The following is a 57,671-nucleotide window of genomic DNA, read 5'->3' as shown; positions in this document are numbered from 1 at the left end:
GACTGGCTCGGTTGGTTCAACGGGTAGATCGTCAACAGCAGTCCCACCGGCAGGCGATTCGTTCGCCGCGACTTCCTCTGGAGTTAGTTCGGGCTCTGGAGTTGGTTCGGCAGCGGGCTTGCTGGCGGAGGGCGGCGTCGGCTCGGCTGTGGTTGGTTGTTCGTTAGCAGCGACTGTTTGCGGCGGCGTGTCGGGCGTCTCGGCGCCGGGCCAGAGGAAGAACGCGATCGCAGCGACGCCGGCGAGCGCAACGCCGCTCGCCGCTGTAACAATCATCCACGGTAACGCCGCTGCACTCGCTGGTTCGACGACCGGATCCGGCAGCGGCGGAGGCGCCGCGAACGCCTCCGCGGGCGCCTCGGTCGTCTCGAGCGTGTCGCTCATCACCGCCACAACGGGCGTCGCCGCAACAGCAGGGGCCGCCGCGGCTTCACCCGCGGGCGCCGCGATCAACACCATGCTGCCGCATTTCGGGCAGGCATGAACCTCACCGACAAACCCCTCGTCGCGCACCTTCAGCCATGAACGGCAGGTTTCGCATTGAACACGAAAGGCGGTCACGGCAGCGCTGATTGAATACAAGACGAATGGGACGCGGACGGACGCGGATTAAAAGGATGAACACGGATATTCAAAGCGCATGAGCATCTGCGTTCATCTGTTCAATCCGCGTTTATCCGCGTGCCATTCTTTTAGGCTAGTTGGCTTGAAAAACCGTGGGCAGAGTATCGCCACGGCCCTCGGCCGCGGCGCGGGTGGTGATCGTGACGCCCCCATCGCCGACGACGTAGACCAGCTTCTGCCTCAGGTCGGCGGCGTCGGCGGCCTCCTTATCGGGGTTTGCCCGGCGGAGCACTTCCAATAGCGCGGCCTCGGCCGGCAGGTCCGTTACGTCCAAAGCGAGCATCTGGTTGCGGGTGATCCCATCTAACTGTAGGTCGCGGCCACGGATCTCGATCGGCGTGGCGATCGTCTCCGCTAGAATCGCTACAGCCGTCTCAAGCGATTCCCGTGTGAACTGAATCGTCACGGGCGTCTGCAAACGCTCGGCAATCGGTAGCTCCGCCAGCGACGGCGCCGCGGAGATCATCGGTTCGGCAACCACCGGCGAAGCCAGCTCTGCGATGACCCGCTCGGCGGCGAGGGCGAGTTGGTGGGCCGTGCCGGACGGGACATAGCCGTTCACCACCGCCTGCCGGCCATCGACGCCCCGCCGCGCGTACTTGCCGACCACCGCCATCATCCGTGGCGAGCGCTCGACCACCCGCCGGCTGTAGGCCGACCAGTCGCGGCCGCGAACCACGGCGTCGAGGTCGTCGTCCCAGCCCTGGCTCTGCTTCACCACGCCGGCGGCGACACGCACCTCGGGCTCCGAGGCGTTGGGGACAACGCGTAGCTCCCAGTACAGCCGCTGCAGGTCGTCGATGTGCAGGCTCAGGGCCACGGCGGCCCACTCGTCACGCCCCTGGGCGAGCACCAGCTCACGCAGCGGCGCCCACGGCCCGCTCAAGAGGGCGCCCCCATCGCCGACCAAGAACCGTGGCAGGCACACCAGCGTCACGTGTCGGTCGCTGTCGGTCGTGTCGATCAGCTGCTCGAACTCTCGCGGCACGAGCGGCAGGTCGTCCGACGCTGAGTCGCTTGAGGCTGAATCACTTGAGGCCGGGGGGTCCACCGCAACCGTCTGGCTGACGGATTCGTAATCTTCCCCCGCGGCGACGCCCACGGTCACCACCTGGGCCGACTCCAGCGCCGCATCGTCAAGCAACAGCGCCCGCCAGACTCGGCGGCCCTCGGCCGTCGCCAGCAGCGCCTGCGGGCGGGCGTAGAGGAACAGCCCCGACTCGGCGGGGACGAGCGACAGGTCGATCGGCTCTCCGCTCGTCGGCGAAGCCCACAGCGTCCGGCCGTCATCGTCCACCAGCCCGTCGCTCGGCTCCTGCGGAGCGGCGTTATCCGACACCGCCTGAACCCCCGAGCCCTGAACAATCGGCGCGGGCGGTGACGTAGACTTAGACGCAGCGCTATTCGGCGCCGAATCGCCACATCCGAGCGCTCCGAGCGTCAGCAGAACCAGCGAATGGCGAAAGCGAGGTTGCATCCCACCATTTTAAGGCAGCAGCGACCACGTCGCTAATCGTTTTAGCCACTATTACCCACTATCTGGCGAGCCATTCACCAACCGTGAGAGGCGAGCCGTCAGCGTCAGCGCCCGGAGCGAAGCAGGCGCCCGCAATGACTCCGGGCGCTAGTGCTGACGGCTCGCCAACAGTTCTCGCAACACACGCCCCCCGCGACGCCGGCGCTACCAGCCCACCGCCACTTGCGCTACAGTTCGTAAGTCCGCTCTCCTTCCTTCAAGCGCCTTCCCGCGATGAAAGCCTTCGAAGCCGTCCAGCACTACTTTCACAAGGCGGCGCACGAGCTGGGGATGGAGTCCCCGATGCGCAAGCTATTGATCACGCCCGAACGTGAGCTGACCGTGCAGATCCCGCTCAGGCGCGACGACGGCACGCTCGAGACACTCGTCGGCTACCGCGTCCAACACAACTCGGCGCGCGGGCCGATGAAGGGCGGCTTGCGCTATCACCACGAGGTCGATCTCGACGAGGTCCGCGGCCTCGCGTCGCTGATGACTTGGAAGACGGCCGTCGTGAATATCCCTTACGGCGGCGCCAAAGGGGGCGTCACCGTCAACGCCCGTAGCCTCAGCAAGAACGAGAAGGAACGCGTCACCCGCAAGCTGGTTGACGCCATCCATCAAGTGATCGGCCCCGACTCTGACATCCCCGCTCCCGACATGGGAACCGGGCACGAGGAGATGGCGTGGATCATGAACCAGTACGCCAAGTACCAAGGCTTCAACCCCGGCGTCGTCACCGGCAAGCCCGTTGAGCACTACGGCATTCCCGGTCGCGAAGAGGCGACCGGCCGCGGCGTCGGCCTGCTGACCCTCAAGACGCTCGGCCGACTGGGCCGCAAATCCGCCGGCGCCACCGTCGCGCTGCAAGGCTTCGGCAACGTCGGTACGCACACGGCCAAGTTTCTCAGCGAGGCCGACTGCAAGATCGTCGCCATCTCCGATCAAACCGGCGCCTGGCGCAATCCGAAGGGGATCGATATCAAAGCCGCGTTGCGCCACGTCAACCAGAACAACGGGCAACTCGAGGGCTTCGAAGGCGGCGAACGGATCCCCGGCGATGAGTTGCTCGAGCTCGGCGTCGATGTGCTGATCCCCGCGGCGTTGGGCGGCGTTATCAATGAGTCGAATGTCGCCCAAGTGAAGGCGCCCGTCATCATCGAAGCGGCCAACGCCCCAATCACGCCCGAGGCGGACGAGAAGCTCCAGGAACGCGGCGTCATCATCCTCCCCGACATCCTCGCCAACGCCGGCGGCGTCACGGTGAGTTACTTCGAGTGGGCGCAAAACCGTCAGTTCTATCGCTGGACCCTCGACCGCGTCCGCGGAGAACTCGACCGCACGCTAACGCACGCCTTCGAAGAAGTCTGGGACCGCTCGATCGAGAGGACCCTCGGACTGCGGACGACGACCTTCATGGTAGGCATCGAACGCGTGGCGCGGGCGGCGGAGCTAGCCGGCGTGGCGTGAGTGAGGACTCAACTCGCTCAATCTGAAAATCTGGTAGTCCCGAGTGCAGCGCAGGGGGTGAAGTAGGCGCAGGGACGGTGTCCGCCCTCTCCACCCGTGCCGGTAAGGTCTCGCCAAGAGCGACTGCCGAGATTCTTGCCAATGCCTGGGCTTAGGCGGCGAAGAACGGAAGGTGTAGCCAATCCCTATGCCACTCTCTGGAGCCGCTTGCCATGCGTGCCGCCCTGCTACTTCTCGCCGGAATGGCCTTCATCGCCGGATTCAACCAGCACGTAAAGAAGCTCGAGAGGCGGTCTAAGGAGACCATGCCAGCGACGACAGCCGAGGAGTTCGCCGCCTACCAGCAACGCTGGCGGGCGAATCTGCGTCTAGCCGGGCAGCTGCCCCCAAGCCCCAAGCTCGCCCGATAGATCGAAGGCCCGCTTGCCGGTAGATCGAAGGTCCCGTAGATCGAAGGCGAACCCTAAGCGCCAGCCGGTCGATTGCTACAGACGACTGGCCTCAGTGCAGCGAGGCCACGAGCGATTCGATGACGTGATCAATGTCCGCATCGTTAACGTCGTGGTGCGTCACGGCGCGGATGCGGTGGGGCGAAGGCTGACTGACGAGCACACCGTGATGCGCGAGCCGCGCAGCGATCTCGGCAGCCGTGCCGATCGCCGGGTCGATCTCAATCACGACCAAATTCGTGTCGCAGCGGTCGCCCAAGAGCGACAAGCCCTGCGTGTGTTGCGCAGCATTGGCGAGCTTGGTGGCGCGGGCGTGGTCCTGCGTGAGGCGCGTCACTTGGTGCTGTAATGCGTACAGCGCGCCGGCGGCGATGATGCCCGCCTGACGCCAGCCGCCGCCTAACGCCTTACGCACTCGCCGCGCCGTCGCAATCAACTCGGCCGGCCCCGCGAGCGCCGAGCCGACCGGCGCGCCAAGGCCTTTGCTGAAGCAGACGCTCACCGTATCGAAGGGGTCGCACTGACGGCGGAGGTTGGCGCGCCAGTCGCCCTCGGTGGCGACCGCCGCGTTCCACAGCCGCGCGCCGTCAAGGTGCGTCTTCAGGCCGACGCTATGGGCCCACGCACACGCAGCAACGACGTCGGCCTCGGGCAGGATCGCGCCGCCATAACGGTTGTGCGTGTTCTCCACGCACAGCACCTTGGTGCGCGGGTAATGGATGTTCTCCGGCCGCAGGGCCGCTTCGAGCGTCTCGATACTCGGCAGGCCCGCGGACGAGGGCAGCGGGTGCGCCGCAACGCCCCACAGCTGCGCGTACGCGCCCTGCTCGTAGTAGTAGATGTGACACTGCGAGTCGCAGAAAAACTCGTCCCCGGGCTGGCAATGGACGCGCACCCCTAGCTGGTTGGTCATCGTCCCCGACGGGGCGAACAACGCCGCCTCTTTGCCGAGCAGGTCCGCGACTTGTTCTTCGAGCTCGAAGACGGTGGGGTCGTCGCCGAACACGTCGTCGCCGACCGGCGCCGCCGCCATCGCTTCACGCATGGCGGCGGTCGGTCGGGTGACGGTATCGCTGCGGAGGTCGATCATGCTGCGGATGTTACCCGATCGTTGAACGTTAACGTCCCCGTCCCCCTCCCTTTCAGCGCGGGGGACAAACGGGGATCACCGTTGTGGTTTTGCAGGCGTGTAGTTCTCACCGGTACCTATACCGACTCCGCTAATCAAGTTACATCCTCCCCAGGCACGTCGTGGAAAGAACAAGGGCGACGAATCGTCACTCCTTCGCCGCTTCCAGGGCTTTCTTCGCCGCGACACGGCCGCCGTGAGTGTTGCTCACCTCGGCGAACGTGATCTCGCCCCCCTTGGCGATGACGAACGTGGCGGGATAGGCGGTTTCGTTGGGCGCCATCCACCGGAGGCCGTAGGCGTTCACGAGCTCGTAGTCGGGGTCGAGTAGCAGAGTCACGCCGCCGGGGAGTTCGGTCTCGTTGATCTTGGCCATCGTCGCGGTGAGGAACTCCTCGGCGTGTCCTTCAAGCCCCTTCTGCTGGCCGGGGTAAACGACCACAACGGCCACGCCGGCGTCGGCAAAGTCATTGGCGCTACGGATCAAATCCGCGGTCTGGGCTGAACATGCTGGGCACTGATAGCCGGGATAGCCGCGCAACACCACGAGCACCGTCTTGCCGCCCGCGAAGGTCTCGGCCAGATCGACCTGCTCACCGGCGGTGCTTGTGAGCGTGACGGTCGGGGCGCTTTCGCCAACGGCGGGCGGCTCAGGAGGTGCGACCTCGGCGACAGGCTGGGCGTAGGCCTGGGACGCAGCGAAAAGGCCAGCTACAGCGAACACAGCGGGGCGGAGCAGGGTCATGACGGCGGGGTTCCTACAGAAAACGGGGCAGTGGACAGTTGAAGAGGGCGGCTTGCCTAGCGTACGCCCGACCCCCAGCCTACGCACCGCTCGGCCGGGAGGTTGCGTGAGGCAGCCCACGCCCCGACCCCATTGGCCGTTGTCCGCCCTGAGCCTCTGTAGCGGCCCGTGCCGGGCAGTTACGCTGGAGGGTCTTATGACGCTTAACGCCGCCAAACCGCTCGCTATCGCCCGTATCGACGCCCGTAGGGCCGATTCTCGGGGTCCCATCGACGATCTCCGCCGCAAGCTGGCGCCGGAGGGGAACGTCGTCTCTGCTGCGGGCCGGCGGAAAACGATCGAGGTTTTTGGTGAGCCTTTGTCGCCCGTCGAAGTCGTGGACCGCATCTGCGAAGATGTCCGATCGCGGGGCCTGGAAGCGGTGCTGGAGTACACCGCAAAACTCGACGGCGCCCAGCTCACCGCCGAGACACTTCGGGTCTCGCCCGACGAGCTCGAAACGGCCCACCGGGCGGCGGACCCCGACTTCCTGGCGATGATCCGCCGTATCCGTGACCGCTTGCTGCGGTTCCAGACGGCGATTCTTCACAAGGATGTCCGCGTCGAGATCGAAGGGGGCGGCTACCTCCGTCAGCGTTACCTCCCTCTAAGCCGCGCGGGCCTCTGCGTCCCTGGAGGCGCCGCGGCGTATCCGTCCACCGTGCTGATGACCGCCGTCCCGGCCCAAGCCGCCGGCGTGCCCGAACTGGCGGTCGTCGCACCGCCGACGAAGTTCGGCAGCTACAACACCGACCTCTTGGCGACGTGCCACGAACTCGGCGTCACCGAGGTCTACCGCATGGGCGGCGCGCAAGCCGTTGCGGCGCTGGCTTACGGATGCGAGGGCGTCCCGAAGGTCGACAAGATCGTCGGCCCCGGCAATCTCTTCGTCGCGCTTGCGAAGCGACGTGTCTTCGGCGAGGTCGGCATCGACTCGATCGCCGGTCCAAGCGAGGTGATCGTCGTCGCCGACGCCTCGACTCCGCCTGCCTACGCCGCCGCCGACCTGATCGCCCAAGCCGAGCACTCGCCCGGCTCCGCCGTGCTGCTTACTTGGCACGAGCCGCTCATCCACCAAGTCGCCGCCGAACTCGACAAGCAGCTCGCCACGCTCGAGCGCAGCGACCTGACGCGCCAATCGCTCGAATCCTTCGGCGCGCTGATCACGGTCCGCGACCGCGAGCACGCCGCGCAGTTGTGCGACGAACTGGCGACCGAGCACCTCCACATCGCCTGCGAAGACCCCGAGGGGCTGCTCGATCAGGTGCGTTGCGCCGGCGCCGTGTTCCTCGGTCCGTTTGCCCCGGTGCCGGTAGGCGACTACTCAGCGGGCCCGTCACACGTACTGCCCACCGGCGCGACGGCGACGTTCGCGAATGGGCTGTCGAGCAACGACTTCCTCCGTTCCAACAGCGTCATCGCGTTCACCGAAGCGACCCTCGCCACGCAAGCCGACGACATCGTGCGGCTCGCCAACGTCGAAGGCCTCACGGGGCATGCTCGGACGGTTACGATCAGAAAGGGAACCACAGATGGACACAGATGAACGCAGATAACAAGTCTTTGTATCAATCTCCGTTGGGAGGTGCAGGTCGCTTTTTGGTGGTCACGTTGCTGTGAAGTCTTAATCCGTGTTTATCAGTGTTCATCCGTGGTTCCCTCTCTTCTTAGAACAATATGATCGCCCGACTCCTCATCATCGCCCTACTGCCCGCGGTTGCCGTTGCGCAGGACACCAAGAACTTCCCCACGCTCGGCGAGGTCGTGCGGCTCGACCCGGCGCTCGACAGGCTCATCGCGAAGGACGCGAAGGTCGAGGTCCTCGCCGGCGGGTTCGTGTGGTCGGAGGGACCGGTATGGGTCGAACGTGACGGCGGTTACTTGTTGTTCAGCGACATCCCCAACAACAAGATTGTGAAGTGGGTCGAAGGGAAGGGCGCTAGCACGTTCTTGCAGCCCTCGGGTTACACGGGCCTAGGCTCTTACGGCCGTGAGCCGGGGAGCAACGGCCTGGCGCTCGACCCCGAGGGCAACCTCACGATGTGCGAGCACGGCGACCGCCGCGTCTCGCGCATGACGTGGGACGGCGGCAAGCGGACGCTCGTCGATAACGTTGAGGGCAAACGCCTCAATAGCCCCAATGACCTCTGTTGGGGAAAGAACGGCGACCTCTATTTCACCGACCCGCCGTACGGTCTGCCCAAAGGCTGGGAGTCTTCGACGCGCGAGCTCGACTTCTGCGGCGTGTATCACTTATCGAAGGATGGCAAGCTGACGGTCGTTGATAAGACGCTGCCGCGCCCCAACGGCGTTGCCCTCTCGCCCGACGGCCAGACACTCTACGTCGCCCAGTCGGAGTCGAGCGCCGCGATCGTGCGTAAGTACCCGGTTGCCGAGGACGGATCGGTCGGCGAAGGATCGCTCTTCTTCGACGCGACCGAGCTCGCCAAGGACCACCGCGGTCTGCCGGACGGACTTGCAATCGATCAGAACGGCAACGTCTGGACGACCGGCCCCGGTGGCGTGCTGGTCGTCTCGCCCGAGGGGAAGTTGCTCGGCCGCATCCTCACCGGCGAGCTAACCGCCAACTGTTGCTTCGGCGGCGCCGACGGCCGGGCGCTCTACATGACCGCCGACACATGGCTCTGCCGTATCCAGACCACAACGACGGGCGCCGGCTTTTGAGGACAAAGACTGTTTAACCACAGATTTCACGGATACCACGGATAAGAATTTGTAGGAGACGCCTCCTACAGACATGGCAAGCACTATGGTTCTATCCGTTCCATCCGTGGTTCCAAAAAGAACTAGAGAAGGCAACGATGTTCCGTGAGTCGATCCAGCAGATGACCGGCTATGTCCCCGGCGAGCAGCCGCGCGGGACGAAGCTGGTGAAGCTCAACACCAACGAGAATCCTTACCCGCCTTCGCCGAAGGTCGTGGCCGCGATCCGCGCCGCCGCCGACAGCGGATTGCAGCGCTACCCGGACCCGCAGGCGACCGCCTTCCGGATGCGTGCGGCCGAAGTGCTCAAGACGCACAACGCCGAGATCACGCCCGACTGGATCCTCTGCGGCAACGGCAGCGACGACATCCTGACGATCGTCACCCGCACGTTCGTCGATCAAGGCAAGTCGGTCCGCTACCCGTGGCCGACCTACATGCTCTACAAGACGCTCGCCGAGATTCAGGGCGTCCGCCACGAGGCCGTGCCGTGTGAGCCCGACTGGACGATCGGCTACGAGCTGACGGCGCCGTCGCCCGACTTGCAGCTTGTGTACCTAGCGAATCCCAACAGCCCCAGCGGCACGTTGCTGGCGCCCGGCGAGGTGGCGGCGATCGCCGACGCGCTGGAGTGCCCCGTGTTGGTGGACGAGGCGTATGTCGATTTCGCCGAGACGAACTGCCTCGACCTCGTGCGGACCAACGAGCGGGTGCTCGTGAGCCGTACGCTCAGCAAGAGTTATGGCTTGGCGGGGCTGCGGTTCGGGTACGTCGTTGCGCAACCCGACGTGATCGCGCAGCTCGCCAAGGTGAAGGACAGCTACAACTGCGACACCCTGTCGATCGCCGGCGCCACCGCCGCGATCGACGACCAAGCGTGGCTCGCCGACAACGTCGCCAAGGTACTCGCCGAGCGGCAACGGCTCGACGCCGGCCTGCAAGCGGCGGGCTTCGTCACGACGCCGTCCAGCGCCAACTTCGTCTGGGCGACGCACCCCTCGGGCCAGCACCAAGCGATCTACGAGAGTCTTAAGGAGTCGGGCGTCTTGGTCCGCTGGATCAAGCACCACGGCTGGGCCGGCGGCGACGACGGCCTCCGCTTCTCGGTTGGCACGCCGGAGCAAACCGACGTGCTGCTTTCGCTGCTAGCGACATGTTGACCTCATAGCGATGTCAGTGCCCGAGAGACGCCCCTCAACATTTCCGCCGATGCCGGGAATGCGTGTTGTGACGGTCGCCCGGGCGCCGATAGTCCCCACGGGGAGGGCCTGCGCCCGCTCATGCCGAGCGACGCAAAGGCCCCAAGGGGGGAAATCGCATGGCCCACTGGGCTGCTTCGGCTTGTCGTTTCGTCGCCGCCGTCATGACGGTAGGAACCTGCCTATCGCAGGGCGAAGTCCGTGCGCAAGAGCCTGACGTCGGCGCGCCGACGCTGCTCGCGATGCCGGGCGAATCGACTGCTTATCCCAACGGCACGTTCGGTGAACAGCTCTCAGCCGCGAGCGGACCGGCCGACTATCCCGTCGGCGGTCCGGGCTATCGCCCCGGCGCTGGGCGTCGTGACGACTGGCTCGTGGGGCCGCACTGGCGCGTCACGGTGGACGGCGTGGTGCTGTCGCGTGGCGAAGCCGACCTCGCCGCGATCCTCGCTGAAGTCGAGCCGATTGCGCCGGCGGTCGCACTGCCCCCGCTCGAGTTCTACAACAATTTCGATCACGCCGCCGGCGCCAGGGTGCTGCTGACGAGCGAGTACCCGCAGTTTGCAGGTTATGAACTGCAGGTGGGGTACCTCGGCGCTGAGAAGTGGACCGCTAACGCGTATTGGGAAGAAGAACCCATCACAGCCGGCGACATCGCCGGTATGCAGCGTCGCCAGCTCGTCTACGACTCACGCTTCCACTCGGGTGAGATCAACTTCCAGAAGATGACGCCGGGCTATCTCAAGCCATTCGCCGGTGTTCGGTACATTGCCTTTGGCGAGTCGGTCTCGGACATCAACAAACAGTACACAAACGTCATTCTGCCCGACCCCGACATCACGGTGCCGGGTGATTCGCTCTCCTCGATCCTTGCTCAGCAGAGCAATGGCGTCGAAGTCGATAACAACTTGATCGGCTTCCAGAGCGGTCTGCGGCTGGACATGTGGCGTCCGACCCGGCGGCTCCATCTGACCGGCTTCGTTTCGGCGGGTGTCTATTGCAACTTCATTGATCGCGACCGCGTCTCGAGTAGCACGGTGACCGTTACCACCAAAGAGACCGTGGTCGATGACGACAACAACACGCCACTCGACCCGAACGACGACACGCGGAGTATCGACACCACAACGAACTCGCTGACGACCAACGTGGCTACCTCGGCCGACGGCACCCGTATCGCCTTCACGACCGAGGCCTCGCTCGCCGCGACCTGGCGTCTCAGCAACACCACCGCGTTACGCGGCGGTTACCAGGCGCAGTTCCTCGGCGGCGTCGAGCTGGCCGAGAACCTCTGGACCGCCCCGCCGCCGATCACCGCGGAGAGCGACGAGCTCTTCCTGCACGGCTGGTTCGCCGGCATCGAGTATCGACGCTAGCGCTGAGTGGGCAGTAGGCAGTGGGCTGTAAGTCTTCTCTCTCCCGAAGGGAGAGACCGCATCCTGCCCACTGCCTACTGCTCACCGTCGACTTGCTTCATGCGGAAGCATGAAACGAGGTGATCATTCACTAACCCCGCCGCCTGCATGAAGGCATAGCAGGTGGTGGGGCCGACGAAGCGGAAGCCGCGGCTCTTGAGTTCTTTGCTCATCGCTTTCGAGGCGGTCGTCTCGGACGGGATGTCGCCCATCTGCTTCCAACGATTAACGACCGGCTTGTCATCGACGAACGACCAGACGAGGCCTGAGAGCGTCTCGCCCGCCTCTTGCAGCGTTAGCAACGCGCGAGCGTTGGAGATCGTCGATTCGATCTTGCCGCGATGGCGGATGATCGACGCGTCCAGCAGCAGCTTCTCGACACGCTTGGGCGTGTAGCGGGCGACGACCCCGGGTTCGAAGTCGGCAAACGCTCGGCGGTAGCCCTCGCGCTTGAGCAGCACGGTGCGCCACGAGAGCCCCGCCTGCGCGCCTTCGAGCGTGATCATCTCGAACAGCCTATTGTCGTCGCGCAGCGGAACACCCCACTCCGCATCGTGGTAATCGCGTTCGGCGTCGGAGCCCTCGGCCCACGGGCAGCGCATGGTTGGCATGCTCGAAAATGTAGCCCGTATCTGGCCCGTCGTCTGCGGCCTTCCGGCCGAATACAATGAGTTGGCTATGAGCGAAACCACCTACGAATACGACGTGATCGTCATCGGCGCCGGCCACGCCGGTACCGAAGCGGCGCTGGCCGCTGCGCGGATGGGGGCACGGACGGCCCTGCTGACGACGAACCTCGACACGGTCGGCCAGATGAGCTGCAACCCGGCCATCGGCGGCGTCGGCAAGGGGCAGATCGTCCGCGAAATCGACGCCCTCGGCGGCGCGATGGGCCGGGCGATCGACGCTACCGGCATCCAGTTCCGGATGCTCAACCGCAGCAAGGGCCCGGCGATGCACAGCCCCCGCGCCCAAGCCGACAAGCGCGCCTATCAAGCCGAGATCAAGCGACTCGTCGAAGAGCAAGAGAATTTGGATCTGCGGCAGGAGGGAGTAGAAGAACTCCTGACGGAGAATGACGAAGCACGAATGACGAATGACGATAACGATCTTCGTCATTCGATCTATGGTGTCCGTGTCCGAGGCGGCGCCACTTACCAAGCGCATGCCGTCGTCCTCACCACCGGCACCTTCCTCCAAGCCCTCATGCATACCGGTGAGGCGAAGACTCCCGGGGGGCGGGGCGGCGAGGGGACTTCGTGCGGTATTAGCGCGTCGCTTGAGCGGCTTGGCGTGCGGCTCGAGCGCTTCAAGACCGGGACGCCGCCGCGGCTTAATGCGCGGACGATCGACTACTCGAAGTGCGAAATGCAACCCGGCGACGCCGAGCCGCAACCGTTTTCGTTTCTCACCGATCGGCTGACACAGGAGCAGGTCCCCTGCCACATCACGTACACGACGCCCGCCGTCCACGACCTGATCCGCGCTAACCTGCACCGCGCGCCGATGTATAGCGGGCAGATCAACACGAGCGGCCCACGCTACTGCCCGTCGATCGAGGACAAGGTCGTTCGCTTCGCCGAGAAGGAGCAGCACCAACTGTTCCTCGAACCCGAAGGGCGGCAGACGCTCGAAGTTTACGTCAACGGCGTTTCCACAAGCCTGCCGCGCGACGTGCAGGACGCCATGCTCCGCCACATCCCCGGCTGCGAGAGGGCGAAGATCATGCGCTATGGCTACGCCGTCGAGTACGATTACGCCCCGCCCGATCAGTTGACGCCGACGCTCGAGTCGAAGCACGTCGCGGGCTTGTTCTTCGCCGGACAGATCAACGGCACCACCGGCTACGAAGAAGCGGCCGCCCAGGGCCTCATTGCTGGCGCCAACGCCGCACTGCAGGTCGCCAACCGCGAGCCGTTGGTGCTGGCACGGGACGAAGCGTACATCGGCGTCTTGGTGGACGACCTCGTGACGTGCGGCGTGGACGAGCCCTACCGCATGTTTACGAGCCGGGCCGAGTACCGACTCTCGCTCCGCCAAGACAACGCGGACCGCCGTCTAACGCCCCTGGGGGCCCGCTGCGGGCTCGTGACGGCCGAACGTGAAGAACGCCTGCGGCGGAAGCTGGGCCTCGTGGATCGCATTGCGGGCCTCCTGGAGAGCGTCCGCTATCAAGGCCGCAACTTGGGCGAGCACCTCAGGCGCCCCGAGATCGACTGGCAAGCTATCGTCGCGATGGCGCCCGCCGAACCCGCCGCCGAGCTCGCCAGCGCGCCGAGCGACGTGATCGAGCAGGCGCTGTTCGACGCCCGTTACTCGGGCTACGTCGCCCGACAGCAGACGGAGATCGATCGCCAGCACCGGCTCGCCGAGAAGCGGATCCCCGCGGCGTTCGACTACGCGCGTCTGACGCACCTGCGACACGAGGCGCGCGAGAAGCTGTCTCGCGTGCAGCCGACGAACCTCGCCCAGGCAAGCCGCATCAGCGGGGTAACCCCGGCGGACATCGCACTGCTCATGGCGCACCTCGACGGCGGCAAGCGGCGCAGCGATTCTCAGCCTCAGGCGTGACCTTACGCACGAAGCTGACGAAGTTCACTGCCCGCATTTTCATGCAACGATTTACGGTTAAGTGCTTTTCCTGCAATCGCTTACAGCGATGCGACTCGTGTTGACGGGGGGCCCTCGCCCCTTATAATCCGGCGACGAGGGTAATTGAGGCAACCTCGGCGAATGCGGTGAGGCCAGTGTTCTGCGGTCTCCGTGGGGCTTTGCGATACCGGTGGCGTTTGCGTCGCAAATGACGTTTGCACGATCGCGATAGTTTGCAAAGCTACGGAAAGAAGGCGCCCTGCGGGCCCCCTGGGCTGCAGGTCAGGCTTCGACTAGCAGGTCTGGGCGATCCGCGTCGCATAGTTCGAAGCGTCCTTCGGGCGCTGCGGGCGAACGAGGCGAAGTTCAGAACCATCGGTCGCGTCGGTCGCCGCCTTATGGGGCGCGACCGCCGCGGAAGCAAAACGAAAATCGAGCGTGGACGGAGCCGCTCGGCTCTGGCCCTGACCCTTAAGAGGGAAGGGCCGGCCGCCGAATCGCCCGGCCTGACGCACAGCCATCAACTAGGGAGAGGGGTGGTTCGTCCATGAAAACTGTCTTCACGACCGGCGAAGCCGCGAAGATCTGTAAGGTCAGCCAGCAGACGATTATCCGCTGCTTCGACTCGGGACAGCTCAAGGGCTTCCGCGTCCCTGGCAGCCGATTCCGCCGCATCCCGCGCGACCAGCTGTACTCCTTCATGCGGGACAACGGCATCCCGACCGACGCCCTCGACAGCGGGCGCCGCAAGCTGCTCGTCGTTGACGACGACGTCGATCTGGTGGACCTGCTGGTCGATCACTTCGAGCGCGACGGCCGCTTCGATGTCCGCAGCGTCAACAACGGCTTCGGCGCCGGCATGATGATCAAGGAGTTCCGCCCCGACCTGGTGGTGCTCGACGTGATGCTGCCAGACATCAACGGCATGGAAGTCTGTCAGCTGGTCCGCAGCGACAAGTCGATGGACGACGTGCGGATCATTTGCATCAGTGGCATGGTCGAAGAGGACCGCATTCAAAAGCTCCGCGGCGCCGGCGCCGACGACTTCATGAAGAAGCCGTTTGACGTCGACACCCTGATGAGCCGCGTCTGCCAGCTCCTCGACATGGAACCCGCCTCGGCGGGCTGACGGGACAATCGGAACCGCCAAGACGCCAAGAGCGCCAAGAGCGCCAAGGAAAGTCAGAAACTGGTTCAGTTTTTTGGCGATCCTTGGCGCTCTTGGCGTCTTGGCGGTTAGTTGAGATGAGGAAATGTTCGATCCACCAGAGCCGATTTCTGATGAGCTACGGCGGTGGTTTGCGGACGAGCTGCGGCGCGCGAAGCTCGACGCAATGAAGGAGCTGGCCTACGGCGCGAGTCATGAGATCAACAACCCGCTGGCGAACATCGCCCTCCGCGCGCAGACGATGCTCAAACGCGAGGACGACGCCGACAAGCGGAAGGCGCTCGAGGCGATGCACCGCGCGGCGATGCGCGCCCATGAGATGATTTCCGACCTGATGCTCTTCGCGCGGCCGCCGCAGTTGGTGAAGGCGCCGATCGATTTAGGCGCCGTCGCCAAAGCGGTCGTCGCTGAGTTGGCGCCGCGGGCGGATTCGGCGGAGACGCTCCTGCTGATGGCGGACGCGACATCGCCCGTCATCGCCAAGGCGGATAGGGCGCAACTCGCTGTCGCCGTCCGTGCGGTGGTCGACAACAGCCTCGACGCGCTAGGGCAGGGGGGCGAGGTCCGTGTCTCCGTGGACGAAAGCCACGGCGACGCCGTGATCCGCGTCATCGATAACGGCCCCGGCGTGCCTGCCGAGATCCAACCGCACGTGTTCGATCCCTTCTTCAGCGGCCGCGAAGCGGGCCGCGGCTTGGGTTTCGGGCTCTCCAAGTGTTGGCGGATCATCACGGACCATGGCGGCGCTGTGCGGCTCGATAGCGAGCCGGGGCGGGGCGTCACGGTCACGATCACGCTGCCGAAGGGGTGAACGCCATGGTAGGCCCCGAGCGCTGCGACGTCGCCATCTGGGACGTGAACGGTGAGCTAACCGCTGGAATGCTTCGCCAGATGACGCGCGTCACCCGCCACGACGGACCGCAGATCGCCGTCGAGTCGGGTCTGTGGCATGGCCGCCGCATCGCGGTGGGCTATCCTCAACGCGTCACCGCCGCGCGTGCGGCGACGCTCAGCGGCTGCCTGCGGGCGATGTCCCTCGGCAATCCGGCCAATCACCGTGTCGTGATCGGCCCGGCGACAGCAATCACCGGCCGCGCCGCTGTCGGCGATGTTGTTCTCGCAAGCGAAGTCCATGCCAGCGCTGTACGCATCGCCATCGAATCAAGCATTTGCTGTGATCGCATAGCCCACACTCCATTAGGAGACGGTGAACTATCCAAGGCGTCTGCAGTTGCGGCGACGACCGATTGGGCCGCCGTGACGGCTCGTGCAGGCGTGGAAGACGGCGAGCCCACGCTGATTGTCGCCGTCGTGACCGCGACTTCCGCCTCGGAAATCGTGCAACCGCCTCCATCACGCCGGCGCACACTCGCGCGCGAAGCGGGCGCTTACCTCGGTCGGTTCTTGAAGGGCCAATCGAGCGACGGGGCGAACGCCCGCTGTGTCGAGAACGCTGCTCAAACCCTCGCAAGGATTGTCCAAGCGTCGTAAAGGCGAGGCGCGCGACGTTAGTCGTCGGTGAGTAGCGGGTATCAGGCACCCACCGACGACTAACACCGCCGGCCGCGCTAGCGCTTCAGCGTCGCGACGCCGTTGCAGCCGTTGGGTTGATAGCACACCGCGCGGCAGTGTTGCTTGGGCGCCCAGTTGGGGCCAAGGTCCATCAGCGACTCGCCCGAGCCGGTAAACAGCCAGCCGCCACGATTGAGCGTCTGTCCGAGACGCTGGAACAGCGACTTGCGGTCCGTAGGCGTGAAGTAAATCGCCACGTTGCGGCAGAAGATCAGGTCGAACGTGCCCACATTCGTAAAGGGCTTGAGCAAGTTGCGAACCTCGAACCGGCAGCGACGTTTCAGCACGTCGTTCACCCCCCAGCCGCCGGCCGACTTCACAAAATAGGCGCCGCGGTACTTCTGATCGAGCCCGCGATTGACTTCGAGTTCGTTGTAGACGCCGCGTTGCGCTTGGGCGACAGCGGCCGGCGAGATGTCGGTGCCGTAGATCTGCAGGTCCCAGCTCTCGAAGTCGGGCACGACGTCGGCGAACGCCATCGCGATGCTATATGCTTCTTGGCCCGTGCTGCACGCCGCGGACCAAACGCGGAACTTCTTTGGAAACAGCGACCCAGCCTTGGCGTCGATTAACTCCGGGAAGATCTTGTATCGCAGGGCGTCAAACGGCGTGTTGTCACGGAACCACAGCGTCTCGTTGGTCGTGATGGCGTCCACCACGTCGTTCTTGAGCCGCGCGTCGACCCGCACCTTGCGGGCGAAGTCGACGTAGCTCGCGCAGCCCGCTTGCTTAACGAGCTTGGCGAGCCTGCCTTCGATCAAATAGTCCTTACTGGTATCGAGATAAATCCCGCAAAGCTCGTTGACCAGGTCGCAGATCGCGTCGATGTCGGCTCCGTTTGGTTTCATACCAGCACCCTCCCGGCCGCAATCGCGCCCAGGTGATCGGCGATCTGATTCAACGGGAGCACTTCGTCGGCTAGGTTGTTCTCGACAATGCTCTTGGGCATGCCGTAGACGACGCAAGACGCCTCGTCCTGCGCTAGCACCATCCCGCCAGCGGACTTGATCTGCTTGGCGCCAAGCGTGCCGTCGTCCCCCATGCCGGTGAGGACAACCGCCAGCGCACGGGCGCCGTAGCCGCTCGCCACCGAGCGGAACAAGAAGTCGGCCGATGGCTTGCAGTTGCGTTCCGGCGGATCGTCGGTGAGTTGGATGGTGGCGCCGGCGGGCTGCTTCACGACCCGCATCATGCGGCCACCCGGGGCGATGATGATCTCACCGCGCCGCAGCGGTTGGCCTTGGGTCCCTTCCGAAACCCGGAGTTGGCAACGCTTATCGAGGTCGTCGGCGAGGCTCTTGGTGAACATCGGCGGCATGTGCTGCACGACGACGATCGGCGTCGGGAAGTTCGCCGGCAGTTTCGGCAGAAGTTGGGTGAGCGCCTGCGGCCCGCCGGTCGAGACGCCGATGGCGACGATCTCGGGCCGCAGGTTGGGCAGCCTCGGCTTGGACGCTGCCGGCCGAGCCGGGATGGCGGTCCGCAGGGCAGGTGCGGTTCGCGCCGACGGCGCCGCCAACCCACGGAGGCGGGCCGCGTTGACTTTCGGCGCGAGGTCGTGACGGAGTTGCAAGATGCTCTCGTCGAGTGAGTTGGTCGTCGGCTTGAGAATAAAATCGAACGCCCCCAGGCTGAGGGCTTCGGTCGTCGTCTTCGCACCGCTGGCGGTGAACGCGCTGACCATGATCGCCGCGACGTCGATCTGCTTCCTCTGCAGTTCCTTGAGTACGCCGATCCCGTCGAGGCGGGGCATCTCCAGGTCGAGCGTCACGAGATCGGGACGCAACGCCTCGATCTGCTCGACGGCCCGAGCCCCATCGGTAGCGATCCCAACGACCTCGACCCCCGGGATCGCCGCGAGCACATCGCGGACGACCTTGCGGTACAAGGCCGAGTCATCGACTACCAGGCATCGCAAGGGGCGGGACATTGGAAGCGGTTTCAGGGTGGGGTCAATCGGGGGAGGCTTAAAGCAGTCGCGTCGACGACTCACAGCCGGAACTGCGAGACCATGCCATTCAGCTCGGTGGCGAGTCGGGCCACTTCGGCGCCGGCCGACTTGGTGTCGTTAGCGGCGACCGCCGTTTGCCGGGCGCCGTCGTCAACGCCGGTGATGTTGTCGGTGATGCCGCGGCTGGCGGTCGCCGATTGCGAAACGCCGCATACGACCACTTCGGTCGCCGAAGCGGCCTGCGAGACGTTCTGTGAAATCTCGCGCGTCGTGATGCTCTGCTCTTCGACCGCCGCGGCGATCGTGCGGGCGACATCGTTCACGTTGGTGATGACCGAGGTGATCTCCCGGATCGATTCGACGGCATCGCCGGTCGAGTTCTGGATCCCTTCGATCCGCTTGCGGATGTCATCGGTGGCCGATGCGGTCTGCTTGGCAAGGTCCTTAACCTCCGAGGCGACCACGGCGAAGCCCTTGCCGGCCTCGCCTGCGCGGGCCGCTTCGATCGTGGCGTTGAGCGCCAGGAGGTTCGTTTGTTCGGCGATGTCTTGGATCACCTCGATGACCTTGCCAATCTCGTTGGCGGCTTGCCCGAGCCCGCCGACGCGATCATTGCTCACTTCGGCGAGACGCGCCGCCCGGTCGGCGACATTGGCGGACTGTTCGGCGTTCTTGGCGATCTCGTTGATCGTCGAGGTCATCTCTTCGGTCGCCGCCGCAACGCTCCGGACATTGGCGGCCATCTGCTCGCTCGTCGAGGCGATCTCGCCGATGCTGTGCGACATCTGTTCGGCGGCGTAGCTGACTTTAGTGGACTGCTGCCCCGTCTGCTCGGCGCCGGCGGCGAGAGAGACGGCGGTCATCGCCAGTTGTTCTGAGGCGCCCGACAGCGACAGGCTGGTCTGAGACACCTGTTGCAGGATCTTCTGGACCCGCTCAATGAACACATTGAACCAGTGGGCAAGCTCGCCGAGTTCGTCACTCGACTCATCGACACGGCGGGTGAGGTCGGCCTCGCCCTCAGCGATGTCCTGGATACGGCTCCCCAACGAACGGATCGGTCCCAGGATCGATCGACCGACCAGCCAAGCGAGGGCCAGAACAGCTGTAGTTGCGGCGATCAGTACGCCGACGCTCGTCCACAGCAGGCTCGACGCGATTGAATCGGCCGTTTCTTCCATCGAGGTCATGGCTGCGAATGCTTCCGCAGCGTCCATCTTCGAGACGATCGCCCATCGCAGGCCGAGCAAATCGACCGGGCCGTACGCGCTGAGCGTTTCGACGCCGCGATAATCGTCAGCGACATCCGATCCCTTTTCACCTTTGAGAGCGGCCGCGATGGCCGGCGTATCAACGCGGCCGGAGTCGCCACGACGGAACGACGCGTCGAGGCTGTGCGTCTCGGGCTCTAGGTGCGAGTCGCTCCGCATCTTCTTGTCGGCGCCGACGAGGATCGCCTCGCCGGTTTCGCCGAGCCCTTCCCGGTAAGCCATGATCGCCTTGATGCGATCGACGGGCATCTGGAAGCACAAGACTCCCAGCCGCTCGTCACCGTCGAAGATCGGCGTCGCGATGAAGCTCGCCGGCGCCTCGTACGAGGGGGCATACTGCTCGAAATCGACGAGCGTCACTTCACCCTTGTTGAGCGTTTGAGCTTTACGGAACGCGGCGCCGAAGTTCGACGACGCGTAGGCGCCATCCGTCAGCGAAGTGGTGAAGTCGAGTTCCTTGAAGACCGAGTAGACGACGTCGCCCGATTCGTTGTCGATCAGGAAGATGTCGTAGTACCCAAACTTGTCGAGATAGTTGCGGATGACAGGGTGGATGACGGCGTGGAGCCGGCCGTAGTCGGTCCGCTCGTCCGCTGTGTCCAGCAGGTGCTTTGATCCGAGCGGATTCTCATTCTTCAGAAGGTAGGCGTGCTGGAGGGCCACCGACTCGTCGTCGAGCCCATCGATCCATGCCTCATAGTCGGGTGTCTGGCCGTCATTCAGATCGGTGTACCGCTTCGCGAAGTCGTTGGCGTAGAACTCACGCAACTCGTTGCGGAGCGTCTCGATCGACGCGTCATCGTTAGCGATAGCGTCCGCGTAGCCAGTGAAGAAGCCCGGCAAGTGTCGCATTGCCTCGACGACCATACGGTCTTCGGCAAAGGTGACGGCCTGGTCGCCAATCCGCGCGAAGTACTCCTCGATCTGCTGGGTCTTCAATCCGCGTTGCTGTTCGAGCAGCGATACCGCGCGGGTGCGGATGTCGTTGGCGGCGTGCTCACGCAATTGGGCGACGCCACCAATCGACGATCGGTAGCTGACAATCCCCGCGACGAGTAGCGGCGCGACTCCACAAGCGAGGAAGCCGAGAGCGAGACGAGTGCTGATCTTCATCGGAGGTATCTAGTCAGGAGGGGCAGCAGGACGGCTAACCCCGTGGTGGGGATCGGTTGCGAGTTGATTGTTAATCGCGGTCGGACAGCACTTCTTCGACATCCAGCAGTACGCAGATGTCTTTCTCTAACGTGTGAACCCCTAAGAAGAACTTCCCGTCGACGCCATCGACGTTCGAAGGGGGTTCGCTGATCTGGTCGGGACGGACGGTCAGGATGTCCGAGATCCGATCGACCAGCAGGCCTATCGCCTCGCCTTGCGAGTGAACGATGAGGTTCCGGGTGTCGCGGGTCTGCTCCGCAGGGGGCAGGCCGAGCACGGTTCGCAGGTCGATCACGGTCGCGACCTCGCCACGCAGGTTGATCACCCCCCGGACATGACGCGGCGCATTCGGCACCGGGGTCATCTCGAGTTGACGGTTGATCTCCTGGACCAGGCGGATATCGACTCCCATCAGTAGCTCGCCGACGTAGAACGTCGCGAATTGTACCCGGTCGTTGGAAGTCGAAGTCTCTTTGGATGTCGCGATGGCGTTCATGCGTAGCTCCCTACAGTGCGGCCGCGCTGGGCTTGGCCGGCGAAGTTCTGAACAGCGGTCAGCAGCTTGTCGCGATCCATCTTGATCTGGTAGTCGTCGATGCCCACTTCCATGCCGTGTTGGATGTCGGCCGAACCGGCCAGCGACGTCAACGCGATGACCGGTATCGAAGCGAAACGCGGGTCATTCTTCAGGCGTTCGCAGAGCTGAAAGCCGTTCATGTTCGGCATCTCGATGTCGGTAACGAGCAGATCGAATCGCTCGCGCTCCGAGTCGAGCTCTTCCCATGCGAGCTGGCCGTCTTCACAGTCAACGACGCGATAGCCTTTCTCTTCGAAGATGTTCTTCACCTGGGTGCGGAAGAACCCCGAGTCCTCGGCGAGCAGAATCATCGGCGCCAGCGACTCCTCGTTCAGCTCGGGCTCGGGGTCATTGGCGAACCACTCGGGGTGACACATCTGCGTCAGCTCGAAGAGGTCGATGAGCCGCAGCGTCCGCTCGTTGTAGACCAATGAACCGATAACGCCCGGCTCGCGGAACGTGACCGTGTCGATGTTGACCGGGACGTCGCGGATGTCTTCGAGGATCGGGGCAATGAGTCCCACCTCGCGGCCGCGTGCCTCATAGACCACGACCGACACGCTCTCGGCGAAGTCGCCGGCGCCGGTCGAGATGCAAGATTCGAGCCGCATCAGCGGAAGGGTGGCGTTGCGGTACTGAAGCACCTCGCGCCCACCGACGGAGTCGATCTGATCGACCCGGACCCTTTCGATGCGGGCGATGATATCCATCGGGACCACAAACGAGTCCTTCGGATTGTTCTTGAAGAACAACAACGACTGGCGGTCCTCGTCCTTCGTGCTAGAGGACAGGGCGTCGGCGTCCTTATCGCGGAGCTCTTCTTCGCCACGCAGGTTGAGGTCGCCAGCGATCCCAGCGATATCGAGGATCAAGGCGACATGACCATCGCCCAGAATCGTCGCCCCGGCGAGCTTCCGGCAGTTCTTGTGGTGGCGCCCGAGTGGCTTGACGACGATCTCTTCCGAGTCGTGCAGCGCGTCAACGACCAGGCCGAAGCGGGTCTGCCCCGTGTCAACGACGATGACGTTCGTGGCGCCCGTGGCGTTCCCTTGGATCGGGCCCTCGGCCGGGGCACAATCGAGCGTCTCACGCAACCGCACCAGCGGCAAGAGTTGACCACGGAGGCGGAGGACCTCGGCGTCCTTGACACGGCCCAGCTTCGAGCCACGCTCGCTTTCGCGGACGCGGACCAGTTCGGCGATGTTGACCTGCGGGATCGCGAAGCGGTCGCAGCCGACCTGGACAATCAGCGACGGGATAATGGCGAGCGTCAGCGGCAGCGTAACGATGATGCTCGTACCGACGCCCGGTTCCGACTCAACGTCAACCGTGCCGCCCAGCTTGGAGATGTTCGTACGGACCACGTCCATGCCGACGCCACGGCCCGAAACGTCGGTCACCTCGGCTGCGGTGGAAAAGCCCGGGGCGAAGATCAGCCGCAAAGCATCGCGGTCGTTCATCGACTCGGCTTGCTCGGCGGTAATGACGCCCTTCTGCACCGCCTTCGCGCGGAGCTTGTTGGGGCAGATGCCGCCACCGTCGTCCTTGATCTCGATCCGCACCTTGCCGGCTTGGTAGCAGGCCTTGAGCTGGATGGTCCCCTTGGCGGGCTTGCCGGCGCCGAGACGCGTCTCGGGAGATTCGACGCCGTGATCGCACGAGTTGCGCACGAGGTGCGTGAGCGGGTCGCCAATCGCCTCGACGATCGTCTTGTCGACCTCGACCTCCTTGCCCTCGATGACGATATCGCATTGCTTGCCGAGCTTGCTCGACAGGTCGCGGACGACTCGCGGGAAGCGGCTGAACACGGTGCCGATCTGCTGCATCCGCGTCTGCATGATCGCTTCTTGCAGCTCGCTGGTGATCTGGTCCAGCCGGGCCGAAATCGCCTCCAGGCCCGTCCGCTCGGTGGTCGACACCGCTTGCAGTAGCTGGTTGCGGCTGAGCACCAGCTCGCCGGCAAGATTCATTAGGCTATCGAGCACGCCGACCGCGACGCGGATCTGCGCCTCGGGAACCGTCTTGCCCGGCGCGTTCTCTTTCGAGTCGCCTTCGGAGCCGGGCGTCGGCTCTTGCGTGGCGGATGGCGGCTTCAGCGCGGCGGCTTTAGCGGCCTTCTTGGCGGCTAGCTTGGCGTTGATGACGGCTTCGAGTTCCTCGTCGGTCGGCACGCCGGACGGAAGCTGGGCGGGTGGCGCCGCCGGGGCGGGCTCAGGCTCAACCGCGACTGGCGTAACGGGCTGCACAGCCGGCTGCGGGGCGGGCTCGTTGCCGATATCCAGCGCCGCGGCAGCGATGCGTTCGAGCGCCGCGATGTGGTCGCTGACATCGACTCCGTTGGAGTTCTCGACGTCCTCGATCAAATGCTTCAGCGCGTCGGCGCCCTTGAGCATGTCGTCAACGATCGCCGACGTTGGCGTCAGCTCCTCGTTACGCATCATGTTGAGGACGTTCTCGAGGTTGTGCGCCAGGTCATTGACCGTCCGCAAACCGAGGAAGCCCGCGGCGCCCTTGATCGAGTGAATGGCACGAAAGACTTCGTTGACGAGGGCGACATCGACGCTTGGCGCCGCCTCTTCAATCGCGAGAAACTGGTTCTCGATTCCGGCTAGGTGTTCGTTTGCCTCGACGACAAAATCGACGAGCAGCTCATTGTCTTCCACGGGGAACTCCTGAAGGGATCCTGCGGACTCGGCGCTTGGATGGTGGGCGACCAGTTCACACGCTTTCGCTAGGGAAACGCGGTCCGCCAAACGTAAGTCACGAATTGGTGTTCCCTCCTGCGCAGTGGCAACCCACGGCAAGAACGCGCAAAAATGTCGCGGGAATGTCGGAATCTCGTCCCCTGCGAGTTCCGGCTTTGCGGATTGGGACGGTCAGAGTGGCGTAGCCCTGCGCCGCGGTCAGCGTCTGGGCCTGTGATCGGCTCGGTTGTCGCCGTTGTCGTCGCCGTCAAGAAGGTCCTCGCCGTATCCAGGCGGAAAGAGATCGTCGATCCCCGCGCCAAACGCGCCGGCGGGCTTGTCGCCAGTGGGGTCGAGCGGCGGGCGCCGCCGTTTCTTGGGCTTCTCAGCGGCCGGTCCCGACGGCGCGGGCGCGTCTTCGGCATGCCGCGGCGGCAATCGCTTCGGCGGCGCCGCGGCGGCCGCCTGACGTTCGATCTCCGCGAGCGCTTCGGGATCGGAAAACTCGGCCACCCAATCGGCGGTGGTTCCAACCGGACCTATCGGCTTGGCGCTAGACGCCTCGTCTGCAATCACTGGCCGCCGACACAAATCGGCGAACCACGCGTCGCTATCGACCCACCTAGCGCCACTAGAGCGCGCCGCGCGTTGCACGCGACGGTCGCCCGAGACCACCGTGAGGTGTTTTGCCCGGTGCATCGGCTCGAGGATCGCCTCGATCATCTCGTCGGCGTTGGGAAAGCCACGGGCGAACCGTAGGTCAATCCCGTCGCACTCCACTCGGTCGGGCAGCCCCGGCGGGGCCTCGGCGGCGTCGAAGACGATCACCGTTGCCCGCCGCTCCACAGCCGAAAGCCGCTGCGCCAAAAACGCGACCAGCGCCTCCCGCGACCCCCGCAGCGTCCCCGCCAACTCACCCGCGCCGAACAAGTCGGTGGCGTGCAGCAGGTTGTAGCCGTCAATCAAGAGACGCATGGCGGGGCCTGACGGCCCAGGGGTTTGGGGCGAGGGACAGGGCACGAGGGAGAGAAAAGGTGAGCAATCTAGGACGGTAAACCATCCAATCCCTCGTCCCTAACCCCTCGTCCCTAGCCCCTGGGGCCGTCAGGCCCCTAACTGCTGTACTCGTGCCTCTCGTGGAACTTGCGGTGGTAGTAGCGGTCGATTTGACCGTCGGCGTCCATCAGATGGGCGAGCAACGCCGCGCGGACCCACATCCCGTTACGGGCCTGGCGAAAATACATCGCCCGGGGGTCGGCGTCGATCTCGGCGGGGATCTCGCCGAAATGTTGGTCGCGGGGGAATGGGTGCAATATCGGAGCGTACGCTTTCATACGTCGCACCAGGGTTGTTGTTAATTTGTAGGGCGTCAGGTCGAGCTGTGCCATCGCCGCGGCGTCGTCGGCCGTGTCGTGTTCCTTCTGCACCCGTGTCATGTAGAGGGCGTCGAGCGTCTCGATGACCGGCTTGCCATTCACGGACGCCTCGAGTGAATCGACCTCGAAGATCGGCACGCCCTTCTGCATCAGTCGCTGCCTCAGGTCGTCGCGCATCCGCAGCTTCTCGTGGTCGGGTGTCACGAACACTAGCCGCACGCCCGGATATTCCGCCAGCAGCATTGCCAACGAACGCACCGTGCGCCCGCGGCCGATGTCGCCGCAGAAGCAGTAGGTCTTGTCCGAGAGGCCCTTCGCCAAGTCGCTGTAGCCGTAAGAGCTGCGCAGCTCGTCGAGACGGCTTACGGGCGAGTCCATCGGGTTCTCGAACTGGAACGTCCGCTGCAAGGTGTAGATGTCGAGCAGCGCCTGCGTCGGGTGCTCGTCCGCGCCCGACCCGGCGTTGACGATCGGCACGCTCCGCTGGCCGCTCCGCTCGAGATCGTTCATCAGGTACGCGCACGACTCCGCCAAGCGGGCCAGCGGCGAGCGCATGATGATCAGATCGAAGTAGCTCGAGAACATACGAATCGAGTCGAACCGCGTCTCGCCCTTCGCTTCGCTCGAGGTGCTCGCGTCGCGGACTTCATTGCAGACCATGCCGAGGATCTGGCATGCCGCAGTGAACGACAGGAAGGTCCGCGTCGAAGGCTGCGTGAAGTACAGCATGGCCCGCTTGTTGGCGAGCAGGTCGCGCAGAAAATCTTGCCCGGGCCGTGACTTCGACATCACGCGGATCTGGTCCGCGGTGTCGGCGAGGTTCTCCAGCAACTGCGGCCAGAGCTGCCCGGCGAAGATCACGTGCTTCAGCCGCACGCCCTCTTGCAGCTCGGCGGCCTTCTCCCGCACGGGGCGGGTGAGGCGGCTCTCGTAGGCGCGTAGATCGAGTTCGTCGCGTGTCGGCGGGACCGTCGGTTCGGTCATGGCCATCCTATCCGGACGGGGCGTCCGGGATGCGGGTCGGGGCGTCCGCGGGGCCCGCCTGGGGCGCCCCGCGCACGGGCGACCCTCCTGCCGCCCGCAAGCTCCGGTTATGGCACAGCCGAAAGCCGAGCGTCAAGCCGCGGAACGCCGCGGCGCTACGGCCGCAAAGCCAATCAACAGCATCGCGAGCGTCGCCGGCTCGGGAACCGCCAGCGCCGTGAACAACATGTCGAGCCGATACAGCTGAATGTCGTCCACCGTGCCCCGCACGAAGAGCGAGTAATCGAGTCCCGGAACGAGGTTCACGGATACGATGGACTTCCGCGTGAGGGTCCGCGGGTCGGCGTCGGCAAGCAGAGCGATCCCCTGCGTCGCCGAGCTGCTGTAAAGCGACAAGTCGAGCGGGTTCAACTGCGAAGTCACCAGAGGAGACTGATCGCCGTCTTGCGGGCCTTCGTTGTAGGTGCGACCGAGCTGAGTGATGACGATCTGAGCGTCCACCGGAGAACTGACGGAGAAGCTGTAGAAGTCACGGTCGTTGAGACCATCGATGCTGATGAAATCGGTCATATCTCGGGAGACCACCTGCGCGCCGCCATGGATGCCGAGTGACCAGCGATCGCCGGCGTTAATGACGCCGATCGGCGTCGCCCGGGGTTGCGTGTCGTTGCCTCCATTCTTCTCCAACGCGTCGCCGTAGTTGCGGTGGGCGGCGCGGATGTCGTCGATCTGCGGACCGTCGAACTCGCTCTGGATGAACGGCTCCATCAACTGGCCCGAGTTGTTGGAGTCAACGTGGTTCAGCCCGAGCCCGTGACCGGCCTCGTGCATCAACGTATTACGCATCGCCCGGGAGTCGTTCGCGCGATTGCCGTAAAAAGAAAAGTTGTCGGTGTCGATCACCATGTCCGCATGGTTCGGGTAATAGTTGTAGGCAAGCGTGTTGCCACCCGTCGACCCGTCGATCGAATGGCCGCCGATCCGCGCGTCGGCGTACACGCCGCGCTGTCCAGCGGGAGTGGTGGTGCCATCGATCGCGGCGCCGCCGTCGTTCGGTTCATAGACGTAGGTGATGCCGGCGACCTCGGACCATCGGTTGAACGCGTCCTCAAAAAGTCGGAACCACGGGGCATTCTCGATCCCTCCCGGGCCCGCGCCGTACTGACCGTTGAGCATCGAAATCAGGCTGCTCGAATCGCCACCGTCGCCTGGGATCGGCGTGCCGTCAGCGACGATGCCCCAAGACAATGTGATCGGGGTGCCGCGGCTACTGGTCGACGGGTTGTAGGAAGTCGAACTCCAGCGATTGGTGATGCGGAACTCGCCATACGGGACCTCTTCCTCGTCGAGCGACGAACCGAGGCTGTCCGTAGCGTCGCCGACATAGGGCTCCGAGCGGAAAGCGCAAGCCAGACCGGACATGCACGAATAACAGCCGCATGCGCCCGAGACAACGGCGGCGTACAAAACAATGACGGCAAAAATACCGACAGACAGCGCCCCCTGAGCGCTGGGGAGGGGGCGGCGGCTCGTAGGCATGGAGGTCGACTCGGCTGCAAGAGTTGCGTGGTGAAGAGCTGCCGCCGCGGGCGCCATTCGGGAGCGTCGGGCGAGACGCCGCTCCGCGTAGTTTGCCCTGGGCTGCCAGGGCCGTCAAACAGACCGCGAGGTTTCGAGGGATCGTCGCGAGGGTAGGGGGTCGCCGCTATTTAATACCGTCTATCGCGGTTTGGTTACGAGGAACCACGGATTACACGGATGCCACGGATGGGATTGGCGGTTTTGCCGCTACACCGAGGGCATTTTAGACCCTTGCCCATTCGGGCAATCCGTGCAGAAAGGTTCAATCCGCGACGCGCCAACGCGTCTTGAAGAGCCACATCAACAGGCCCAACAGCGCCGTGTTGTAGACCACCGACCAACCCACGTGGGCGAAGAACAGCACCGGCTCACCCTTTGCCTGGGCCGCTTCGGCGGCGGGGTTGTCGGCGGCTTTTTCGCGGTCGTAGTCGAGCGGCAACGCGAAAGCCGCCGCAAACGGGCTCACCGCGCTCGCCGCCGCCATGGCCTCGCCCGCCGGCGTTCCGCGGTAGAACGTGTCGGCGAAGTACTTGCCGGCGAGTGGCGCCAGGAACAACGTGATGATCACCAGATAACTCGCCACGAGCGCGGTCGACGTCTTGGCCGACATCGTCGAGCACACCAGCCCCGTCAGCGATGTCGTCAGGCACGCCAATAAGAAGATCACGAAGTAGCCGCCAAGCGTCAGCAGATTGAGCGGGTTCTGGAAGGTGTAGATCGGGATGATGCACGCCAGCAGCACGGGCCACATCAAGAAGCCCGTCAACACCGTCGAGACGCGCAGCCCCGCGAGCAGCTTGCCCCAGAGGATCTGCCACGGCGTGATCAGCGTCGTCAGCAACAGGTCGAGCGTCTGTCGTTCGCGCTCGCTGGCGACGCTCCCCGCCGAGAAGACGGGCCCGCACAGCATGTTGAACAGCAGCACGTAGGCGATGTGCCACGGCGCCAGCCACGGCGCGACGTACAGGCAGTAGCCCATGATCGGGATCGCCAGCACCATCGAGATCTGGATCACGATCCGCAGCATCAGCGTCCCGCCGCTGAAGATCTCGCTACGCATCTCCTTGTCGTAGATCGGGTTGGCGCCCTCCGGCAGAAAGTCAGTCCGCTTCGGCGGCGCAAAGAGCCGGTCGGGGAACGCGTCGCGGTCGATGTACAGGCCGATCGCCTTGGTCGATTCGCTCTCGACGTCAACGACGTCCTGCCCGCCGGCGCCAAGGTCGGGCGGGTAAAGCAGCCGCTTCCGCGCCATGTCCCACAACACCACCGACCCCGCCAGGCAGAAGGCCGGCACGAAGGTCGTCGCCACTAACAGCCGCGCTTCGCCGAGCGACTGCAACTCGATCCACACCAGCACGCCCACCAAAGCCAACGGCAGGATCATCAGGTACGACACCACCAGCGCCGCAGCGGTCCGGCCAAACAGGCTGCTCGCCCACAAGCTCACCATGCCGAAGAGCACGATCGACGACAACATCGCCACATAAGCCGCCGCCACGTCGTAGAAGCCGACGCCACCCAGCGGCAGACACAGCATCACAATCGGCAGCGAGCAGAACACGAGCACCGCCAAGTGCGTCAGCGACGCCAGCAGCTTGCCGAGCACCACCGCCCCGGGCCGCAGCGGCGACGCCACCAGCTGCTCGAACGACAGCCGCTCCTTCTCACCGGTGATCGCCCCCGCCGCAAAGCTCGGCGCCATCAGCGAAGCCAGCAGGTACTGCCCCAAGAAGAACAGATTCACCAGCCGCTGCGCCTCGGCCGGCTGCGCCATATCAATAACCCGCTGCTGCGGCCAAGCCAGCAGCACGATCCCCCCCAGCAACGCCACATAAGCCGCCAACAACAAAAACGCCCGCGGCCGGCGCAAATTCGCCAACAACTCATGCTGCAGGACGGGATTCTGCGTTAGGTACACGGGTCGCTATTGAGGAAGGAGATAAGGGGGATGTTGGTGATAGGGGGGATCGCAAGCGGAGGGATTGCGCGTTCCAGCCGGCAGCGTTGCTTGAAGGAGTGAGTCGATAGCAAAGCTTTGTGGAGATAAATAGCAATCGCTCTGCGATTGCCTGCTCATCTCCATAATGAACTAGTTTGCCAACATGAAGGCGTAGCGAAGTACATCCTCGCGTCCTACCCGCTTGCGATCCCCCCTATCACCAACATCCCCCTATCTCCTTCACCTAAATCGACTCAATAAGCACGAGGCCGCACGGTGCCCTGGACGCGGCCCGGTAGGCCTTGCAAACGCAGGAAGCCTTCGGCGTCGGTTTGGTCGTAGCTGCCGCCCCCTTCCATGCTCGCCACCGCCGCGTCGTAGAGGCTCTGTGGGCTGGTGCGGCCGTGGACTTCGATCGTTCCTTTGTAGAGGCCGAGCTTGATCTCGCCCGTTACCGGCTGCTGGGCTTCCTTGATGAACGCCAAGAGCGCGTCCATCTTCGCCGTGTACCAGAAGCCATAGTAAACGTCGCGCGCCACTTCCGGCGCGATCCGGTCACGCAGGTTCACCAAGTCGCGGTCAAGCGTCAGTTGCTCGAGCTGCAAGTGGGCCGCGTAGAGAACGGTCATGCCCGGCGCCTCGTAGACGCCACGGCTCTTCATGCCGACGAAGCGGTTCTCGACGATGTCGATCCGCCCGACGCCGTTACGCCCGGCGATCGTGTTCAACTCTTGCACCACCTCTAGTGCCGACAGCTTCTTGCCGTTGACGCTCACCGGCACACCCGACTCGAAGCCGACCGACACCTCTTCAACCTTGTCCGGCGCCTCTTGCGGCGAGACGGTCATGCCGAAGTCGGGGACGCTCACGCCGCAGTTATCAACCTCTTCGAGCTCGCCCGCCTCGTAGCTGATGTGCAGGCAGTTCTCGTCCGAGCTGTACGGCTTCGAGGTCGACGCCTTCACCGGGATGTTCTTCTCGGCGCAGTAGGCGATCATCTCGGTGCGGCCCGGGAACAAATCGCGGAACTCCTTCATCCGCCACGGCGCGATGATCTTCACCGTCGGGTCGAGCGCCTCGGCCGCCAACTGGAAGCGGCACTGGTCGTTCCCCTTGCCGGTCGCGCCGTGGGCGAACGCCTCGGCGCCAACCTCACGCGCCACTTGCAGACACGCCTTGGCGATGATCGGCCGGGCGATCGACGTGCCGAGCAGGTAGATCCCCTCGTACTTCGCTTGGTACTGGAGGACCGGGAAGGCAAAGTCGCGGATCATCTCCTCCTGCACGTCCACAATCCGCGCGCTCTTGGCGCCGCAGTCGTGAGCCTTCTTCAGGATCGCCTGGCGGTCTTCGCACGGCTGCCCGACATCGACATAGACGCAGTGGCAGTCGTACCCCTGGTCCTGAAGCCAACCAAGGATAACGGACGTGTCGAGGCCACCAGAATAAGCGAGGACGCAGCTGGGCATGATGGAGGGACGGACGTGGAGGGAGGGACGCGGGGACAGGGGCAAGGGACGGCGGAAAGCCGCCAAAAACGACCCCTCAGCGTAAGCCGGCGAGGGCGGCGGGGGAAGCTACCTTCGGCCGCGGCGATTCGATCAACGCAGCCGAAAGCTCGGCCGCTGGCGTATCCGGGGAGACACAGTCCGCGTACAACAAGTTCGGCGGCTCATTTGACCTATTGGTTAGCTTACGGAGATTCCGGAATGTCTCGCCCTTGCTGGCAACTGGTAGTATTGTGGTGCTCCATCGCAAACATGTCCTCAGCGATCGACCAGCACACGCTCGTCGTCGCTGAAATCGTCGATGCGGAGACCGGCGAGCCAATCGAAGACGCCCGATTCTTTGTCGGCGTGGGGTGGCTCGAAGCAAGCAAAGGCTACTCGTGGCAGGATCATACGATAACCAAGTGTACTGCCGGCAAGTTGCAGTGGCCACGTGATGGCAGGCAAGGGTACGACGTGCAGTGCATACGAATTGAATCGCCTGGTTACAAACCGTTTGTGACGGTCCCGATTGCCCGAAATCATGCAGAACGAATCCCCGATACAGCCACCGTCGTGACGCCGGGTCAGCCGGTTAAGTTGACCATCAAGTTGCAGCTCGACTTGGGGATCGTTGGACGCGTCCTGACGCCTGATGGTGAGCCTGCTCGTTCGGCTCAAGTCGGCATAACGCAAGACTGCCGTTCTATCACGTTAAAAGAGGGGCAGTTATCCAACACGACGTTTTGGCAGTACGACAACGGACAAGATATCTGGGATCCACCGCCGCTTGTCCAAACCGACGACGAAGGCCGGTTTGCTTTGCCTGATGATCTCCCGCCGGCGGGGATCGTCGTTGCCCATGCATCCGGGTTCGTCACCAAGCCCTTGGCTGAGTACAAGGCGGGCGACGATCTCAAGCTCCATCCTTGGGGGAGAATTGAGGGTAAACTTGATTGGGGCGTCCTGCCGAATGCAGGTGTGAGGCTCTGCGTTCAGTATTTGAACGAGGCTGCGCCGCTTATCAGGTATCAGAAAGAATACCTGACGACGGACGCCAGCGGCGCGTTCGTCATCGACAAGGTTCCGCCCGGCTACTCCAGCTTCTCTCACCAAGTTTCAGAAGCGTCGCACAACTGGTATGGCCATCCCTATCAGTCGGTACTTGTCGAGGCGGAGCGGGCGCCAACCCGATTTACTCTAGGGCGTAGCACGTCGATCGTCGGTCATCTCCCAGCGGGGCTCGACTACGCGAATATCACGGTTCGATATGCAGTCAATGGGCACGACGGCTCAACTGCTTACGAACTTTTTATGAAGTCTAAAGTAGGCAAGCTCTATCGGAGTCCACCAGTTCCTGTTGCCGTGGACGGCAGCTTTCAGTTTGATGGCGTTCGCCCAGAACACTATCAGTTGACGGTAGAGCGACGGGGCAGAAGGACTACCACACGACTCGGTGGAAAGAATTTTTCGGTCAGGACATTGCCAGACGATGAAGAGGCGAAGCCTCAAGATATCGGCGAAGTTTTCGTGCGTGACATCCCGAAGGCGGCCGTCTCTTCTAACCCAGCTGCCGTGCGGAATCAGCGTTGAGTTACTACGACGCCTTTATCGCGCCAACCGCACCCCACTAAACTGCCACCGCGCCGTCGCCGGAAAGAAGTTCCGATAAGTCGCCCGCAGGTGTCCGCTCGGCGTCGCGACCGAGCCGCCGCGCAACACGAACTGGTTGCACATGAACTTGCCGTTGTACTCGCCCAGCGCGCCGTCGGGCGGGCGGTAGCCGGGATAGGCCGTGAAGGGGCTCGCGGTCCATTCCCACACGGCGCCAAACGGTTGCGCGAGGCCGCGCTCCGCGGCGGCGAGCGGTTGCGGGTGCAGCGCCCAGCCGGCGTCGATCAGCGTGTCGGCGAAGTCGCCTTCCATCGGCAACGACTCGGTCGCCGTCTCCAGTTCTTCCTCAAGAGGCAGCCGCGCTCCGGCCCAGCGGGCGTAGGCGTCGGCCTCGAAGTAACTCACGTGGCACACCGGCGCTGCGGGGTCGATCGTCTGCCGGCCGGCGGCGGTGAACGCCGTCCACTCGCCGTCCCCTTCGTCACGCCAGTACAGCGGCGCCCGCCAGCCCTCGGTCTGCACCGCGTGCCAGCCGTCGGAGAGCCACAGCTGCGGCGTTTCGTAACCGCGGTCCTTCATGAACTCGAGATACTCGCCACAACTGACGGGCCGAGTCGCTAGCCGATGCGGCCGCAGCAACGCGTCGTGCCGCGGCCCTTCGCAGTCGAAACCGAACCCCTCGCCGTCGTGACCGATCGGCCGGACGCCTCCGTCGCGCTCGAGCCACTCAAGCTTCGGCGCGACGCCAAGTCGAAACGCCCCTTCGCGATAGATCGGGTCGAGCGGGTTGTGCGCGAGGGCGTGCTTGATGTCGGTGACGATCAATTCCTGGTGCTGCTGCTCGTGGTGCAGCCCTAGCACCATCACGCGCCGCTGCTCGTCGCTCAGGTCGTCCGCGGACAGCAACCGCTCGACGTGTTCGTCGACGCTCCGCCGATAGTCGAGCGTCATCTCCAGCGAAGGCCGCGACAAGAGACCCCGCTTGTCGCGCGGGTAGGGGACGCCGACCGTGTTGTAGTAGGAGTTGAAGAGGGTCTGGAAGACCGGATCGAAAGGAGCGTAGTCGATTGACTCCCGCAGCAAGAACGTCTCGAAGAACCACGTCGTGTGCGCGAGGTGCCACTTCGTCGGGCTCGCGCTGGTCATCGACTGAAGCGTTGCGTCCTCGGGAGAGAGCGTCTCGGCGAGCCGCTCGCTGAAACGCCGCACGCGCCGATAGTCGTCAAGCAGCGTGGCCGGTCGCTCGGTAGCGGTTTCGGTTAGCAGCGTCATGCTTGAGACCTCGAACAAGTTGGTGGGGGCGCCCAATCACGGATCATTCGCGCAGATCACTCGGCCACGCACGGATCACTCGGCAACCAAGTGCACGACCGCAAACCAGCGTTTCGCGTCGGTCCATGCCTTGTGCATCGTGAGCCCCGCCTCGGCGGCGAGTTCGGCGAAGCCGTCGAGCGTGTACTTGTGCGAGTGCTCGGTGTGGATCGTCTCGCCCGCTTGGAACTCGACCTGCTCGCCGGCGATCTCGACGACCTGGTCGCGCTGCGCCACCAGCAGCATGTCGATGCGGCCGTGCTTGGCGTTGTAATCCGCGCGGTGCTCGAAGTCATCGACGCAGAAATCGGCGCCGAGCTCGCGGTTGATCCGCTCGAGCAAGTTGAGATTGAAGGCCGCGGTGACCCCCTCGGCGTCGTTGTAAGCGGCGGTCACCACCTCGACGGGCTTCTGCAAGTCGATTCCGAGGATCGCCCCGCCGCCGACGCCGACCGTCCCACGAATCGACCGCAGCAGTTCTTGAGCGGCGGACGGCGGGAAGTTGCCGATTGTCGATCCGGGGAAGTAAACGGCCGAGTGCGTTGGCTGCCTGGGGAACACCGGCAGCACCAGCTCCTGGGTGAAATCCGCGCAGACTGGCAGCACGTCGAGCGAGGGATACGCCGTCGCGATCCGCCCCGCCGCCGACGCCAGGTGCTCGCGCGAGATGTCCACCGGCACATAGGCCCGCGCGTCCGATAGCTCGTCAAGCAGCAGCCGCGTCTTCACGCTGCTGCCGCTGCCATACTCCACCAGCGCCGCGCCCGCGCCGATCTGATCGGCGATCTCGCCCGCGTACCGCCGCGTGATCGCCAGTTCGGTGCGCGTCGGATAGTACTCATCAAGGTCGCAGATCTGATCGAACAGCTCCGAACCGCGTTGGTCATACAGATACTTGCACGGCAACCGCTTCTGCGGCTGACGCAAGCCGGCGCGGACATCGTGGAGGAAGCGTGCGGCAGCGGAGCCCGTGAAGGGCGTAAGAGCGATCGACATCGGGGCCTCGCCGTCGGGGATGAGCCGTCGTGAAAGGAGCACGTGACGTGAAAGGAGAGTTCGCTAACCGCGGGAGCACAATCCATGCCACACGGTCCGTGCCGCGGTGGATGGCGCCCGGGGGTATCTCCGGACCGTACGCGACTGTGGCGATCGTGTCAGCCCTCGAAGTTCAAGCGCGCGGGCGATGACGTCGGCATGGAGCGGACGGAACCGCTTTCGATGAAGATTCGGCGTCGAAGGACACTTCGCCTGATGACGCTCTGGGCTTAGAGCATGCCTCATCTCGTCGTAGCGTATCTAACCTCGCGCTGATCCACGGAGCAACGTGGGGATGTCTCGCGCAGAGAGGCAGAGGTACAGAGTTGGATGCCTTCGAGACTCACGCCAAGGCGCCAAGCCGCCAAGAACACGCTCCTGCGCGGTCGTATGCGGCCGCGATGCTTTCTAAGAGACTTTATCTTTGCGCCTTGGCGGCTTTGCGTGAGTCTTCGCTGCCTACCCTCAGCGTCTCAGCGCGAGACGCAACGGCAAAATGAAGTACGCTGCGCCACGATTCATCCAGCGACGCCGACGATTTCACTGACACGCAGACGCCATCACCCCTCGTCAATCGCCCCGCAACGGCGTCAGCATGACGGGGCCGCGCAGCCCCAGTGGCCGCACCGGCCAGGCCGACGCATCGAGCGGCTTGTAATCGATGCCGACGATGTTGATGTCTTCAAAGAGACGCCAATCCACGCCGCGGCGATCGAGGTCGCGGAGGCGGTTGGCGGCGACGCCCGTGACGTCGATCTCCAATCGATTGCCAGAGGGCTTCAGCCCCGCGACGTCGATGGCGAACGAGGGGCCAATGAGCGTGCCGATCTCCTCGCCGTTGATCCGCACCGCCGCGCTGCCGAGCACGTCGCCAAGCTCGAGCCGATAACGCCCGGTGTCGCCCGGCGCGTCGAACTCGCAGGCGTATCGCGCCGTGCCCGCGAACGACTCGGCCGCCGGGTCATCCGATTCGGTCCACGCCCGCGGCTCCTCCGACGTATACGGCGCCGGCTTCGTCGGCCCGCCATCGATAAAAGTGACTGTCCAACCAGTAAGCGTCTGGGCTTTGCCTTCTGCGTCGTGATAACGCCAAGGCTCTGCCTTCACAGGGTCGGCCGTCATCACCAGCAGCACCGTCTCATGGGGCTCGAGCTGCACGCGCACGCGGCGGTGGTGCTCGCCGGTCATCTGCTGCGCCGCGGCGCCGACGCGACCCGTCGCGGGGTCCATCAAGACGGCGCCGTCCGACTCGACCTCGGGCTCGATCCACGTATCGAGCGCTTCGTCGCGCTGGTTGCAAAGCAAATACACGACGCCGTCGTCGCGCTGCCGACGCAGGAAGCCGACGCCGTTGGCCGCCGCCCAGCGTTCGCTGCGCATGGCCGCTTGAGAGAGCAGGGCAGGCAGGTCCGCGCCCCGTAGCGCCTTCTCCTCCAGCCGCTTCGCCGCCGCCCCGAAACGCTTCCTCACGTTGCTCCAGCGCTGCGCGTCGGCGGCGCCCTCGAGCCCCGGCAAGCTCCGCGGCAGCCCGCCCCAGAACAGCACTGGGCAACCCGCTTCGGCGAGCTCCGCCAGCTTGCGGATCGTCTCTAGCGGCATGTGTTCCGCCTGCGGAACCACGACCGCCCGATACACGGCGCCGCTCGGCGCGCTGACGCCCCCTTCGTCGCTCGCTTCGCACCTGGCGAGCAACCGATCCGACACATAGTCGAATGACATGCCGCGTTCTTGCATCGCCTCCGCGGCGGCGCCGATCGGCTGGTCGGTGAACCAGCGGTGGCTGTTGTGAACACGGAAGTCTTGCCGCAAGCCGTTCGGGTCGTGCCGCAGGTTGCTGATCGGCCAGTACAACAGCACATCGCTGTCGGGCCGCGTCGCTTGCAGCACCGACTGCACGCGCGTGACGTAATCGTTCAGCGCCGGGAAGTCGCGCCAGATCGGGTTCTGCGGGTTGAACTGCGTCGACGCGTAGAACAACCAGCCCGGCCACGCCGCGTCGTCGGGCGAGTAGGCCGTCCCATGGTAGACGACGTGGTTCACGCCCGCGAGCAGCAGCCGATCGACGTTTTGCTTTACCTGCGCGAGCGTCACGTTGAAGTGCTCGTCGAGCCACGTCGCGGTCTCCGCCGAGACGTGCTTCTTGCCCGCCACGTTCGCCGCGGACGAGGCGAACTTCAGCACTAGTGGGTCGGCGTCGCCGCCGGTGAGCCGCCCAAAACTCTCGATCTCCGGGATATCCACCGCCGCGTACAGATCAAGCCAGTTCGCCGGCGAGCCGTGCGACTGATTGCGGGTGAGCATCCCGTGGCCGTGCGACCACTCGTTCCACGTGCCGATCAAGTCCTCACGCACGAGGTCATCGAGCGTCAACCGATAGTCGGCTTTGACGCGGCCAACCCGCTCGGCGTCCCCCTCGCCAGCAAGCTCGGCCAGATGCTCTTCGAGTCGGTAGCCGCGGCGCTCGGCGAACTCCGCAAAGAACTCCGGCTGCCAGTCCCCCTCGTACTCGAACGAGTCGTGGAACTGCGCGCGGACCCCCTCGAAGCCCGGCATGTCCTTCGCGAAGCGGGTTAAGAAATCCTCGACCGAATCCCGCCAGAACGGGTTGATGTTCATCCCCTCGCCGCCGGGTCCGGGACGCTTCACCCTGTCCCCCGCCCAGCGATACGCGGCCGTATCGATCCGCCACTCGCCCGCGGGCGCCGACCACACGAGCCGACTGCCATTGAGCCCGTCGCTTTCGATGAAGTCCGTCAGGTCGACCGACTCGCCGCCGGCCGAGGTCGCCTTCGCCGCTTGCGGCGTCAGCCTGCCGTCGAACGTGATCGTTACCTCTCGCGGCCCGGTCACGTCCTCGTGGCCGAGCACCAAGCGATTGTTCGCCAACTCCATCGGCAGCTCGGGGTCCCCCATCCGCCAGCCCGACCCCGCCGGCAGATCGACGCCCATGCCGAGCCGCGTCGCCTCGTCGATCGCATGGCGGATCGCCTCGCGCCACGCGTCCGAACGGTACACACGATTCGGGTGCGGCTCGCCCTTCACGCCGTAGATGCACGTGATCTCCACGCCGCCGAGGCCGACGCGATGGTACTCTTCCAAGAGCCGCGTCAGGTTCGCCTCGTCCACCGCCGACCCATGCTGCCACCACCGCGTCCACGGCCGCGCGGATTGGGTCGGCTCGGGCCAAGCGACCGTCTGCGCGGCGCCCAGCGCGCCGGTTAGCAGCACGGCGAACAAGCAAACAAAGATCGGCAACACCCGATTCAACGCGGTCTCCCGGTCGGCTTCCACGGCGGGTTCGTTATGGTGAACAAGTGAACCCCTATTGTACCGCATCACCGGCCAATTTTCGAATCAATAAAGCCACGATTCGCGACAAAATCAGGCGCCCGAACTCAGCCGACCATGAGCCGTCGGCGCTAGCCGCGGGCGCCGCCACGGAGGGTCTGAGGGACGGGGGACGCCTTTGCGTCCGGTTCAGCACGGCTTCCAATCCGCAATCCCCAACCCGCAATCCCCAACCCGCAATCGCCCTCATTCCGCCGGCCGAATGCAATCATCGGTGACGAGCTTCGCCGGCTTGGGATAACCCTTCGACACGCCAGGCGCCGTGACGCTCTGGCCCTTCGCCTCGCGCGCGGCCACCTCGTGGTTGAGGTCGAGCAGTTGCTTCAGCAGGTCCTTCTTCGCCGAGAAGCCGTAGGCCTTCAGCACGACGGCGTCGAGCGTGGCGTGCGCGTCCATGAGCGGATGCTTGCCGGGGAGGCCGAGCGTGTGATAAATGGCGCGGAGACCGCCGGTGATCTTGGCGAGGGCTTCGTCGCGCACAGGCGGACTACATCTAGGACAAGTACCAAAGAATATTACGTCTCTCCCGAACGGCGTCGGTGTTTACGGCCTGCGCAGGTTCGGACCGGGCCGCATTGCGACGATCGACCAGCCCGCGGCGGCTCGTCTATTGACGCCGTACGGCCGCGTTCAAATCGACAGCCCTGCCTCGGAGGTCTTCGCCACCGCCTTCAGTTGGACAAGCCGCCAACTTGCTGGTGTTGGTCCAACCGCCTTCAGTTCCGTCGCCGTTGTTGTCCTGCGGTGACAGCGATTATCAGCAGAAGGCCAGCGGTCGGTTCGGGTACCGATATCGACGATGCCGGGGCGGTCGCCCCAAAGTTGGCTGACCATACGTCGTATTCGCCGGGCGTGAACATCGTGCCGAGGCCGTCACGCCAGACGGTGTAGTCGGCGGCGTCGACCGTGCCGTCGAGGTTGAAGTCGCCGTCGAGCGCCGGAACGGCTTCGAGAAAGAGCGTCGACCCGCCCGGGTTGAGTTCCCAGGCGAGGCCCGAGGCCGACAGGTCGGGCAGGTTGATCGCGGCGAAGCTCGCGTCGAACGCACCACTGGCGAACAAGAACGCAAAGCTGTCGCCGAGCTGGGGGACGAAGCCGTCGAGCAACGTCACGTCGAGCGCGCCTTCCAGCGTCGCGAAGCCGCCGACTTCGACCCGATCGTGCTCGGCGCCGGGCGTCGTGCCGGCGATCTCGATCTTGAGGGTCCCGGTTGGCCCGAGCTCGAAATCGCCCTCAAAGGATACGAGGCCGGGGCTGTTACCCGGAGCGAGCGTGCCCGCGAACGCGCCAGTCCCGGTGCCGGTGAACGTGCCCGTGCCCGACACGGCGCCCGTGAAGGTGTTTACGCCGGCGAGGGAGACACTGCCGTTGTTGACGAGGTCTCCCTCGAAGGTAGTGTTGATGAGGTTGAGATCGCCGGCGAGGTTGAGGCCCTGCTCGAAAGCGAGCGTCGAGTTGATCGCGTTGATCTCCGACCCACCGGCGGCTGACGCTTGGCGAGTGAACGTGAGCGTGTCGTTGACGGCATTAACGGCGCCGCCGTCGCGGTTGTTGAAGAGGGTTTCGACGCGGCCCGTGCCTGAGATCGAGCCATCGTTGGATAGGATGGCGGTTGCGGTCGTGGAGCTGAGAACACGCGCGTCGGCGGCGGCGAGCGTGATCTCTTGGGCCGGCGCGATCTCCACGCCTTCGGCGATGTCGATCGTGCCGCTGCGATGGACCTGCACGTTGAGGGGCACGAGGAACAAGTTAAGCGATTCAGCGGGGTTGCTTGCGTCGATCGGCTTGGACAGATCGAGGGACTGCGCGCTGGGGACGATGGTCAGGGCGGGGCTGAGCGTGATCACGCCGAAGAACTCTGGACCGGTTTCCGCTGAACTGCCGCTGCTCGACGCCACGTTGATAGTCGAAAAGTCGGCCAGTCCGAGCGCGTCCGAGGGTTGGCCGACGGTATAGATGAAGTCGTTGGCCACCTGTCCGGCGAGGTAGACCCGGCCTCCACCGGCGGTCCCCGCTCCGCTGGAAGTCGAGCCGGCGTGAGCCAGCAGCGATGCGTCGAGTCGAATGCGGCTGGCCGAGAGCCGGATACCGCCCCCGGAACCGGGTCCAAACAACTCGCCGCCGCGGGCCGTGATGTCGGCGTCGATGTCGAGGATACCGCTCGCGGAGAGTTCGATGGCGCCCCCGCCCCCGCTGCCGGTGCGCCCGAATCCGACATTCCCCGCTCCGCCGCCCCCGCTTCCGCCTTGCAGTACGTCGGTCAGGTCGCCGTACGCCGATCCCCCCGGCGCTCCGCCGGACCCGTCGGACCCGCGGCCCCCGAAGGCGCCCGCGCCGGGCGGCCCGGTGAACTCGAAGCTTCCCGCGATCGCTCCCGTGCCCGCTCCGCCTCCCGGTCCGTGGCCGGCGAGGCCTTCGAAGATAGAGGACGCGGGCTCCACGAGCTCGCCCCCGGCGAAGCCGCCTGCCCCGCCTGCCCCGCCGAGTCCGATCGTGTTGAGCTGATCGCCGTCGAAACCGTCGACCGAAAGTGCGGTTCCGATGGTTGCGTCGCCGCGCGACAGGAGAGCGATCGCCCGCGTCCCGGTGATCGTGATGTTGGCCGTCGGCTGGAGGGCGATGTCGTCAAACGCAAATACGGCGATCTCGGGGATGCCGAGCTGGCCCGGGTTGGCGATCTGGTCCCAGACACCGCCGAACGTGTCGGCCTGCCCGTTCTGGTTATCGACGACACCGGTGAAGAGCGGCTCGCCGGGCACCGTGTTGTCGAAGATCGTCAGCGTGTCGGTGTCGATCGTGTAGTCGCCCACCGACAGATTAAGCGTGCCGAGCGACGCGTAGTCGAACGGATCGAGCGGCTGGGCTGACACGGAGCCGACGAAAGGCACGGCCAGAGACACCAGTAGCAACGTCGGCAAGAACCGGCGGCGTTTCATGGCGGCACACAAGATTCGGGGGTGCGCGCGAATCCGGTGGTCGCCCACTCAAGCACCCGCTGCGAGGACCCCATTATATCAGAAGCCGATTGGCCACATGCGTCAGAATCCCCGCTCGCAATTCGCTGAGGTTGCATCGCCCGGCCCCAGTTCGGCGGCGAGCTAACTCGCCGAGGTCGTCCTTCGCTGTGCACACCTCGGTCAAAATCGGCCGCGGTCCATCTGACGGCGCAGGGGGCCAAGAACGATTTTGGAATCGTCTTCTTCCACGGCTTCGGCTCGCCGATCAAATCTGCGTCGGACCGACGAGCCGCGGCGGATACCGCGGGCGACCCGGAGACAACCGTTCTCAGTACTTGAACGCCTGTTGGTAGCCCCCGGTTCTTCGCCGATCGTGTAACAGAACCTCTCGATCGCCAATGCCCGTCAGCGCCCGGAGTCGCCCCAAGAAAAGCTTTAGCGACCACGCCGCTCCAGCGCCGTCAACGTCAGCAGCGAGCCGAGCAACACGATCGCCCCCGGCTCGGGAACCGCCGAGCCCTCCGCCGATGCACGGCTCGCCGGCGCCGTCGCGCCGTAGTTGCCCGCCCACACGTTGTAACCCTCGACCGAATCGTCGGGCGAACCGCCGTCGCGCCACACCGTGTAGTCCGCCGCGTCCACCAGGCCGTCGTCGTTGTAGTCGCCCGGCAGCGGCGTGGCGAAGCCGGTCGCGACCGTGTAGCCCAGGTCACGCAGCAGGGCGGCGTCGAGCTCCGTCAGGTACTTCCGCACGCCGCGCAAGGAGTTCGGGTCGAGCAGCGCCTCCGAGACGATCCCGTCCGAGCCCCACACGACCGACTCGACGTTCTGCGCCACGTGACCGCCGGAGGCCGGCACGGGGCCGCCGTAGACCGCCGTCACGTTCTCGCCGATGAGCTCGCCTTGCGCGTTGGTCCCGATATAGATCGGCACGTTCGCGGTCGTCATGCCGAGCGTATGCACCAACTCGTGCAGCGCCGTCGCGTACAAGTCGAGCCGCCCGTCGGCCGCCGGGTCGGTCTTCTCGAGGTCGTAACCCTTCCAGGTGAACGACGAGGTCGAGAAGTCCCAGTTGTCGGTCGTAATGTCGCTCGCCGGCGTCTTGTCCGGGTCCTGCACGCCGTAGTCATCGGTCGGGTCGATCCCCGGGTTCTGCCCCGCGTACCACGTGTCGCTGAGGTCGAACAGCACGTCGCCCCCCCACGTGCTGAACTCGGCTCCCGCCGCGCCCGCCGCGTTGCGCCGCGCGGCGCCGTTGGCGCTCGCCTTGGCGTGAGCCGTCGATCGGTTGTCGAACGCGAACGCCGTCACGTAGACGACGAACTCGTTCGCGCCGACCGTCGAGCGGTTCGAGATCGGCAGGTTGTACGAGTACCCGGCGCCGTCCGACTCCGCCGTCCCGCTGACCGGCAAGCCGTCGAAGCCGTTGATGCTCGACTGGAACAAGTCGTAGAGGCCGATCGCTGTCGAGTCGATCGCGACGGCGTCCCAATCGTCGTCGGTAAGGATCGCCGACAAGAACCCCGCCGCGGCGTCGAGCGCGGCGCGGCGCTCGAGCCCCGCCGCCGTACCCGAGAACCAATTCCAGTTCTGCTCGTCGAGCGTGTAGTCCAGGACAATATCGATCGCGGAGGCGCGACCGGGGGCGAGCGCGACGCCTGCCACCACTAGCATCAGAAAACGACGGATCATCGCCGGGCTCCGGCCCATTCGGGGAATTACTTGGGCCGATTCATCAGCAGCAGCCCGACCCCGAGGGCGGCGATCGCCCCACCGCCGGCCTTCAGCCAGAATTGCCGGCTCTTCTGAGCGGCCTGCATCGCCTCAACCGCTTCGCGATTCGCCCGATACGAATCGCGGGCTCCCGCGACCGCCGCGTCGCGTTCGGCGCGGTTCCCTTTGCTGGCGGCGGCCTCCATGTCGGCGGCGGCGGAGAGGAACTCCTTGGCCTTGTCGCGCTGCGCCGCACTCGGGCCGCCCGCCATCGACGGGCCGACGATCCCCCAGACCAGCGCCGCCATTCCCAAGACCACCAGCGCGGCGCCGAGGCCGGTCGCATACGTTTTCATAAGTTAAAGCGCAGCACTTGGGGGCAGGGGAGTTACGGCTTCTCGAAGACCAAGCCGTCTTGGATGTAGACCAGGTACGTCATGACGCGGGGATCGACGCCCTCTTGCAGGAACTGAACGTGCCCGTCGAGGAACGCCGTGTTGACACCGCCGGCGTGAAGCGAACGCGGCGCTGCCGACCGGAACGAAGCCGACCCTTCGCGGCTGTCTCCCGAGCATGGCATCCCCTCGAACAACGCCCCCTCGCCGTCGTCGCAGCGGTCGATCGAGTCGTAGATTAGCCCGTTCGGCGTCCGAGCCAACTCTTCTTCGAGCCAGATCGGGTCGGGCTCGAAGTTATCGATCGCCGTCGGCCCGTTGATGTTATGCATATCGTAGGCGAGCAGTGCGGACCCGGCCCACGGTAGCGCCCAGGCGCCGCGCGAATCCTTCTCGTTGTCGCGCGTGCGGACTTCCGACATCAACAGCGTCGACGACGTGCCGTCCGAAATCTTCCGCAACTCCTGGCCGAAAAGCGGGATCGCTCCAGGGTATCCGAGTCGGTCGAGGTGGTAGGCGCTGGCGAACGCAGCGTAGTTCCCCTTACCGAAGTACGACGGCGAGCCGTCGGGCGCCTTGATCAGACGATGCTCGTACCGACGCCCCACCGCGCCGTCCGAGGGGCACAGCAACGAGGCCGGCTGATTCGCCGCCGGCGATCCCGGCGTCATCGCGACGTTTGTGGCCTTGAGGTCGAACTGGTCGTACAGCGAACGCTCCTCGAATTCATTGAGGATGTGCACGATCCAGCTGTGGTTGAGGCCGCTGATCTCGTTGACCGTCGCCGTCGGTGACGATGGCTTCGGTCCGAACGATCCGCCCGGCGGCAGCCGCTTCTTCGATCCCTCGTAGTTGAGCACCGCCAAGGCGAGCTGCTTGAGATTGCTGCTGCACTGCATCCGCCGGGCCGACTCGCGCGCCGCCTGCACCGCCGGCAGCAACAGCGCCACGAGGATCCCAATGATGGCGATCACCACCAATAACTCGACAAGCGTGAACGCACGCTCGCGACGCGACGCCAATCGTTGGCACAGAAGGGTAGGCACGCTTACGGTCTCCGACACAAGGGCCGATATCACAACGACTTAGTAGCTCCGCAAACTCACGCAACGCCGTTCACCGCCGCCGCCAGCCCATCGACGCCAACAGGCACGACGCCAGTGCCAAGCACGTCGATGGCTCGGGGACCGCGACGCCCTCGGCGTCAGCCGGGCCGCCGTAACCTCCCGCCCAAATCGCGTAGTCTTCCGGCCCCACCTGACCGCTCTCGTCGCCGTCGGCGCGAAGGTCGGTGGTCGAGTTCAAGGTGTCACGCCACACCGTGTAGTCGGCCGCATTGACCAGGCCGTCCGAGTTGTAGTCTCCCGGGACCGCCTCGAACAATGGATTTTCAACCACGTATGGCTCGAACACCCCATCCACCTCCCCATCCGCCAAGTAAACGATCTTTCGGCTATCCGCCGACCAAACGATGCCGAGCCCCAGCGGCTCGCGGAGCACGTCGCTATCAATGTCGCCGTCGGAGATATCCGGCACGCCGTCGCCGGTGATGTCGAGGTCGATCGCTTCGGCCGAGAACGGATCGTTCACCTTAATGGCTTCACCCCCTTCGATCGGCACGACGAACAACTCAAAGACGCCGATCGTTTGGAGGTCGGCGCTGAACGCGATGGTCTTGCCGTCGGGAGAGATCGCAAAGTTGTCCACGTCGGACGACGACGACAGGTTACTAATCGGGAGCACCTGTGGCACACCTCCCGTGACGGGGAGGGTGTTGATCTGGTTCTCGCCATTCACGGCGTAGTCGCCCTTGAAGTAGACCGTATCGTCAACAAAGAAGACGTGGTCGATGTCGAAGCTCGTGGGGATGGTCCCGGCGATCGGGATCTCGACCGCCGGCCCGCCGGTGATCGGCACACGGTAGAGCGACGACTCATTGGCGCCACGGAAACGGCTGTCGGTGGCGAAGTAGACCTCCGTCCCGTCGGCGCTGAAGTTGAATGTCTCGGTATCGACGTCCCCTTCGACCGCGGAGGACGAGAGATTCACCACCGGGCCGTTGCCGAAGGTCGGGAACGCCCGCAGCACGTCGTCCGAGCCATCCCTCGTGGCGACGACGACCGTTTGCCCGTCGGGGCTGAGCCGGAAGCCGAAGCTCACGTCCACATCGTTGATGACCATGCCAGCGCCGCCCGCGGTCGAGACGCGGTGCACCTTGTCGACGCCGCCATCCGAATCGACATAGACCAGCGTCTGCCCATCGGGCGTGTAGAACGGGATGTCATCGACCTCGGAGCTGCTGACCGCTTGCGTCGGCGTCCCGCCCGTGATCGGAATCGTATAGAGCCGGTCCGCTGTTGTGCCGCCGAGGTTGGCGACGAAGGCGAGCGTTGTCCCGTCCGGGCTGATGCCGATCGTATCGACACTCCGCAACGGGTTGTCGGTCGCCGACGTGCTGATGCCGGGGATCACGATCTTCACCGCGTCGGCCGAGACGCCCACCGAGGCGAGCGTCACAACGAGCGCTGCCCGGACGGCGACTTCTCGCCACATCCATACACGAGAGTTCAAGGCGGGTCATCCTAGGAGGGGTCGAAACAGGGAAGGGCGTGCGGGGCTCGGCCCCGCACGCCCACCATTGCTAAACGAATGAAGCCGTCATCAAGCGAGACGACGCCCGCCCACCAGCAACCCGCAGCCAAGCGCCACGAGCGCGAGCGTCGTCGGCTCGGGGACCAGCCGGATCGTGGCGGCCGACATCCCGTCCCAGTCACTCGGCGAGAAGTTGCCGGGCGAGAGGGCGTAGGTCGTAAGGTTGACGCCGTCGAAAACGCGCGAGCGGGCGTCGTTCGGCTGGCTCTGCTCGAACGTCACCGACGCGTCTACCGAGTCGAGTCGAACCAACGCGTTGTCGGCGAGCCAGGTGCCGCCGTCGTCGTCGGCGTCATCCGTAAACGTCGCGCTAGACGAGTCATCCAGGAACATCGCGACGATCTGCAGCTGGTCCGCGATGACTTCCGTATCGCCGGCAAGCGTCAGCCGGTGAACGCCGCCGTTAGACGAGGCAAAGACGTTGTCGATGTCGCCGTCCACGTGGATGAACGAGTCGGTCATCTTCACGTCGGTCGTGGTCCCGACCCCATCCGTCACCACGCCAAAGCGTCCGGCGCGGAACGACGAGTCGAAGATTTGATCGGTCGAAGTCCGCACGTAGATCACCTGGTTCAACCCGCCGCCGGAGCCCGTCCCCGACGCAAGGAAGTCGGACCCTGAGATCGAAACGATTGAAGCGCTCGACTGGAACTCGATGTCATCTCCCAGGCTCTCGAGTATCGAATCCGTGATGGAGATCGAACCGCGAAAGAAGATGTCGTCGGACGCCGTGAGAGTTGTGTCGGTGAGCGAGACGGTGGAGCCCGAGTTGAACTGGACCTGGCCGGCGTCGCCCGCGCCATCGACGATCAGCGACGCTCCGCTCGAGGTGAGCGAGCTGCCCGAACCAAAGACCAAGTCGTCGCCGCTCACGGTGAGGGCAGAGCCCGTACCGAGCGACAGCGAGCCCATGCCGAACGACAGGCCCATTCCAGCGAGAACCGAGTCCCCGTCGATCACCAGCGAATGCTCAACCAGATTCGTCCCGCCATCGATCACCGGCGTGGCGAGGAACGAACCAGAGCCGTCCGGGGCGTCGTTCCAGTTCATCGTGTCGAAGAAGCTGCCCCCAGCGGGGCCGACATAGAAGAAGTCCATCGCCGTCGCGCTAGACGCGCCGACAGCGCAGAGGGCAACGGCCATCAGGCCGCTAGTGACCACAGCTTTCTTCATGAGACGCTCCAAGGGATGCAGTGACGGGATGCGTGCGGCAGAAACTTACTCGAGACTAACCAACACCACTCAGCCGCGGGCGGGGAGCCCGAGGGACAGTCGAATGCCTGTCCCGGCGGGGCCAGGCCCCACTTCGAGGCCGTGTAGGCGAGAGTATATCAGTGCCAGTGGCTATTCCCTAGGAAAATCCCGGGGCCAAACCCCCGGCCGGGAGGGCCCCAAACTGCCTGCGGAAGCCAAGGTGCGTAGAGTTACCGCAGGTTGATTCATCACTTCTGCCGGACGGTACCCGATCGATATGCCCCTTCAAGCGACTTCCCCTAGCTCAGGCCTGCCCGAGTTCCTCCAGCGTCTGCCGGTCGATCCCTCCTCGGCCCATACGCCCTCGACACAGCTGGCGCTCGCGCTAGCGAAACGCCTGCAACAGCGCGCCGCCGAGCTCCAGACGCCGCAAGAACGCCGCCAACAAGCGGAGCTCGACCGCATGCTGCAGAACCCCGGCGACAAAGCGACGCTCGTCGAGATGACCGACCAGGCGTTCCGCTCGCACACCGCGTCCAGGGCCGCCGACCAGTTGATTCACGTCCTCGACGTGCAGGGCGTGCCGCGCTTCTTCAGCCCCATCGAGCGCGGCATGCTCACCGGCTTCCAGACCTTCGGCGGCTACCTGCCGGGCGTCGCGATGCCGCTCGTCAAAGAGCAGATGCAGCGTGAGACCGCCAACGTCATCCTCCCCGCCGAGCCGGAGCACCTGCGCAAGCACCTCGACGCCCGTCGCCGAGAGGGGCTGCGGATGAACGTCAACCACCTCGGCGAATCGCTCCTGGGCGAAGCCGAGGCCGCGCGACGGATGCGTGGTTATCTGTCGATGCTTGAGCGGGACGAGATCGAGGTGATCAGCGTCAAGGCCTCGACGCTTTCTTCGCAGATCATGTCGGTCGCGCGAAAGCACACCGTTGGCCTGCTCGCCGACCGGCTCGAGAAGCTCTTCCGCGCCGCCAAGGCGGGCCGCTTCGTCCGCAGCGACGGCGCCGTGACGCCGAAGTTTGTCTACGTCGATATGGAAGAGTACCGCGACATGCGGCTCACGTTCGAGGCGTACACGATGGCGCTCGACCGCCCGGGGCTGGAGCAGGCGTCCACGGGCATCGTGCTGCAAGCCTACCTCCCCGACTCGTTCGCCGTGCAACAAGAGCTCAACGAATGGGCGCGGCGCCGCGTCGCGGAGGGCGGCGCGCCGATCACCCTGCGGATCGTCAAAGGCGCCAACATGGAGATGGAACGCGTCGAAGCGAGCCACCGCGGCTGGCGCCAGGCGCCGTTCACCAACAAGGCCGAGACCGACGCCAACTACCTGCGAATGCTGCACGAGGGATTGCGTCCGGAGAACATTACCGCCGTGCGGCTCGGCGTGGCGTCGCACAACCTCTTCACGGTGGCGCACGCCCTCGTCAAGGTCGCCGAAGCCGACGCTTTCGGTCACGTGCAGTTCGAGATGCTCGAAGGCATGGCGAACCACCAACGCCGCGCGCTCACGGAGATCGCCCCCGACATGCTCCTCTACGCGCCGGCCTGCCGGCACGAAGAGTTCTTGCATGCGATCGGTTACCTCGTCCGGCGCCTCGACGAGAACACCGGCCCGGATAACTTCTTGCGTCACGCCTTCAACATCCGGCCCGACAGCGACGACTGGCGGCGGCTAGAAGCGCAGTTTCTTGAGTCGCTCCAACTGGTGGATCAACTCGACGACAGTCCGCGCCGCACGCAAGACCGTCGCACGTCGCCAGCATCGACGATCGCGGCGCCGACGACGATCGACGAGTTCGTTAACGAGCCCGACACCGACTGGACACTGCCGCGCCACAGCGAGTGGGCCGAGTTGATCCTCGCCGAGTGGGCCCCACGTTGCGGCGAGCGCGCCGAAGCCGTCCCGCTCGTCATCGCGGGCGAAGAAATCAGCGGCCGGTCCACCAAGCCGTCGCACGACCCGTCGCGTCCAGACGTCCTCGTCGCTACCTTTCAGTTGGCGAGCGACGACGACATCGACCGCGCCGTCGCCTGCGCAACGGAAGACCCGAGCGGCTGGCGTCGGCGATCGCCCGAAGAACGGCGCGACGTGCTCGGCCGTGTCGCCGACTTGCTAGCCCAACGCCGCGGCGACCTCTTGGGCGTGATGCTCGCCGAAGGGGGCAAGCTGCTCACCGAAGGCGACCCCGAGGTCTCCGAGGCGATCGACTTCTGCCGCTTCTACGGCGCGTCGGCCGTCGATTGGGCGCGTACGCCGGGCCTGCGGGCTCAAGCGGCGGGTGTCGTTGCGGTCGTCTCGCCGTGGAACTTCCCGCTGGCGATCCCCTGCGGCGGCGTCGCGGCGGCTCTGGCGGCCGGCAACACGGTGATCCTCAAACCCGCCAGCCACACGGTGCTGACGGCGCACCACCTCTGCCGCGCGTTCTGGGACGCCGGCGTGCCGCGCGAGGCGTTGCAGTTCGCGCCGTGCTCCGGGAGCGGCCCCGGCGAGCGACTCGTGACGCACCCGGCCGTCGATCAAGTCATCCTCACCGGCGGCACCGAGACCGCCCGGCGGATGCTCGCCGCCCGCCACGACATGCGGCTCTCGGCCGAGACCGGCGGCAAGAACGCCACCATCATCACCGCCTTATGCGACCGCGAACTGGCGATCGCCCACGTGCTACACTCGGCGTTCAGTCATGCCGGGCAGAAGTGCTCGGCGACATCGCTGCTGATCCTCGAAGACGAGGTCTATCACGACCCGTCGTTCCGCGACACGCTGATCGATGCGGTGACGAGTCTGCAAGTCGGCAGCGCCTGGGAGTTGCCGACGCGCGTCGCGCCGCTGATCGATGCGCCCTCGGGAGATCTGCGACGCGGCCTCACCGAGCTCGAAGAAGGCGAAACGTGGGCCGTCGAGCCGCGAATGTCCCTCGACGGTAACCCATGCCTCGTTTCGCCCGGAGTGAAATGGGGCGTGCGGCCCGGATCGACGGCGCACACAACCGAGTTCTTCGGACCGCTCCTCGGCGTGATGCGCGCCCGCAACCTGAACGAAGCGATCGATCTTGTGAATGCGACCGGCTACGGCCTCACGTCGGGAATCGAAAGCCTCGACGACCGCGAACACGCCCTCTGGCGCGAACGCATCCGCGCCGGCAATCTCTACATCAACCGCCCGACCACCGGCGCGATCGTCTTGCGACAGCCGTTCGGCGGCCTCGGTTTCTCTTCGGTCGGGCCGGGCGTGAAGGCGGGCGGTCCCAACTACGTCGCCCCGTTGATGCGGCTCGAAGACGCGCCAAAGGGCGGCGACGCCGACATCTCTCCCGTCGATGACGCCGAGTTGTCGACGCTCGTCGAAGACCTCCTCGCCGCCGAAGTGATCCATGCCGAAGAAGCGACTTGGCTCCACGGCGCGGTGGCGAGCTACGCCGCGGCCGCCGACGAAGAGTTCCTCAGCGAACATGACCACTTCAACCTCGTCGGGCAAGACAACGTGCGGCGTTACTTGCCCTTGAACCAAGTCGTCGTCCGCCTCCATTCCGACGACACGCCTTGCGAGGTCGTCGCCCGCGTCGTCGCGGCGCGGACGCTCGGTTGCCGGACGGTCATCAGTTCGCCACCCGACCTGCCGACGCCGCTGGTGCGGCTCGTCGAGTCGCTCGACGTCGCAACCGACAGCTGGGGCGCCGACGTCGAGTTCCTCATGGAAGGAGACGGCGCCCTCGCCGCGAAGCTCGAACACCAAGGCGTGAGGTTACGCTACGCCGCGCCCGACCGGGCGCCCTCTTCGATCCGTCAACGGGCAGCCGAATCGCTGGCGTACCTCGCCGACGCCCCCGTCAGCGCTTGCGGCCGGCTTGAACTGCTGTGGTGCGTTGCGGAGCAGAGCATCTCGCACGACTACCACCGCTACGGCAACCTCGGCCGCAGAACAGCCGACCCCGGCGAGGAGGACTAACGCCACCGAAAAGAAGATAGATTAGAGCGTGCTTCACTTGGCCGTAGCGTTTCTAGCCTCGCTCTGATCCACGGAGCGACGTGGAAGTCTCGCGCACAGACGCAGAGTTGGATGCCTTCAAGACTCACGCAAAGGCGCTAAGCCGCAAAGAACGCGTTGCTGCGCGATCGTTTGCGATTTCTCAACGACTTTGTCTTTGCGCCTTGGCGGCTTGGCGTGAGTCTTCGCTGCCTACCCTCTACGTCTCCGCGTCTCTGTGCGAGACGCTACGGCAAAATAAAGTACGCTATAGCTCTTAAACTTAGGGTTTGTCAGAGCTTCTTAGAATTGACTTGCGCCGAAATACGCGCCATTCGCCCGATACATCGAAGCCGACGAAGCGACCAATACCGCTGCGCTTCTTCGTATCTTCCGAATTCGCCTCCAAGGCCTATCAGCGCTCAAGGGGCGTCCTCAGCTTCTGCCAGGGCGGCATCGATGGCGTTGCGGAGTTTCTCTTCAAAGTTCCCGCCGACGAAGACGTTCGCCACGTTTCCCTCGCGGTCGATCAGTACGGTCTGAGGGATGCCCGTCACCTGGTAGCGTTGGGCGGCGACGCCGTCACGGTCCAACGCGATAGTTGGCTCGATCTTCAATCGGAGCAACGCGGCGCGGATCTCCTCCGCGCTGTCCTGCAAGTTGACGGCGACGACATGAACGCCCTTGTCCGCGTAATCGTTGCCTATTTGCTGTAGCTTCGGCATCGCCTGCATGCAGGGGCCGCACCAACTGGCCCAGAAGTCGAGAATCAGGACGTCCCCCTTGTAGTCGACGACCTTGAACTCTTTCCTTTGCTTCCGGTCGCCTTGGTTGAAGAAGGGGAGCTGCAGCTCGGGCGCCTGTAGACCAACGAGTGGGAACCCTGCGGACACGTCTTCGGATTCGCCTTCGATGACGTCGCGAGGCTCGATGGCGTGACGCATCTTCCAACGCTGGTAGGACAGCTCGGCGGCCGCCTGCTCGATGCGGTCGCCGAACAGCAACACGTCGATATCCGCCAGCTTCACCACGCAAGCGGCGAGCACGTCGCTGGCGCCGACCAGCGCGGGGGCGGCGTCTTTGGAGGCTCCCGCTGGCTCCTCCTCGGACGGGGTCTCGAACGCTTGGAGGCGGAAGGTTAGACGCACGCCGTCGCGGCGCACCGCTTGGACCCGGAGCTGATCTGCCGCACCCAACTCTTCGGCCTTCTTGCTTGTTGGCTCGTCGTCTTCGTCCGGCGGCGGATCAAGCCAGATGATCCGTGCGATACGGGATCGGTCAAGCTGGGTTTCCTCGAGTCCAATCTCGACGTCCGCAGTCTTCTCCGTGAGCCTCAGCAACCGGCAACGGACGTAGTCGCCTCGTGTCGACACCAGCAAATGCGTCGGAGGATTCTGCGCTCGCATGCGGGGGAGCGTGAGCAGATGGTCCCTTCGATCCGAGGTCAGCCGGCCATCGACGCCGCGGATGACGAGTTCGATCGCTTTGATGTTTTCATGGGTTGCGAAGTCGGCGTTCGAGTAGGGAGAACTGAAGAAGACGCCTTGCTCGTCGATCCGGTCAATCTTGCAAGGGATCTTGTCGCCGAGCCGCAGGTACATCATCGCCGGTTGGGACGGCGTAGGGTGCGACTCTCTTGACGTTGACGTCGCCTGCTTTCTGGAAAAGATGGCGCCGATCGCTCCGAAGATGCCATTGTTCGGCTGCCGCCTCCTTGGCGTGAGCGTGGGGTCGTCGGGCTTGGACTCTTTGGGCAGCCGAAAGTCGATCCGGCCAGAGGCGTCGTTACGTAACGCCACGGCGTTGCGACTCCCCTGGGGTCGCCACAGCAGGCAAGAGCCGCCCGGCGAAGCCTCGGCGCCCGTGAGTTCGCCCGACGTCTGCAATCCTTCGACTTCGAGCCGAGGGACCGACCATTTCTGCTCGACCGGTTGAGGCTGGGCGAAGGTCCGGACGCTGCGGATCTCGCTGAGGGGAAGGTGGAGCGGCTGCTCGAGGCTCTCGGACGAAAGACTCAATTCTTGGTTTGCAACCCCTCTCGCAACGCCGGTGATCCTCAGACCTTCGTGTGAAACGACGGTGAGCAGATTGTCGGGGCGGGCCGGGGCCGCGCTTGGGCTTTGGGGCAAGGCAAAATAGATGTAAGCGATGTCGTCGAGGGCGACTTCGTTGGGCGTCTCCTCAGAGGTAGGCTCCTCCGAGTCAGGCTCCTCCGAGTCAGGCTCAGCAGCGGGCTGCGTTTGGTCACCTGTGAGCGTTTCGTCGGCCCCCTCTTCTTCCGTTTCCTCCGGTTGCTCTTCGGCGGGGCTCGCGTCGGCGTCGGGTTCGACATCTTTCTCGGCAGGCGCATGTCGTTCCGGAGGCTTGGCGAACAGCAGCTTCTTGTCATCCGGTTGGTAGCCGACAACTTCGCCGTAGACGATCTTTCCGTCGGTCAACGTGACGGAAGGCTGATCGGTGCGATCTGTGGTTGGCGACTCTCCGTTCCACTCGCTGACATAAAGCTTGTCAAGCTGGATGTCGCCCTCCCGGTTGGTGAGCAGCACGCCGCTCTCCAGCGGATTTTCGCCGCAATCCACGCTCAGTTCGGCGAGCTGTTCCTTGCGGAGTGAAGTGACTACCAGGCGGTTCTGGGGCTGGTCGAGATAGAGCAGGAGGCTGACGCGTCCGGCGCCCTTATCGAGTTTCCTGATGATGGTCAGGTTTGTCGCTTCGTCGGTTTCGCGCACGGCGACCAGGTAGTCGGAGACGGTTTCGAGTCGGAAGGCGTTCGTCGTTTCCGAGCTCTCTCGATTCGGCGCCTGGCGCACGCGGCCCCGCATCGGGAGTGCAAGCTTCTCCGCGAGATTGGCGAGTTCCTCGTCGGCGCCGACTTGCGAGCCGATTGCTTTTCCGCGGTATCGAGGAACGCCCAATTCGAGTGAGAAGTCCGCTTTGACTTTCCAGGAGACCTCGATCTCAATCAGCGCTTTCTCGGGGAGCGTCATTCCCCTGTAGGCGACGGCGTCGTGGCGGGAAGTTGACAGCGCGCCTTGCGAGTAACGCCACGCGTCCCCGTCGCCTGTTGTCCATTCAGACAACGGGTCGGGGCCCATGTAGACCCGGCCTCCGGCGCCGTCGGTCCGTGTGATGCTGCGGATGCTCGCTCGTGCGACCTTGATTGGCTCCTCGCCACGCCGGGGGCCGAGGTTAACGGCCAGGGTGACCCACTCCGGGTTCACGTCGACAAGATCGCCAACGAGCACGTCGCCGCTTGTCGTGTCGATGCGGTAGGCGCCGGGCTGAGCGGCCGCCTCGCGTGGCGGCGGGAATTGGGCGTAGGCGACGTTACCCCAGGGAAAGGCGTAAGGCTCGTTCGTGAAAGGGGGCTGCCAAGAGACTTCGTCGGCGGAAGCGTTGTCTCGCCACTCTCCAGAGAGTTGGCCGCCGTTGGTGAGGAACAGGCTTCCGGTCGGCGAGGTGGCGCTAATGGGTATCGCGATCCCCATCAGACCGAGCAGCAATAGAGAGTTGGTCCTTCGCACGCGATCACCGTTCGTAGATGGGAAGGAAGCGGTAATTGACCGCCAACGCCAGCAGGGAGAGCTGCGTGCTGGTCTCTGGGCCTAGTTGCCCGCTGAAGCTGCCGTCCTCCTGCTGGGAGTCTCGCAACCGCCGCACCAGCAGCTTGTTCCACTTCTCCCAGGCCTCGATGTCGCCCTGGAACAGGGCCTGCGCTTTGTAGTAATCGGTGTACTGCTGGTAATGCCCTGCCCCAGTCTGTTCGAGGTTTCGCGACAGATGTTTGAGGGTCGCCTCGTACTCTGGGAGGTCCTTCTGCCGAGAGATTGCATAGACAAGGGTGGCGATGGATATGCGAGCGATCGATTCGTCAAAGCCGCCCCCAAAACCACCCGAGTACCCGACCATCCCGTTCTCGCTGGTCATGTTCGCGAAATACTTGATCGCGCTGTCCACCGACTCGTCGGGGACCTCAATCCCCGCGTTCCGAGCGGCCAGCAAGCCCATCAACACCGCGCCGCTCACGGAGGTGTCTGCGTCGTTGCCGTTGGGTGAGTAACGCCAAGCGGAAGTAGGGTTGTTCTTTTGTGACGTGATCGACGCGCGCACCCCGAGCTCGAGGGCTTCGCCGATCGACCGTTGCCGGTCTCCTTCCCCCTGGGGCCAGAGGTCTCTGTCGTCGACGGCGCCGTAGGCCTCGGAAAGGGCGAGCGTCGCGAACCCGTGGTGGTACATGCTGTTGCCGAAGTACCCGGTGGAGGCGTCCTGCTGGCGGATCATGCTGCGCAGCGCCTTGCGGAGCTGCACGCTATAGACGCCGAAGTTGGGGTCCTCGCCCGAGGCGAGCATCGCCATCACCGCCATTCCGGTCGTGCCAGCCCCTTGGTAGCCGCCGTTCCCCCAGTCGCCGTCCTCGTTCTGAGAGCCCGCCAGGTACTGGAGGCCGCGGTCGTACATCTCGCGGATGTCGCGGGGCACGGCCTCCCCGTGCATCGTGACCGGGAGCTGTGCATAGCAAGGCCGGTCGCCCCATCCAAGGACGGTGAGCACCGCAAGGACCGAAGTGTAGGCGGCGCGGCGCCGCAAGATCGCTGGAACGATCATTCATCCTCCTCGGCATAAGGCTTGATTCCTTGGGATTCCAAGAAGCTCTTGTACCCCTTGCCCTTTTGGAAAGTGTCGTAAACCAAGTCGAGCAGGGGGCCGTCGACCGCTTTCTCGATCTTCTTTCGGGAAAGGAGACTCGATTGGTGCATGATGTAGTGCTGGTCGTTCGTGCCGAACACGTTTGGCGGCCAAGTGTTCTCGAGTAAAACAGCCACCAGCCGCTCCCGCTGAGTGGAACTCAGTGGCGCGACGTCGTCGAAAAGCATCACATACGCCTCGACGAGCGCCCGGTAGCGGTAGTCGCGGCGTTCTTTCTCCAACTCGCGAAGGCGGCTCCGTTGTTCCCCCTTGAGCATCTCTTGCGACGCCTTCACCAATGCCGAGTCCTCGCCGAACAGCCCAACCTGGGCGATCTGCTGGAGCGGCTGGATCAGCTGCCAGATGTCGTTGAAGTTGTTTTGGTCGGGCTTGGTCTTGATGTAGTAGGCCTTTACCTGCTTGTACTTCGCGAAGTAGCGGTTGATCTCTATTTCGCCTGCGAGGCGTAGCGTCAACCGTTGCTCTTCCGTCAGTTGGCAAACGTCGTTGACGTTGTCGATCGCCAGAGCCAACTTGGTCTCGAACTCCTTGCGCTGGCCCTGGATGTTAGACGCATGTTGGAAAACCCATTGGTCGAATTGCTCCGGAGGGATCATCCATCCTTGCTCTTGCTGCTGCGGGGCGTCCCCGAACTCGATCCAGCCGTCGTCTTCTCCCCAGGTAGGCGACGTCGCAAGGGCGGAGAGCAGCAGGGCCGCGCTGAGCGTTTGGCGGCGGAGGAGATGCTTTCGGGCCATGCTAGGACTCCTCCCCCGGCTGCTCCGCCACGGGTTCGGCGGCCTCATCACCGCTTTCGGTATCGTCCTGCACCACGAAGGGGGGGATGTTCAACTTGCCGTGCCCCAGGAAACCTTCGTTGTCGCCGAAGTGAATCGTGTTGCCGTGCGGGCTCTGACTCCAGAGCTGCATTTGCTTCTCGTTAAGATGGGGCGTCAGGGCCTTGCTCGGCAGGTTGGGAAGGTACGTTGCGCCGTACATCAGCCCACGCACCGAGTTCTCCCATTCGTCCTGCCAATTCTCCAGCAACGCCGCAAAGATCGCTTCACGCTGCTCTTGGTTGAGGTTGAGTTGGGTGTCCAGCGCGCTCACCAAGGTCCTAGCGGTCGCCCGGCGACGGAACTTCTCACG

General features: G+C 64.6%; 41 protein-coding genes (2 of these 41 running past the window's edge). 12 read left to right on the top strand and 29 right to left on the bottom strand.

Annotation, left to right across the window (positions count from 1 at the left end):
* A protein-coding gene (locus Spa11_RS17890) for a hypothetical protein (RefSeq protein ID WP_145114754.1) crosses the window boundary here: on the bottom strand, positions 1–561 show its 5' end (the start). Its footprint begins 1,332 nt before the window's first position; the window shows 561 of its 1,893 coding nt (coding positions 1–561); the start codon lies at positions 559–561; the stop codon falls past the left edge of the window.
* A 136-nt stretch (positions 562–697) separates the two neighbouring features.
* Positions 698–2,101: a hypothetical protein gene (locus Spa11_RS17885; RefSeq protein WP_145114752.1), complete on the bottom strand. Its 1,404-nt coding sequence runs from the start codon at positions 2,099–2,101 to the stop codon at positions 698–700.
* Positions 2,102–2,374: 273 nt separating this feature from the next.
* Here Spa11_RS17885 and Spa11_RS17880 point away from each other — a divergent pair, with 273 nt between their 5' ends.
* Positions 2,375–3,610 (top strand): Glu/Leu/Phe/Val family dehydrogenase, encoded by a 1,236-nt coding sequence (locus tag Spa11_RS17880; RefSeq protein WP_145114750.1) that lies wholly within the window; start codon positions 2,375–2,377, stop codon positions 3,608–3,610.
* A gap of 212 nt (positions 3,611–3,822) precedes the next feature.
* Entirely contained in the window at positions 3,823–4,020 is a 198-nt protein-coding gene (locus Spa11_RS17875) for a hypothetical protein (RefSeq protein ID WP_145114748.1), read from the top strand.
* Between the two features lie 91 nt (positions 4,021–4,111).
* On the opposite strand, the gene Spa11_RS17870 is transcribed toward Spa11_RS17875, so the two are convergent.
* Together Spa11_RS17870 and Spa11_RS17865 are read right to left on the bottom strand one after the other, a co-directional pair.
* On the bottom strand, positions 4,112–5,149 hold the full coding sequence (locus Spa11_RS17870; protein WP_145114746.1) for a threonine aldolase family protein: 1,038 nt from the start codon (positions 5,147–5,149) through the stop codon (positions 4,112–4,114).
* 187 nt (positions 5,150–5,336) lie between these two features.
* Positions 5,337–5,933, bottom strand: a complete 597-nt coding sequence (locus tag Spa11_RS17865) for a redoxin family protein (RefSeq protein WP_197529491.1) — start codon at positions 5,931–5,933, stop codon at positions 5,337–5,339.
* Positions 5,934–6,129: 196 nt separating this feature from the next.
* On the opposite strand from Spa11_RS17865, the gene hisD reads away from it, so the two are divergent.
* The 4 genes from hisD to Spa11_RS17845 all read left to right on the top strand — a co-directional run bounded on the left by hisD (position 6,130) and on the right by Spa11_RS17845 (position 11,271).
* Positions 6,130–7,518 (top strand): histidinol dehydrogenase, encoded by a 1,389-nt coding sequence (gene hisD, locus Spa11_RS17860; protein WP_145114742.1) that lies wholly within the window; start codon positions 6,130–6,132, stop codon positions 7,516–7,518.
* Positions 7,519–7,649: 131 nt separating this feature from the next.
* Positions 7,650–8,657, top strand: coding sequence for an SMP-30/gluconolactonase/LRE family protein (locus Spa11_RS17855; RefSeq protein ID WP_145114740.1), 1,008 nt, complete (start codon positions 7,650–7,652; stop codon positions 8,655–8,657).
* A 137-nt stretch (positions 8,658–8,794) separates the two neighbouring features.
* Complete coding sequence (gene hisC, locus Spa11_RS17850; RefSeq protein ID WP_145114738.1) at positions 8,795–9,856, top strand: histidinol-phosphate transaminase; 1,062 nt, start codon at positions 8,795–8,797, stop codon at positions 9,854–9,856.
* 158 nt (positions 9,857–10,014) lie between these two features.
* Positions 10,015–11,271 carry a hypothetical protein gene (locus tag Spa11_RS17845; protein WP_145114736.1) on the top strand — a complete coding sequence of 419 codons (1,257 nt, stop codon included), beginning with the start codon at positions 10,015–10,017 and terminating at the stop codon, positions 11,269–11,271.
* A 74-nt stretch (positions 11,272–11,345) separates the two neighbouring features.
* Here Spa11_RS17845 and Spa11_RS17840 read toward each other — a convergent pair whose 3' ends face one another.
* Positions 11,346–11,921, bottom strand: coding sequence for a DNA-3-methyladenine glycosylase I (locus tag Spa11_RS17840; RefSeq protein WP_145114734.1), 576 nt, complete (start codon positions 11,919–11,921; stop codon positions 11,346–11,348).
* Between the two features lie 67 nt (positions 11,922–11,988).
* On the opposite strand from Spa11_RS17840, the gene mnmG reads away from it, so the two are divergent.
* The 4 genes from mnmG (at position 11,989) to Spa11_RS17820 (ending at position 16,561) form a co-directional block, all read left to right on the top strand.
* Complete coding sequence (gene mnmG / locus Spa11_RS17835) at positions 11,989–13,881, top strand: tRNA uridine-5-carboxymethylaminomethyl(34) synthesis enzyme MnmG (RefSeq protein ID WP_145114733.1); 1,893 nt, start codon at positions 11,989–11,991, stop codon at positions 13,879–13,881.
* 568 nt (positions 13,882–14,449) lie between these two features.
* Entirely contained in the window at positions 14,450–15,031 is a 582-nt protein-coding gene (locus Spa11_RS17830) for a response regulator (RefSeq protein WP_145114731.1), read from the top strand.
* 124 nt (positions 15,032–15,155) lie between these two features.
* On the top strand, positions 15,156–15,881 hold the full coding sequence (locus tag Spa11_RS17825) for a sensor histidine kinase (protein WP_145114729.1): 726 nt from the start codon (positions 15,156–15,158) through the stop codon (positions 15,879–15,881).
* Between the two features lie 5 nt (positions 15,882–15,886).
* The gene (locus Spa11_RS17820) at positions 15,887–16,561 is read left to right on the top strand and encodes a hypothetical protein (protein ID WP_145114727.1); all 675 of its coding nucleotides are present in this window, start codon (positions 15,887–15,889) and stop codon (positions 16,559–16,561) included.
* A gap of 77 nt (positions 16,562–16,638) precedes the next feature.
* Here Spa11_RS17820 and Spa11_RS17815 read toward each other — a convergent pair whose 3' ends face one another.
* The 10 genes from Spa11_RS17815 to Spa11_RS17770 all read right to left on the bottom strand — a co-directional run bounded on the left by Spa11_RS17815 (position 16,639) and on the right by Spa11_RS17770 (position 31,629).
* A complete protein-coding gene (locus tag Spa11_RS17815) occupies positions 16,639–17,490 on the bottom strand; it encodes a CheR family methyltransferase (RefSeq protein WP_145114725.1) in 852 nt (283 codons plus the stop codon).
* A complete protein-coding gene (locus tag Spa11_RS17810; protein WP_145114723.1) occupies positions 17,487–18,572 on the bottom strand; it encodes a protein-glutamate methylesterase/protein-glutamine glutaminase in 1,086 nt (361 codons plus the stop codon). The genes Spa11_RS17815 and Spa11_RS17810 overlap by 4 nt, the downstream gene beginning before the upstream one ends.
* Positions 18,573–18,631: 59 nt before the next feature.
* Positions 18,632–20,977, bottom strand: coding sequence for a methyl-accepting chemotaxis protein (locus Spa11_RS17805; protein ID WP_145114721.1), 2,346 nt, complete (start codon positions 20,975–20,977; stop codon positions 18,632–18,634).
* A 70-nt stretch (positions 20,978–21,047) separates the two neighbouring features.
* The gene (locus Spa11_RS17800; RefSeq protein WP_145114719.1) at positions 21,048–21,515 is read right to left on the bottom strand and encodes a chemotaxis protein CheW; all 468 of its coding nucleotides are present in this window, start codon (positions 21,513–21,515) and stop codon (positions 21,048–21,050) included.
* Complete coding sequence (locus tag Spa11_RS17795) at positions 21,512–24,259, bottom strand: hybrid sensor histidine kinase/response regulator (RefSeq protein ID WP_145114717.1); 2,748 nt, start codon at positions 24,257–24,259, stop codon at positions 21,512–21,514. The genes Spa11_RS17800 and Spa11_RS17795 overlap by 4 nt, the downstream gene beginning before the upstream one ends.
* A gap of 240 nt (positions 24,260–24,499) precedes the next feature.
* Complete coding sequence (locus tag Spa11_RS17790; protein ID WP_145114715.1) at positions 24,500–25,255, bottom strand: NYN domain-containing protein; 756 nt, start codon at positions 25,253–25,255, stop codon at positions 24,500–24,502.
* A gap of 137 nt (positions 25,256–25,392) precedes the next feature.
* Positions 25,393–26,640, bottom strand: coding sequence for an aspartate/ornithine carbamoyltransferase family protein (locus Spa11_RS17785; RefSeq protein ID WP_145114713.1), 1,248 nt, complete (start codon positions 26,638–26,640; stop codon positions 25,393–25,395).
* Between the two features lie 132 nt (positions 26,641–26,772).
* Positions 26,773–28,179, bottom strand: coding sequence for a matrixin family metalloprotease (locus Spa11_RS17780; protein ID WP_197529490.1), 1,407 nt, complete (start codon positions 28,177–28,179; stop codon positions 26,773–26,775).
* A gap of 304 nt (positions 28,180–28,483) precedes the next feature.
* On the bottom strand, positions 28,484–30,139 hold the full coding sequence (locus tag Spa11_RS17775; RefSeq protein ID WP_145114708.1) for an ABC transporter permease: 1,656 nt from the start codon (positions 30,137–30,139) through the stop codon (positions 28,484–28,486).
* Positions 30,140–30,414: 275 nt separating this feature from the next.
* Entirely contained in the window at positions 30,415–31,629 is a 1,215-nt protein-coding gene (locus tag Spa11_RS17770) for an argininosuccinate synthase (RefSeq protein WP_145114706.1), read from the bottom strand.
* 291 nt (positions 31,630–31,920) lie between these two features.
* Here Spa11_RS17770 and Spa11_RS17765 point away from each other — a divergent pair, with 291 nt between their 5' ends.
* On the top strand, positions 31,921–33,240 hold the full coding sequence (locus Spa11_RS17765) for a hypothetical protein (protein ID WP_145114704.1): 1,320 nt from the start codon (positions 31,921–31,923) through the stop codon (positions 33,238–33,240).
* Positions 33,241–33,255: 15 nt separating this feature from the next.
* On the opposite strand, the gene egtB is transcribed toward Spa11_RS17765, so the two are convergent.
* The 10 genes from egtB to Spa11_RS17715 form a co-directional block, all read right to left on the bottom strand.
* Positions 33,256–34,533, bottom strand: coding sequence for an ergothioneine biosynthesis protein EgtB (gene egtB, locus Spa11_RS17760; RefSeq protein WP_145114702.1), 1,278 nt, complete (start codon positions 34,531–34,533; stop codon positions 33,256–33,258).
* 75 nt (positions 34,534–34,608) lie between these two features.
* Positions 34,609–35,568, bottom strand: a complete 960-nt coding sequence (egtD, locus tag Spa11_RS17755; RefSeq protein WP_145114700.1) for an L-histidine N(alpha)-methyltransferase — start codon at positions 35,566–35,568, stop codon at positions 34,609–34,611.
* Positions 35,569–36,177: 609 nt separating this feature from the next.
* Positions 36,178–38,898, bottom strand: coding sequence for a glycosyl hydrolase (locus Spa11_RS17750; RefSeq protein ID WP_197529489.1), 2,721 nt, complete (start codon positions 38,896–38,898; stop codon positions 36,178–36,180).
* A gap of 243 nt (positions 38,899–39,141) precedes the next feature.
* Positions 39,142–39,435, bottom strand: coding sequence for a hypothetical protein (locus Spa11_RS17745; RefSeq protein ID WP_145114696.1), 294 nt, complete (start codon positions 39,433–39,435; stop codon positions 39,142–39,144).
* 236 nt (positions 39,436–39,671) lie between these two features.
* On the bottom strand, positions 39,672–41,891 hold the full coding sequence (locus Spa11_RS23465) for a hypothetical protein (RefSeq protein WP_145114694.1): 2,220 nt from the start codon (positions 41,889–41,891) through the stop codon (positions 39,672–39,674).
* 456 nt (positions 41,892–42,347) lie between these two features.
* A complete protein-coding gene (locus Spa11_RS17735) occupies positions 42,348–43,604 on the bottom strand; it encodes a hypothetical protein (RefSeq protein ID WP_145114690.1) in 1,257 nt (418 codons plus the stop codon).
* Positions 43,605–43,630: 26 nt separating this feature from the next.
* Entirely contained in the window at positions 43,631–43,981 is a 351-nt protein-coding gene (locus tag Spa11_RS17730) for a hypothetical protein (RefSeq protein ID WP_145114688.1), read from the bottom strand.
* A gap of 32 nt (positions 43,982–44,013) precedes the next feature.
* Positions 44,014–45,066 (bottom strand): DUF1559 domain-containing protein, encoded by a 1,053-nt coding sequence (locus Spa11_RS17725; RefSeq protein ID WP_197529488.1) that lies wholly within the window; start codon positions 45,064–45,066, stop codon positions 44,014–44,016.
* Between the two features lie 70 nt (positions 45,067–45,136).
* Positions 45,137–46,591, bottom strand: a complete 1,455-nt coding sequence (locus tag Spa11_RS17720) for a TolB family protein (protein WP_145114684.1) — start codon at positions 46,589–46,591, stop codon at positions 45,137–45,139.
* 90 nt (positions 46,592–46,681) lie between these two features.
* A complete protein-coding gene (locus tag Spa11_RS17715; RefSeq protein WP_145114682.1) occupies positions 46,682–47,845 on the bottom strand; it encodes a PEP-CTERM sorting domain-containing protein in 1,164 nt (387 codons plus the stop codon).
* Between the two features lie 298 nt (positions 47,846–48,143).
* Here Spa11_RS17715 and Spa11_RS17710 point away from each other — a divergent pair, with 298 nt between their 5' ends.
* The gene (locus Spa11_RS17710) at positions 48,144–51,818 is read left to right on the top strand and encodes a proline dehydrogenase family protein (protein ID WP_145114679.1); all 3,675 of its coding nucleotides are present in this window, start codon (positions 48,144–48,146) and stop codon (positions 51,816–51,818) included.
* A gap of 440 nt (positions 51,819–52,258) precedes the next feature.
* Here the strand turns inward: Spa11_RS17710 and Spa11_RS17705 are convergent, their stop codons facing one another.
* The 4 genes in view from Spa11_RS17705 to Spa11_RS17690 are tightly spaced (at most 4 nt apart) and all read right to left on the bottom strand, a layout consistent with a single transcriptional unit that may run on beyond the window.
* The gene (locus Spa11_RS17705) at positions 52,259–55,360 is read right to left on the bottom strand and encodes a TlpA family protein disulfide reductase (RefSeq protein WP_145114677.1); all 3,102 of its coding nucleotides are present in this window, start codon (positions 55,358–55,360) and stop codon (positions 52,259–52,261) included.
* A gap of 4 nt (positions 55,361–55,364) precedes the next feature.
* Positions 55,365–56,441 carry a prenyltransferase/squalene oxidase repeat-containing protein gene (locus Spa11_RS17700; protein WP_315851335.1) on the bottom strand — a complete coding sequence of 359 codons (1,077 nt, stop codon included), beginning with the start codon at positions 56,439–56,441 and terminating at the stop codon, positions 55,365–55,367.
* Positions 56,438–57,280, bottom strand: a complete 843-nt coding sequence (locus Spa11_RS17695) for a hypothetical protein (RefSeq protein WP_145114675.1) — start codon at positions 57,278–57,280, stop codon at positions 56,438–56,440. Before Spa11_RS17695 ends, Spa11_RS17700 begins: the two co-directional genes overlap by 4 nt.
* Position 57,281: 1 nt before the next feature.
* Positions 57,282–57,671 carry the 3' portion of a hypothetical protein gene (locus Spa11_RS17690; protein WP_145114672.1) on the bottom strand. It continues 513 nt past the right edge of the window, so the window shows 390 of its 903 coding nt (coding positions 514–903); the start codon falls outside the window, past its right edge — the gene reads right to left on this strand; it ends in the stop codon at positions 57,282–57,284.

The sequence above is a fragment of the Botrimarina mediterranea genome (assembly GCF_007753265.1).
Classification (GTDB): domain Bacteria; phylum Planctomycetota; class Planctomycetia; order Pirellulales; family Lacipirellulaceae; genus Botrimarina; species Botrimarina mediterranea.
Note: the sequence above shows the minus strand (reverse complement) of the source record. Positions and strands in the feature narration are given on the sequence as shown.

Excerpts from the sequence above, each read along its gene's own strand:
- Spa11_RS17885 (WP_145114752.1), bottom strand. The coding sequence starts at position 2,101 with ATGCAACCTCGCTTTCGCCATTCGCTGGTTCTGCTGACGCTCGGAGCG.
- Spa11_RS17880 (WP_145114750.1), top strand. The coding sequence starts at position 2,375 with ATGAAAGCCTTCGAAGCCGTCCAGCACTACTTTCACAAGGCGGCGCAC.
- Spa11_RS17875 (WP_145114748.1), top strand. The coding sequence starts at position 3,823 with ATGCGTGCCGCCCTGCTACTTCTCGCCGGAATGGCCTTCATCGCCGGA.
- Spa11_RS17870 (WP_145114746.1), bottom strand. The coding sequence starts at position 5,149 with ATGATCGACCTCCGCAGCGATACCGTCACCCGACCGACCGCCGCCATG.
- Spa11_RS17865 (WP_197529491.1), bottom strand. The coding sequence starts at position 5,933 with ATGACCCTGCTCCGCCCCGCTGTGTTCGCTGTAGCTGGCCTTTTCGCT.
- hisD (WP_145114742.1), top strand. The coding sequence starts at position 6,130 with ATGACGCTTAACGCCGCCAAACCGCTCGCTATCGCCCGTATCGACGCC.
- Spa11_RS17855 (WP_145114740.1), top strand. The coding sequence starts at position 7,650 with ATGATCGCCCGACTCCTCATCATCGCCCTACTGCCCGCGGTTGCCGTT.
- hisC (WP_145114738.1), top strand. The coding sequence starts at position 8,795 with ATGTTCCGTGAGTCGATCCAGCAGATGACCGGCTATGTCCCCGGCGAG.
- Spa11_RS17845 (WP_145114736.1), top strand. The coding sequence starts at position 10,015 with ATGGCCCACTGGGCTGCTTCGGCTTGTCGTTTCGTCGCCGCCGTCATG.
- Spa11_RS17840 (WP_145114734.1), bottom strand. The coding sequence starts at position 11,921 with ATGCCAACCATGCGCTGCCCGTGGGCCGAGGGCTCCGACGCCGAACGC.
- mnmG (WP_145114733.1), top strand. The coding sequence starts at position 11,989 with ATGAGCGAAACCACCTACGAATACGACGTGATCGTCATCGGCGCCGGC.
- Spa11_RS17830 (WP_145114731.1), top strand. The coding sequence starts at position 14,450 with ATGAAAACTGTCTTCACGACCGGCGAAGCCGCGAAGATCTGTAAGGTC.
- Spa11_RS17825 (WP_145114729.1), top strand. The coding sequence starts at position 15,156 with ATGTTCGATCCACCAGAGCCGATTTCTGATGAGCTACGGCGGTGGTTT.
- Spa11_RS17820 (WP_145114727.1), top strand. The coding sequence starts at position 15,887 with ATGGTAGGCCCCGAGCGCTGCGACGTCGCCATCTGGGACGTGAACGGT.
- Spa11_RS17815 (WP_145114725.1), bottom strand. The coding sequence starts at position 17,490 with ATGAAACCAAACGGAGCCGACATCGACGCGATCTGCGACCTGGTCAAC.
- Spa11_RS17810 (WP_145114723.1), bottom strand. The coding sequence starts at position 18,572 with ATGTCCCGCCCCTTGCGATGCCTGGTAGTCGATGACTCGGCCTTGTAC.
- Spa11_RS17805 (WP_145114721.1), bottom strand. The coding sequence starts at position 20,977 with ATGAAGATCAGCACTCGTCTCGCTCTCGGCTTCCTCGCTTGTGGAGTC.
- Spa11_RS17800 (WP_145114719.1), bottom strand. The coding sequence starts at position 21,515 with ATGAACGCCATCGCGACATCCAAAGAGACTTCGACTTCCAACGACCGG.
- Spa11_RS17790 (WP_145114715.1), bottom strand. The coding sequence starts at position 25,255 with ATGCGTCTCTTGATTGACGGCTACAACCTGCTGCACGCCACCGACTTG.
- Spa11_RS17785 (WP_145114713.1), bottom strand. The coding sequence starts at position 26,640 with ATGACCGAACCGACGGTCCCGCCGACACGCGACGAACTCGATCTACGC.
- Spa11_RS17780 (WP_197529490.1), bottom strand. The coding sequence starts at position 28,179 with ATGCCTACGAGCCGCCGCCCCCTCCCCAGCGCTCAGGGGGCGCTGTCT.
- Spa11_RS17770 (WP_145114706.1), bottom strand. The coding sequence starts at position 31,629 with ATGCCCAGCTGCGTCCTCGCTTATTCTGGTGGCCTCGACACGTCCGTT.
- Spa11_RS17765 (WP_145114704.1), top strand. The coding sequence starts at position 31,921 with ATGTCCTCAGCGATCGACCAGCACACGCTCGTCGTCGCTGAAATCGTC.
- egtB (WP_145114702.1), bottom strand. The coding sequence starts at position 34,533 with ATGACGCTGCTAACCGAAACCGCTACCGAGCGACCGGCCACGCTGCTT.
- egtD (WP_145114700.1), bottom strand. The coding sequence starts at position 35,568 with ATGTCGATCGCTCTTACGCCCTTCACGGGCTCCGCTGCCGCACGCTTC.
- Spa11_RS23465 (WP_145114694.1), bottom strand. The coding sequence starts at position 41,891 with ATGAAACGCCGCCGGTTCTTGCCGACGTTGCTACTGGTGTCTCTGGCC.
- Spa11_RS17735 (WP_145114690.1), bottom strand. The coding sequence starts at position 43,604 with ATGATCCGTCGTTTTCTGATGCTAGTGGTGGCAGGCGTCGCGCTCGCC.
- Spa11_RS17730 (WP_145114688.1), bottom strand. The coding sequence starts at position 43,981 with ATGAAAACGTATGCGACCGGCCTCGGCGCCGCGCTGGTGGTCTTGGGA.
- Spa11_RS17715 (WP_145114682.1), bottom strand. The coding sequence starts at position 47,845 with ATGAAGAAAGCTGTGGTCACTAGCGGCCTGATGGCCGTTGCCCTCTGC.
- Spa11_RS17710 (WP_145114679.1), top strand. The coding sequence starts at position 48,144 with ATGCCCCTTCAAGCGACTTCCCCTAGCTCAGGCCTGCCCGAGTTCCTC.
- Spa11_RS17700 (WP_315851335.1), bottom strand. The coding sequence starts at position 56,441 with ATGATCGTTCCAGCGATCTTGCGGCGCCGCGCCGCCTACACTTCGGTC.
- Spa11_RS17695 (WP_145114675.1), bottom strand. The coding sequence starts at position 57,280 with ATGGCCCGAAAGCATCTCCTCCGCCGCCAAACGCTCAGCGCGGCCCTG.